This is a genomic window from Vibrio sp. 1CM23M (assembly GCF_023161755.1).
GTDB lineage: Bacteria > Pseudomonadota > Gammaproteobacteria > Enterobacterales > Vibrionaceae > Vibrio > Vibrio coralliirubri.
In genome coordinates this window covers 1,211,102-1,262,159 of sequence record NZ_JALNTR010000001.1, presented here as the reverse complement: position 1 = coordinate 1,262,159, position 51,058 = coordinate 1,211,102, and the positions used below count along the sequence as shown (strand labels likewise).

At 44.1% G+C, this 51,058-nt stretch carries 53 protein-coding genes, 1 rRNA gene and 1 riboswitch (1 of these 55 only partly in view); of the genes, 20 read left to right on the top strand and 34 right to left on the bottom strand.

Annotated features, from left to right (window positions below; translation table 11 throughout):
* Both MSG35_RS05405 and MSG35_RS05400 read right to left on the bottom strand, forming a co-directional pair.
* Positions 1–470: ribosomal RNA gene (locus MSG35_RS05405) — 16S ribosomal RNA — on the bottom strand; the annotation flags it as partial.
* Between the two features lie 541 nt (positions 471–1,011).
* Positions 1,012–1,536 (bottom strand): DUF3087 family protein, encoded by a 525-nt coding sequence (locus MSG35_RS05400; RefSeq protein ID WP_248383214.1) that lies wholly within the window; start codon positions 1,534–1,536, stop codon positions 1,012–1,014.
* 256 nt (positions 1,537–1,792) lie between these two features.
* On the opposite strand from MSG35_RS05400, the gene trmY reads away from it, so the two are divergent.
* Positions 1,793–2,392, top strand: coding sequence for a tRNA (pseudouridine(54)-N(1))-methyltransferase TrmY (trmY, locus tag MSG35_RS05395; RefSeq protein ID WP_017061702.1), 600 nt, complete (start codon positions 1,793–1,795; stop codon positions 2,390–2,392).
* Positions 2,393–2,497: 105 nt separating this feature from the next.
* Here trmY and MSG35_RS05390 read toward each other — a convergent pair whose 3' ends face one another.
* Entirely contained in the window at positions 2,498–2,800 is a 303-nt protein-coding gene (locus tag MSG35_RS05390; protein ID WP_076656387.1) for a hypothetical protein, read from the bottom strand.
* Positions 2,801–3,182: 382 nt separating this feature from the next.
* Between MSG35_RS05390 and MSG35_RS05385 the strand changes: the two genes are divergently transcribed.
* On the top strand, positions 3,183–4,385 hold the full coding sequence (locus MSG35_RS05385; RefSeq protein ID WP_248383213.1) for a hypothetical protein: 1,203 nt from the start codon (positions 3,183–3,185) through the stop codon (positions 4,383–4,385).
* Between the two features lie 125 nt (positions 4,386–4,510).
* Here MSG35_RS05385 and MSG35_RS05380 read toward each other — a convergent pair whose 3' ends face one another.
* Positions 4,511–5,611: a permease gene (locus MSG35_RS05380; protein ID WP_048613118.1), complete on the bottom strand. Its 1,101-nt coding sequence runs from the start codon at positions 5,609–5,611 to the stop codon at positions 4,511–4,513.
* 233 nt (positions 5,612–5,844) lie between these two features.
* On the opposite strand from MSG35_RS05380, the gene MSG35_RS05375 reads away from it, so the two are divergent.
* Together MSG35_RS05375 and sigZ are read left to right on the top strand one after the other, a co-directional pair.
* Positions 5,845–6,141, top strand: a complete 297-nt coding sequence (locus MSG35_RS05375; RefSeq protein WP_004733042.1) for a metalloregulator ArsR/SmtB family transcription factor — start codon at positions 5,845–5,847, stop codon at positions 6,139–6,141.
* Positions 6,125–6,784, top strand: a complete 660-nt coding sequence (sigZ, locus tag MSG35_RS05370; RefSeq protein WP_248383211.1) for an RNA polymerase sigma factor SigZ — start codon at positions 6,125–6,127, stop codon at positions 6,782–6,784. The genes MSG35_RS05375 and sigZ overlap by 17 nt, the downstream gene beginning before the upstream one ends.
* 100 nt (positions 6,785–6,884) lie before the next feature.
* On the opposite strand, the gene MSG35_RS05365 is transcribed toward sigZ, so the two are convergent.
* A complete protein-coding gene (locus tag MSG35_RS05365) occupies positions 6,885–7,499 on the bottom strand; it encodes a YitT family protein (protein ID WP_017065874.1) in 615 nt (204 codons plus the stop codon).
* A gap of 459 nt (positions 7,500–7,958) precedes the next feature.
* Positions 7,959–8,108, bottom strand: coding sequence for a hypothetical protein (locus MSG35_RS24085; protein ID WP_348983474.1), 150 nt, complete (start codon positions 8,106–8,108; stop codon positions 7,959–7,961).
* Positions 8,109–8,137: 29 nt separating this feature from the next.
* Between MSG35_RS24085 and MSG35_RS05355 the strand changes: the two genes are divergently transcribed.
* From MSG35_RS05355 to MSG35_RS05345, 3 genes are all read left to right on the top strand, one after another.
* The gene (locus MSG35_RS05355; protein WP_248383209.1) at positions 8,138–9,349 is read left to right on the top strand and encodes an MFS transporter; all 1,212 of its coding nucleotides are present in this window, start codon (positions 8,138–8,140) and stop codon (positions 9,347–9,349) included.
* Between the two features lie 224 nt (positions 9,350–9,573).
* A complete protein-coding gene (locus MSG35_RS05350) occupies positions 9,574–10,299 on the top strand; it encodes a sulfite exporter TauE/SafE family protein (protein WP_248383207.1) in 726 nt (241 codons plus the stop codon).
* 78 nt (positions 10,300–10,377) lie between these two features.
* The gene (locus MSG35_RS05345; RefSeq protein ID WP_050632426.1) at positions 10,378–10,740 is read left to right on the top strand and encodes an MmcQ/YjbR family DNA-binding protein; all 363 of its coding nucleotides are present in this window, start codon (positions 10,378–10,380) and stop codon (positions 10,738–10,740) included.
* An 85-nt stretch (positions 10,741–10,825) separates the two neighbouring features.
* Here the strand turns inward: MSG35_RS05345 and MSG35_RS05340 are convergent, their stop codons facing one another.
* Positions 10,826–11,569 (bottom strand): phosphatase PAP2 family protein, encoded by a 744-nt coding sequence (locus MSG35_RS05340; RefSeq protein ID WP_248383205.1) that lies wholly within the window; start codon positions 11,567–11,569, stop codon positions 10,826–10,828.
* A gap of 373 nt (positions 11,570–11,942) precedes the next feature.
* Positions 11,943–12,093: riboswitch (FMN riboswitch) on the top strand.
* A gap of 186 nt (positions 12,094–12,279) precedes the next feature.
* Here MSG35_RS05340 and ribB point away from each other — a divergent pair.
* Both ribB and MSG35_RS05330 read left to right on the top strand, forming a co-directional pair.
* Positions 12,280–12,936 (top strand): 3,4-dihydroxy-2-butanone-4-phosphate synthase, encoded by a 657-nt coding sequence (gene ribB, locus MSG35_RS05335; RefSeq protein WP_004733029.1) that lies wholly within the window; start codon positions 12,280–12,282, stop codon positions 12,934–12,936.
* A 371-nt stretch (positions 12,937–13,307) separates the two neighbouring features.
* Positions 13,308–14,156, top strand: coding sequence for a hypothetical protein (locus MSG35_RS05330; protein ID WP_248383204.1), 849 nt, complete (start codon positions 13,308–13,310; stop codon positions 14,154–14,156).
* 131 nt (positions 14,157–14,287) lie between these two features.
* Here the strand turns inward: MSG35_RS05330 and MSG35_RS05325 are convergent, their stop codons facing one another.
* Entirely contained in the window at positions 14,288–15,184 is an 897-nt protein-coding gene (locus MSG35_RS05325) for a LysR family transcriptional regulator (protein ID WP_248383203.1), read from the bottom strand.
* Positions 15,185–15,338: 154 nt separating this feature from the next.
* Here MSG35_RS05325 and MSG35_RS05320 point away from each other — a divergent pair, with 154 nt between their 5' ends.
* A complete protein-coding gene (locus MSG35_RS05320; protein ID WP_248383202.1) occupies positions 15,339–15,977 on the top strand; it encodes an NAD(P)-dependent oxidoreductase in 639 nt (212 codons plus the stop codon).
* 75 nt (positions 15,978–16,052) lie between these two features.
* Here MSG35_RS05320 and MSG35_RS05315 read toward each other — a convergent pair whose 3' ends face one another.
* On the bottom strand, positions 16,053–16,706 hold the full coding sequence (locus tag MSG35_RS05315) for a cupin domain-containing protein (RefSeq protein WP_248383200.1): 654 nt from the start codon (positions 16,704–16,706) through the stop codon (positions 16,053–16,055).
* 134 nt (positions 16,707–16,840) lie between these two features.
* The gene (locus MSG35_RS05310) at positions 16,841–17,608 is read right to left on the bottom strand and encodes an SDR family oxidoreductase (protein WP_248383199.1); all 768 of its coding nucleotides are present in this window, start codon (positions 17,606–17,608) and stop codon (positions 16,841–16,843) included.
* Between the two features lie 105 nt (positions 17,609–17,713).
* On the opposite strand from MSG35_RS05310, the gene MSG35_RS05305 reads away from it, so the two are divergent.
* Positions 17,714–18,052 carry a helix-turn-helix domain-containing protein gene (locus tag MSG35_RS05305; RefSeq protein ID WP_004733017.1) on the top strand — a complete coding sequence of 113 codons (339 nt, stop codon included), beginning with the start codon at positions 17,714–17,716 and terminating at the stop codon, positions 18,050–18,052.
* 53 nt (positions 18,053–18,105) lie between these two features.
* Here the strand turns inward: MSG35_RS05305 and MSG35_RS05300 are convergent, their stop codons facing one another.
* Positions 18,106–19,011 (bottom strand): LysR family transcriptional regulator, encoded by a 906-nt coding sequence (locus MSG35_RS05300; RefSeq protein WP_017061687.1) that lies wholly within the window; start codon positions 19,009–19,011, stop codon positions 18,106–18,108.
* Between the two features lie 210 nt (positions 19,012–19,221).
* On the opposite strand from MSG35_RS05300, the gene MSG35_RS05295 reads away from it, so the two are divergent.
* Positions 19,222–19,941, top strand: a complete 720-nt coding sequence (locus MSG35_RS05295; RefSeq protein WP_004733012.1) for an SDR family oxidoreductase — start codon at positions 19,222–19,224, stop codon at positions 19,939–19,941.
* Between the two features lie 107 nt (positions 19,942–20,048).
* Here MSG35_RS05295 and MSG35_RS05290 read toward each other — a convergent pair whose 3' ends face one another.
* Entirely contained in the window at positions 20,049–21,881 is a 1,833-nt protein-coding gene (locus MSG35_RS05290; RefSeq protein WP_248383197.1) for a choice-of-anchor I family protein, read from the bottom strand.
* Positions 21,882–22,083: 202 nt separating this feature from the next.
* Positions 22,084–22,725, bottom strand: a complete 642-nt coding sequence (gene ompW, locus MSG35_RS05285; RefSeq protein ID WP_050643748.1) for an outer membrane protein OmpW — start codon at positions 22,723–22,725, stop codon at positions 22,084–22,086.
* Positions 22,726–23,124: 399 nt separating this feature from the next.
* Here ompW and glgC point away from each other — a divergent pair, with 399 nt between their 5' ends.
* A complete protein-coding gene (glgC, locus tag MSG35_RS05280; RefSeq protein WP_248383195.1) occupies positions 23,125–24,345 on the top strand; it encodes a glucose-1-phosphate adenylyltransferase in 1,221 nt (406 codons plus the stop codon).
* Positions 24,346–24,464: 119 nt separating this feature from the next.
* Here glgC and MSG35_RS05275 read toward each other — a convergent pair whose 3' ends face one another.
* Together MSG35_RS05275 and MSG35_RS05270 are read right to left on the bottom strand one after the other, a co-directional pair.
* Entirely contained in the window at positions 24,465–25,895 is a 1,431-nt protein-coding gene (locus tag MSG35_RS05275) for a Na+/H+ antiporter NhaC family protein (protein WP_102441990.1), read from the bottom strand.
* A gap of 411 nt (positions 25,896–26,306) precedes the next feature.
* On the bottom strand, positions 26,307–26,891 hold the full coding sequence (locus tag MSG35_RS05270; protein WP_248383194.1) for a hypothetical protein: 585 nt from the start codon (positions 26,889–26,891) through the stop codon (positions 26,307–26,309).
* Positions 26,892–27,183: 292 nt separating this feature from the next.
* Between MSG35_RS05270 and MSG35_RS05265 the strand changes: the two genes are divergently transcribed.
* The 7 genes from MSG35_RS05265 (at position 27,184) to MSG35_RS05235 (ending at position 30,548) form a co-directional block, all read left to right on the top strand.
* Positions 27,184–27,531, top strand: a complete 348-nt coding sequence (locus MSG35_RS05265) for a hypothetical protein (RefSeq protein ID WP_048611632.1) — start codon at positions 27,184–27,186, stop codon at positions 27,529–27,531.
* Positions 27,532–27,553: 22 nt separating this feature from the next.
* A complete protein-coding gene (locus MSG35_RS05260) occupies positions 27,554–28,024 on the top strand; it encodes a hypothetical protein (protein ID WP_050643743.1) in 471 nt (156 codons plus the stop codon).
* A gap of 2 nt (positions 28,025–28,026) precedes the next feature.
* Positions 28,027–28,521, top strand: a complete 495-nt coding sequence (locus tag MSG35_RS05255; protein ID WP_048613835.1) for a hypothetical protein — start codon at positions 28,027–28,029, stop codon at positions 28,519–28,521.
* Positions 28,522–28,580: 59 nt separating this feature from the next.
* Positions 28,581–28,988: a hypothetical protein gene (locus MSG35_RS05250; RefSeq protein WP_248383192.1), complete on the top strand. Its 408-nt coding sequence runs from the start codon at positions 28,581–28,583 to the stop codon at positions 28,986–28,988.
* Position 28,989: 1 nt separating this feature from the next.
* The gene (locus MSG35_RS05245; protein WP_248383191.1) at positions 28,990–29,457 is read left to right on the top strand and encodes a hypothetical protein; all 468 of its coding nucleotides are present in this window, start codon (positions 28,990–28,992) and stop codon (positions 29,455–29,457) included.
* A 338-nt stretch (positions 29,458–29,795) separates the two neighbouring features.
* On the top strand, positions 29,796–30,152 hold the full coding sequence (raiA, locus tag MSG35_RS05240; RefSeq protein ID WP_048611638.1) for a ribosome-associated translation inhibitor RaiA: 357 nt from the start codon (positions 29,796–29,798) through the stop codon (positions 30,150–30,152).
* A gap of 240 nt (positions 30,153–30,392) precedes the next feature.
* On the top strand, positions 30,393–30,548 hold the full coding sequence (locus MSG35_RS05235) for a DUF3012 domain-containing protein (RefSeq protein ID WP_017631564.1): 156 nt from the start codon (positions 30,393–30,395) through the stop codon (positions 30,546–30,548).
* Positions 30,549–30,675: 127 nt separating this feature from the next.
* Here MSG35_RS05235 and phnE (MSG35_RS05230) read toward each other — a convergent pair whose 3' ends face one another.
* The 19 genes from phnE (MSG35_RS05230) to MSG35_RS05140 all read right to left on the bottom strand — a co-directional run.
* A complete protein-coding gene (phnE, locus tag MSG35_RS05230; RefSeq protein ID WP_248383189.1) occupies positions 30,676–31,479 on the bottom strand; it encodes a phosphonate ABC transporter, permease protein PhnE in 804 nt (267 codons plus the stop codon).
* Entirely contained in the window at positions 31,479–32,303 is an 825-nt protein-coding gene (gene phnE / locus MSG35_RS05225; RefSeq protein ID WP_248383187.1) for a phosphonate ABC transporter, permease protein PhnE, read from the bottom strand. The genes phnE (MSG35_RS05230) and phnE (MSG35_RS05225) overlap by 1 nt, the downstream gene beginning before the upstream one ends.
* Positions 32,291–33,061, bottom strand: a complete 771-nt coding sequence (gene phnC, locus MSG35_RS05220) for a phosphonate ABC transporter ATP-binding protein (protein WP_004732991.1) — start codon at positions 33,059–33,061, stop codon at positions 32,291–32,293. The genes phnE (MSG35_RS05225) and phnC overlap by 13 nt, the downstream gene beginning before the upstream one ends.
* A gap of 127 nt (positions 33,062–33,188) precedes the next feature.
* On the bottom strand, positions 33,189–34,229 hold the full coding sequence (gene phnD / locus MSG35_RS05215; protein WP_017054845.1) for a phosphate/phosphite/phosphonate ABC transporter substrate-binding protein: 1,041 nt from the start codon (positions 34,227–34,229) through the stop codon (positions 33,189–33,191).
* Positions 34,230–34,529: 300 nt separating this feature from the next.
* Positions 34,530–35,750 carry a glycerophosphodiester phosphodiesterase family protein gene (locus tag MSG35_RS05210; protein ID WP_172378326.1) on the bottom strand — a complete coding sequence of 407 codons (1,221 nt, stop codon included), beginning with the start codon at positions 35,748–35,750 and terminating at the stop codon, positions 34,530–34,532.
* A gap of 256 nt (positions 35,751–36,006) precedes the next feature.
* The gene (locus MSG35_RS05205; RefSeq protein ID WP_248383185.1) at positions 36,007–37,359 is read right to left on the bottom strand and encodes a sigma-54 dependent transcriptional regulator; all 1,353 of its coding nucleotides are present in this window, start codon (positions 37,357–37,359) and stop codon (positions 36,007–36,009) included.
* Positions 37,356–39,329, bottom strand: a complete 1,974-nt coding sequence (locus tag MSG35_RS05200) for an ATP-binding protein (RefSeq protein ID WP_248383183.1) — start codon at positions 39,327–39,329, stop codon at positions 37,356–37,358. The genes MSG35_RS05205 and MSG35_RS05200 overlap by 4 nt, the downstream gene beginning before the upstream one ends.
* Positions 39,330–39,728: 399 nt before the next feature.
* A complete protein-coding gene (gene dgcA, locus MSG35_RS05195; RefSeq protein WP_248383182.1) occupies positions 39,729–40,715 on the bottom strand; it encodes an N-acetyl-D-Glu racemase DgcA in 987 nt (328 codons plus the stop codon).
* Positions 40,716–40,772: 57 nt separating this feature from the next.
* Positions 40,773–41,780: an N-acetyltransferase DgcN gene (dgcN, locus tag MSG35_RS05190; RefSeq protein ID WP_248383181.1), complete on the bottom strand. Its 1,008-nt coding sequence runs from the start codon at positions 41,778–41,780 to the stop codon at positions 40,773–40,775.
* Between the two features lie 91 nt (positions 41,781–41,871).
* Positions 41,872–42,762: a LysR family transcriptional regulator gene (locus MSG35_RS05185; RefSeq protein WP_248383179.1), complete on the bottom strand. Its 891-nt coding sequence runs from the start codon at positions 42,760–42,762 to the stop codon at positions 41,872–41,874.
* A gap of 154 nt (positions 42,763–42,916) precedes the next feature.
* On the bottom strand, positions 42,917–43,891 hold the full coding sequence (locus MSG35_RS05180; RefSeq protein WP_248383178.1) for a TauD/TfdA family dioxygenase: 975 nt from the start codon (positions 43,889–43,891) through the stop codon (positions 42,917–42,919).
* 10 nt (positions 43,892–43,901) lie between these two features.
* Positions 43,902–44,864, bottom strand: coding sequence for an aldo/keto reductase (locus MSG35_RS05175; protein ID WP_172378332.1), 963 nt, complete (start codon positions 44,862–44,864; stop codon positions 43,902–43,904).
* Positions 44,865–44,994: 130 nt separating this feature from the next.
* Complete coding sequence (locus MSG35_RS05170; RefSeq protein ID WP_248383176.1) at positions 44,995–45,261, bottom strand: PTS transporter subunit EIIB; 267 nt, start codon at positions 45,259–45,261, stop codon at positions 44,995–44,997.
* Positions 45,262–45,356: 95 nt separating this feature from the next.
* Positions 45,357–46,406, bottom strand: a complete 1,050-nt coding sequence (gene dctP / locus MSG35_RS05165) for a TRAP transporter substrate-binding protein DctP (RefSeq protein ID WP_248383174.1) — start codon at positions 46,404–46,406, stop codon at positions 45,357–45,359.
* A 103-nt stretch (positions 46,407–46,509) separates the two neighbouring features.
* The gene (locus MSG35_RS05160; protein WP_060981080.1) at positions 46,510–47,799 is read right to left on the bottom strand and encodes a TRAP transporter large permease; all 1,290 of its coding nucleotides are present in this window, start codon (positions 47,797–47,799) and stop codon (positions 46,510–46,512) included.
* A 10-nt stretch (positions 47,800–47,809) separates the two neighbouring features.
* Positions 47,810–48,421: a TRAP transporter small permease gene (locus MSG35_RS05155; protein WP_060981079.1), complete on the bottom strand. Its 612-nt coding sequence runs from the start codon at positions 48,419–48,421 to the stop codon at positions 47,810–47,812.
* Positions 48,422–48,579: 158 nt separating this feature from the next.
* Complete coding sequence (locus MSG35_RS05150) at positions 48,580–49,440, bottom strand: class II fructose-bisphosphate aldolase (protein WP_248383172.1); 861 nt, start codon at positions 49,438–49,440, stop codon at positions 48,580–48,582.
* A gap of 254 nt (positions 49,441–49,694) precedes the next feature.
* Positions 49,695–50,945: an AGE family epimerase/isomerase gene (locus MSG35_RS05145; RefSeq protein WP_248383170.1), complete on the bottom strand. Its 1,251-nt coding sequence runs from the start codon at positions 50,943–50,945 to the stop codon at positions 49,695–49,697.
* Positions 50,946–51,040: 95 nt separating this feature from the next.
* A protein-coding gene (locus MSG35_RS05140) for a sulfite exporter TauE/SafE family protein (RefSeq protein WP_172378336.1) crosses the window boundary here: on the bottom strand, positions 51,041–51,058 show its end. The gene runs 723 nt beyond the window's last position; 18 of the gene's 741 nt are visible here — the last part of the coding sequence; its start codon lies beyond the right edge, outside the window; the stop codon is at positions 51,041–51,043.

Here is a 51,058-nt window from a genome sequence, read left to right as displayed (position 1 = left end):
CTACCCCCTTCCTCACAACTGAAAGTACTTTACAACCCGAAGGCCTTCTTCATACACGCGGCATGGCTGCATCAGGCTTTCGCCCATTGTGCAATATTCCCCACTGCTGCCTCCCGTAGGAGTCTGGACCGTGTCTCAGTTCCAGTGTGGCTGATCATCCTCTCAGACCAGCTAGGGATCGTCGCCTTGGTGAGCCATTACCTCACCAACTAGCTAATCCCACCTAGGCATATCTTGACGCGAGAGGCCCGAAGGTCCCCCTCTTTGGCCCGTAGGCATTATGCGGTATTAGCCATCGTTTCCAATGGTTATCCCCCACATCAAGGCAATTTCCTAGGCATTACTCACCCGTCCGCCGCTCGACGCCCATTAACGCACCCGAAGGATTGTTAGTGTCGTTTCCGCTCGACTTGCATGTGTTAGGCCTGCCGCCAGCGTTCAATCTGAGCCATGATCAAACTCTTCAATTTAAGATTTTGTGACTCAACGAATACTGACTTCAAAACTACTATGTAATTTTAAAGCTATTACCATTCCAACAGAATGGTAATGAATTGACTGTGCCGAATAACTACAAGTAGTTAAACGTATTGGTCACTCAGTTCATTGAAATCAATTTTGATTCCGAAGAATCTGTTTTATCTAACGATAAAACGTTTTGATATTCATCAACGAGTGCCCACACAGATTGATAGGTTTAAATTGTTAAAGAGCTTTGCTTATCAAAACTTTCTTTTTACAAAGAAACCCTTGAAAGCGGACGTGAATTCTAGCGATTTAATCTTAAGTGTCAAACACTTTTTTAAATTAATTTGTTTCGAACTTTCCGTCTTACTGATTACCGCTGAAGCCTTGTGGCGTCTGCCGTGTCAGTGAGGCGGCATTATAGAGATCATCGAAAACATGGCAACCCCTTTTTTGATAAAAATTCAAAAAAGTTGCTTAAGTGTCTACTTTTACGTCAAAAGCCTCTTTCACAGGTCAAAGCTCATACAATTACAGGCATATCACTTAAAATTTCGCGATTAAATCTTTCGAAAATGCCTCTATATCTAGTTCAATACTCCATTTATCACTCAGCTCTACGATGTTATCTAGCGACTGCTGAACCGTTTTTATCGTCAAAGTATTGTTGTCTAGGTCGTATACCTGTTTTTGCGTAGTGTAATAGAAGTAAAGAATGGTCAGCGCATCTCGGTCGCCTTGTTCCGCTTTTGGCTGAATGCGCTTGAGTTTACGATAGATTTGATTGTGGATTTGTTTGAGGTTCCAAACATAAAGCGCTTCTTTGAAATACTCATGCCCTTTCACTCGGCTTGCGATAAACGCATTCAAAGCGACAGATAAAATCACCCCAAGTACGTTCAAATGAAAGTTCCCTGCCGATTCACCAGTAATTGAAGTCGCCGAGCCAAACAATTCGATCAGAATGCTGCCAAATACAATGGCAAACAATGCAAGTGACCCAACTAACGAGACCAACAACAGGTTCATCTTCTTTCTATATTCTTCTTTATTAATCTTCTGTAACTTCACCGACAGCTTCCTTATGTAAGTCACTTTATAACTTTGCGCATACTATCTATGTAAACATTGGGTCGCTTCAACCCTTACCGTCTTGTAATGTGGTCACTCTCTATTTAATACTCAAAGTTCGCGGGTTGGTGCTAAGTGCAACTCCATTTGACTTCATTAATAGAAAAGAGTTACATACCGCCACAATTTTGGTTATTCATCAATTCATGTTGATAAAGTCCGTTTCGCTTTATCACATACTGACAAGGTACATTCCATGCGTTCATTTGTATTACGCGCTCGCGCAGCCCCTACAGAGAGCAAACTTATCTTAGAAGGTGTTGGGCAAGACGCTCATACTGAGATTCTGGCTCATACTCTTATGAACACGATCTTCGTTGCTCAATCTCATCGTGAGAATGTCACCGTGCACCTTGTATTAGAAAGTACTAAAGACTTCTCACGTACGATCACTTTCGATTCAAATGAGATCACCAACATTGGCGGCTTTCATGAATCGGCATTGTTATCAGCGGTAGTGAGAGCGGTTGATGCTTCTCAAGGTATGACCAAAGAGCAGACTCGTCAGGTTGAACCGGGGATCGTCGTTCGCACTATGAGCTTTGAAAAATTAGTGAAAGAACTGGCTGAAGACCACCAGCTATACATGATGGATAAGAAAGGTGACTTTATCCGTGATGCGGAGATTGCTGAAAACCCATGTTTCCTTCTGACTGACCACATCCCTATGCCGAAGAAAAGCTACAACAGCTTAAAGCGCTTAGGGACAGAAAAGATCAGCTTAGGCCCGAACATGCTGTTTGCTTCTCAGTGTGTTGTGTTGATCAATAATGAGCTAGACATTCGCGGTTTCTAGCCCGATGAGACACAGCCATAATTAGCAAAGCCCGGTTATTAGCCGGGCTTTTGATTTTTGGGTTACCGATATTTGCTTTGCTCAACTTATTGCAAACTTGCCTCGTCACATCAGGTCTCGCATTAACGTCTCATACTGCTCAGACACCAAAACCACCAGATGATTAAGCTCTTTTGCATCTTCCTCTGCCAATAAAAGTTGCCAATCTGTCTGTTGACCACTTTCATCTCGTCCAAGCACTTTAGTCTTCCCTTTTTCGGCTTCAAAAGACAAGTGATTAAAGTCGGTATCATGATGTTCATGAGACTCTAAAATCTCAAACTCTAAATTTCCGGTTGGCTTTACTTGAATGTGGGCATGAAAATGTTGCTGATTCTGTAACTCATATTCCCTATGTATTGCGAACATACTCCCTCCTATAAACTTCAATCTAAGCTCGTAAGCGATCTGTTATAAATTACCCGCAATTCAAACGTTGCCCCTGAACAGCAAGTATCTATACAAAGTGTAGGCTTCAGATTTCGGTACTAGAGCAAAATCAGCCTGCTGTTTGATACTAGACAAAATAGCGTTGAGTATTGTGACACTTCGATTGATCTTTCTTGACGGGTATAACCGAGCTCAAGAGTCCAATAGATACGACCAAACAACTAATTTATAAAACTTGCGCTTCGTTCCATTTCTACTGCCTGTTGGTCTGACCTTTGCGAATAAATAGACATTTCTCTCCAACCTTTTGATTCGACAGTTATACTTCCGATAAATCCGGTGAATTAATTTAAGGGAATGTATGTCAATTTTTACCGTATTCTTCTGCGGAACAGGATCCAACTCAGAAGACAACAATCACAAAAACTATGTGTCTGGCGAATTGATTTCGACGTTAGCAAAGAATGCAACGGGCAGAGACATGATTGACTACATTCAAGTGGATGGGGTTGGTAGCGGCAATCAGAACGAATGGTTGAAACAAGGCAAAGATGACACCTACTCAGCAGTGAGAGGAACACTGCAGGGCAAAGGCATTGATAGCAATATGCGCCATGTTGTGAATATCTTGCGTGGAAACCAACAAGATAAGAATGACTATATGAAGCGAGCGAAAGGACTGCTCAGTGAATCTCGCCCTGACAAATCGGCTTGGCCTTTTGCAACCAACCAGAAATATCAAGATTGGTTGAAAGATTCGCAAGAATTAGCCGCAGATCTAAAACACGGTATTGCCGCTCGTCAACAAAACATAGCGATCGAGCGCCAAAGCAAACCGATCAGCCAAGTGAACATTGTTGGCTGGAGCCGCGGTGGTGTCAGTTGCTTTGAATTGGCGAACCGTATGCTCAAAGATCCAGAACTTAGCCACATCCCAGTAAACATCTTTGCGTGTGATCCCGTACCCGGAGGGATGAACGCATTCAAGGATTACAAATCACTAGGTAAAAACGTTAAACAGATTGTGTGCGTTTTCGCAGAAGACGAACGCTCACTCGCTTTTAAAGCAAGAATGCCCCGCTTGTCCCCTTCAACTAAATACTACACAACCTACATGCCTGGTCGACACGGCACTTTGGTCGGTAATGCCAATACGTCTGGCGGAAGCAAAGGTGCAGGATTACTTACAGGCCCCGGCCTTGTCACACGAGATTTCATGGAAAAGGTATTAACTGGTTGGGGAACGCAACTCAAAGCGAGTACGACATTAAACTTCTCCCGACAACGCATCATCGAGTTATACGAGCAGATGCGCAGTCACGAAGAATACTTCAATAAAATGCACGGCATGACTTATACCGCGAAAAACAGACTACTTTGGACAAGCAAAGACCGAATCGGTCAGCAGAGAGAACGCCGCTATGGTATTCCAATGTATCGCTTTCAGTTCCCCGGAATCACTAACAATTATGGCGATGCAATTAATCGTCACCACTGCGATGTGTTGGCGACTAATGCTTTCGCAGCACACGGTACTTCCGCGGCAATACCAAACCCAGTCTGATACGTATGGTTTGTTAAACTCATTTCAGGACGGGACAACCCAAACAAAAAAAGAGCTCAACTAAGTGAGCTCTTTTTATTATCTATCTCTTGGTATCGATGGTGTTATCTCAGAATCAAGCCTGATTAACCAAAGATGAAGCTGTATAGGAAGCCGGCACCCATCGCCATGCTTAGGATAACGAATAGGAATGCCGCAATCATTTGGTTCTTGAAGATTGATTTAAGCAGGATAACTTCCGTCAAACTTGCACCTGCACTACCAATAATCAATGCCATTACTGAACCCAACGCCATGCCTTTCTGTACTAGAGCTGCACTTAGTGGGATTACCGCTTCAGCACGAATGTACAGTGGAATACCAATCACGGCTGCTACTGGAATTGCATACCACATACCTTCACCAGCGTACTGTGCAATTAGGTCTGTAGGAATGAAGCCGTAGATGAATGAACCAATCGCGATACCCATCATTAGGTAAGGGAAAACTTGTTTAAAGTCTTTCCAAGTTGAGAACCAAATTCTCATCCAACGGCTAGGTTCTTTCTTCTCTACGATTTCAGCTGTTGCGCTTCCATCCGCTGAACAGCATGAAACCGTTACTTGTGGCTCTTCTTTTTTAGAATCGCAGCAAGATGTCTCTTTCGCCATTACGGGTGCAGGTTCGCCACATGCACTTGTACCACATGAAGATTCTGCTTTAGCCGGTGCTGCTTTCTTAGGAGCAGAGTCACCACAGCTAGTGCCACAGCTTGAAGCTGAACCTGTTGATTCATACGCTTCAGGTTTTACGTAACGCTCAAAGCCAAGCTTCTCAAGTGCGTAACCAGCTACTACAGACACCGTCATTGCTACAAGGAAGTAGAACACCGCGACTTGCCAACCGAATGTAATCACAAACAAACCAATGATCACCGGGTTCAATAGTGGGCTACCGAATAGGAACACCATCATTGGACCGAAACCCGCTCTTGCACGCAGCAATCCTTTTAGGAAAGGAATGGTCGAACATGAACAGAAAGGTGTAATTGCGCCCAATAGTGCTGCAACCACATAGCCCTTACCATTACGTGAGCTCAGGATAGATTGAATCTTTTCTGGTGTAAGGAACTCTTGAAGAATCCCAACAATGTAGCTGATCGCTAAGAAAAGGATAATTAGCTCTACTGCTAAGAAAGCGAACATATCAAGTGCGTCTTTTAGCATTGTTAACATTTCATTGCTCATAATTAACTCCAAACTGGATTGAAGGTCGGGCTCTATGAGAAAAGTAACCAACCCTTAATTTCGAATATTCTCGAATTATAGAAATAAACAGCTCCAGATCAAGCTTTATTTCGATAAAAATCGAAATGATTTTCGAAAACACAGTTTTTCAATGACTTATACAGACACCGTTTTTAAATTTGAATTCGACATACATTTCGAATAACATCGAAATTAAATCTTGAGGAGTTAATATGAACTTAGAAGTCGTTGCGAAAGCACTTAAAGAGTTGGGGCACCCTATTCGCCTAACCATTTATAAGAGTGTCGTTAAAGCTGGCTACCAAGGCATTGCAGTTGGCGGCCTACAAGAAGAGCTAGGCATTCCCGGTTCTACCTTGTCTCACCACATATCCAGCTTGGCGTCTGCGGGCCTAATCAGCCAAAGACGAGAAGGAAGAACTCTATTCTGCGTGGCGGAGTATGAATGCCTAGAAGGTGTGATTGATTTCTTACAAGACGAGTGTTGCGTAAATGAACAGTGCAACTAATGCACCTTTGAACGGGGCACCTTTGAACGGGGCACCTTTGAACGGGGCACCTTTGAATAAGGCACCTTTGAATAAGGCACCTTTGAAGCTCGAACAAGTCTGGGCCGAGTATCAGCAAGCATTAAAGTCATTCCTGCATTCAAAGGTCAACAATTCTGCGGATGTAGACGACTTGCTCCAAGATATCTTGATTAAGACCTATCAGAACTTAGATAAGGTACAAGATGCGAGCAGTGTTAAGGCTTGGCTGTTCCAGTTAGCCAACAACACCATTATCGACTTCTACCGTAAGCATGCACGCCAACAACGAGATAGCCAAATTGATGCTGAAGATCTGTGGTTTACCGATTTAGACCACGACTCTGAATTTAAGCAGAAGCTCTCATTGTGTATTGAACCTTTTATTCAAGCACTGCCAGAACAAAGTTCATCGCTACTGCTTGCGGTGGACATCAAAGGTCAAAGCCAGAAAGAGATCGCAGAAGCGCAGAATGTCAGTTACTCAACGGCAAAATCTCGCGTGCAAAAAAGCCGTGCTGATCTTAAGAACCTGTTTGAAGAGTGTTGTAACTTGTCCCTTGATCAACAAGGCAATGTGATTGATTGCGAGCTTAAGCCGAACGCCAGCTGCGGCAAGTGTTAATCGTTACATCGAATCCGTTATTTCAATAGAACAAAGCCAGCAGTTGATGCTGGCTTTGTTGTTTTCATAATCTGCGAATCGAGTGCTTGATCGAACCGAACTATGCTGCTTCCGCTTTTACCACAGGTTGATAGCGCCCCGGTTTATGGTTCATTGCTAGAATCAAGTTGGTGACTATCGCACCAAGCACAGACAGAAGAACCAATGACACATCAACAATGAACAGAGAAAGCACAACAATCGTGCAATCTAATGCCATCTGAACCTTACCTGCTCGAATTCCAAAACGTTCTTGTAAGAACAACGCCAGAATGTTGAAGCCACCTAAGCTCATCTTGTGACGGAAAATCACCAACATGCCGGTACCAATCAAGCCACCACCAAGTAAAGCTGCATACAATGCATGAATTTCGGCAATTTGAATCACGTGATACAAGTGATCCACAGCGAACGAAACAATTGAAACAGCGATAAACGTATTGATGGTGAAGCGCCAGCCCATACGAGCAACCGACAAAATATAGAAAGGTAAGTTAAGTGCGAAGAATACTTGGCCAAAGCTCAAATCTGTTACTTTGGTAATGAAGATCGCTAGACCAGCCGTGCCTCCGGTGAGCAAACCGACTTGGTTGAAAAAGATAACGCCGAGTGAAACCAGTGCGCTACCTAAGATCAGTGCCAGTAAGTTTTCGCGAAGGTTATGATCTTTATCCATGTGAATGACTCTCCCTGAATCTTTTAACATCGCGTTTCAGTAGTTTTGAAACGATTTATGCCCAAATTACGATGTTTGACAGATAAGTCGAGTGAACGAGCAATGTTGCTTAGTGATTAGTTTGTATATTAGTTTTTACAGCTTTGTGAAACCTTAAATTAAACAGCTAGTTATAAGCCTGAATTTAGACTTTCATTCTTAATTAGATACTTATCTCTATTAACTAACGAGCTTCAAGTTTTCTTATTTATTGAGCGCGTTTTGTCCCAATTCCAATCAAGCGATAATCTATGCACAAAACGCATAGACTACATCACAAATGGTCATTTGATACATAACCTACTCATCACTATGATGCGCGACTTCTTACAACATTGAGCGCATGTCAACACCGTATGTTTTCACAATCTCTTTTTGCCCAACTGGCCAGAATGACGCTATTTCTCGTCATTAGTTTGGTTATTGTGCATCACAGTCAGCCATTGATTGATCTCTTGGCTCAGCATGCCGTGAGTAGTGGCTGCCACCAGCAGTCAGCGCATGAGCATTCTGGGCACGAACATCACCATGAGATGACTGACCAACACATGTCAGCGCAAGACCACTCACATCATCACCATTAATTTAAGAGTATTAGAATGAGCATTTTCCGTTTTCCTTTACTGGTATGGCTAGGGATAGGCACACTTATTATCAGTCTAGGGATCAGACAATCATTCGGCATTTTCATGATGCCAATTTCAGAACATTTCGGTACAGGTCGCGAGTTTTTCAGCTTTGCGATTGCGCTACAAAACCTATTGTTCGGCGTGTTCCAACCTTTTGTTGGTATGGCAGCTGACAAATGGGGAGCAAGACGCATCATTATCGCGGGTGCATGTGCTTACGGTTTGGGTTTACTTCTTACCTCAATTTCTACCGAATCGAGCATGCTTTACGTTTCATTGGGTGCACTCGTTGGCCTTGGCTTAAGTGCGACAAGTTATGTGATCGTGCTTGGCGCAGTGGCGAAAGTTGTGCCAGCAGAACACGCGGCTAAAGCGTTTGGATTAACCACGGCTGCAGGTTCATTTGGTATGTTCGCTGTGATTCCGGGCGCACAATACATGCTAAACGAGTTTGATTGGCAAAGTGCGATGCAAGTGTTTGGCGTACTGTGTTGTTTGATGATCTCTTTTGCGCTGTTCATGCGAGCGCCTAAAGCAGCCTCAAACAAACAAGCGCAAGCTGAAGAGAACCAAACACTCAAAGAAGCACTGTCTGAAGCGTTTGCTCACAAAGGTTACTGGTTGATTCACGTGGGCTTCTTCGTGTGCGGTTTCCACGTAATGTTTATCGCAACACACTTACCGAGCTATTTAGCAGACAAAGACCTACCCGCTAGCAGCGCGGCGATGGCACTGGCTTACGTTGGCATCTTCAACATCTTCGGGTCTTACTTCTGGGGTGTAATGGGCGACAAGTTCAGCAAGCGCCACGTTATGTCTGCACTGTACTTAGTGCGTACTGTGGTTATCGGTGCGTTTGTTACTCTACCTGTGACTGAATCAACCGCGGCTATCTTCGGTGCGGCCATTGGATTCTGTTGGTTGGGTACGGTTCCGCTAACGTCTGGCTTAGTTCGTCAGATCTTCGGTGCCCGTTACCTATCAACGTTGTACGGCTTGGTGTTCTTTACTCACCAAGTAGGTAGCTTTTTAGGCGCTTGGGTAGGTGGTCGTATTTACGATTACTACGGTTCTTACGAGCCAATCTGGTGGTCAACGGTAGTACTGGCGTTTGCAGCAGCACTTATCCATTTACCAATCAATGACAAACCCATTGAGCGACTGAAATTGGCAATGGCTTAACGTTTTATGCTGACTCCCCCACTAGCGTAAACAACAAGTCGTTCCAATAAAGCGAGTGAGTATTGAAAGGAAGCATCCTGAGATACTCACTCGCTTTTTTGTTGGTCGTTATAATAGAAATTATAACTAGCGAAACTGGCATAAAGCTCACTGAATAATAAGACTATTCTTTTGGTTTTCATTTATAGTATCCACCCGCTCCTTTAAAACTAATCCGCAGGCTTATGGAATACCTAGATCAGACCGCTCTTATCGCGATGGCACTCATTTTTGTCGGCTCGTTTGTACAAACCGCAATCGGCTTTGGCTTGGCTATTGTGGCTGCCCCGTTGTTGTTCTTGGTCTCACCTGACTATGTACCCGCGCCTATCTGTCTCGTTGGTTTGTTCATTTCTGTATTCAACGCGTTTAAACATCGAGCAAACATCTCTATCGGAGGATTAAAAATCGCACTGTTAGGCCGTATTCCGGGCTCACTGGCTGGCGGGGCTTTACTTGTGATGGTTTCTACGAGCGTATTATCACTGTGGTTAGGCTTATTGGTGGTATTTGCCGTGATTGTTAGCCTGCTACCCTTTAGACTCGAACCAACCCCAACTAAGATGGGTATTGCGGGGTTCTTTTCTGGGTTCTTTGGCACCAGTTCGGGTATTGGTGGGCCGCCGATGGCACTGCTACTCCAACACCAAGATGCCAATCAGCTTCGTGGTAACCTTTCTGCGTTTTTCGTGTTTAGTTCGATCATCTCGTTACTGGTACAGATCCCGATTGGCTTCTTCACCATGCACCATTTGATCATCACCATCCCTTTGCTGCCTGCAGCTTGGTTGGGTTACAAAGTGGCATTGATGACGACACAAAGCATCCCTAAAGAGAAGATACGCATTGGTTCATTACTGCTATGTTCTATCAGTGGCTTTACGGCAATCTGGCAGGGTTTAGCTGGCTAGTTATTAGCGATAAAACGAGAAGAAGAAAGGCATCTTAAAAACCACAGATGAAACACCCAATAGATAAAAGGACGTTCTATGACTTACGACGAATTCAATGCATTCTGCGAGTCACTGCCTGCAACCAGTTATGTAATGCAGTGGAATAACTCTCACGTTTGGAAAGTGGGTGGCAAGGTGTTTGCGATTGGTGGTTGGGGACCGAAAGATGAGCCTGCTTTTATCTTCAAGGCGTCTGATCAGAATTTCGACTTTCTCAAAGAAGAGCCGGGCTATAAACCCGCCCCCTACTTTGCTTCGCGTGGCATGAAATGGATTCAGCTTTTTGAGAGCACATCAGAAAGGGATGAGGAGCTGAAATACTACCTCACGGAGTCACACCGAATTGTGTCCTTAGGTTTAACCAAAAAGAAACAAGCAGAACTCGGGCTCAATCAGTAACCAGAATCTCTGCTTGTTAAATATAGAATTATGCTCGTCTTAAGAGCTTAGGCCGCTCTTAAAACCTTAAGCCTCTCTTAAAAGCTTAGGTGACTCTTAAAAATTTAGGCAATAAAGGTTCTATCTTTTGCGTTGGAATCAGTGGCACCAATAAATAAATTAAACCCGCAAAGGCGATAGACGCCGCCAAGTCTTCAGGTCGATGCATGCCAAGCCAAACACGGCTATAGGCGACACCACCAGCCCAAACCAACAAACCGCCGACTAGATAAAAGCGTTTCGCCTCTAGGAACAATCCACCAAAGAATGCCAAACACACACCGACAAAGATCATGTGTCCAGATGGGAAAGAGTAGTCCGTTTCGCCAAGCCAATGACGCGTTCGCCACTCGCTGACCTTATCTTGCACAGATTCAATCGCGGCATTTTTTTCTACCAAAGGCAGCTCATAAAATAGCTCTGGCATTTCAATCACTTCCTGCGTTACCAAATACTCAGAATAAGGACGCGGGCTCTCTGTTGAATGCTTTAAGAAGGTCTTCGCTGCAAAGCTGAGCACCAACAGCAGGCCGAGTTGCAAACAAAGGCTGACTAACTTAGCTTTAGAAAACTTCATTGTGAGCAAGACTAAAGACAAAACAGCGAGCGTGACCAAAAACCCTTGATTACCCGCCGAGTAAGTCACGAACGTCATAAAAGCACCGTAGAAAGGCAGAACCGCGCTTCCAAGGTCGAAGTCAGATCCAAAGATCAAAAAAGGCACTAGAGAATACAAGCTTAAAACGAGCAGTAATAAGCCTTTGGATTTGTTAGAGAACAGAGAAGTCATGGCTAAGATCTTTGAGATAAAGTGGTCGGATGCTATCGCAGCTTAGCATCGCCAATATCAATTTTATGTCAAAACGGTCAGTAAGCCGTCATGGTGTAACAATAATCAATTAAAGGGCCTCTTAAGTATTGAGCTGATGAACTGTCACGCCATCACCAATAATCCAGACCATCCACTTGTGTACATATAGACATCAAAACCCACTAAACATAGCCTGCGCCCGACTAAACACCACACGTTAAGGTCTGCCGATAAAGTGAACACTTACCGGATTATAAGGCCAGAATCTGAAAAACTTTGCTGTCAGTCCTTTAAATCCACTATCGAAAGGATTACCATCTGGTCTGCTTTCAAAGCAAAACAAATTATTAATTTTTATTCTCAGGGCGGGGCGAAATTCCCCACCGGCGGTATGTCCTTAGCAAAATCTAAAGATAAGCCCGCGAGCGCTCGATTCGTCGAGGTCAGCAGATCTGGTGAGATGCCAGAGCCGACGGTTATAGTCCGGATGAGAGAGAATGGAAACACACTCGTTTAAGTTGGAAAGGCGCACCTATCTATTGGGTTGATGCCTCCAACTCAGACGGGTGCATTTCGTTTTGGATAAAACCATAATGAGCTAAAGTCGACTTGTAATGAGTAGGCTTTGTTGTGCTCGGTTGAGATCCCTCATACAGCCCTGATTCTGGTGATATTTTAGGAGTTTAACCATGAATCAGTCTTCACTACTTGCCGAATTTGGCGAACCAATCACTCGCGTTGAAAACGCACTGCAAGCTCTGCGCGAAGGTCGTGGCGTACTTCTACTTGACGATGAAGATCGTGAGAACGAAGGCGACATCATCTACTCAGTAGAACACCTAACCAATGCTCAAATGGCGCTTATGATCCGCGAATGCAGTGGCATTGTGTGCCTATGTCTAACCGACGAGCAAGCAAACCAACTTGAACTTCCACCTATGGTTGTTGATAACAACAGCGCAAACCAAACTGCGTTTACCGTCACTATCGAAGCAAAAGTTGGCGTAACAACAGGTGTTTCTGCCGCTGACCGTGTAACAACGATCAAGACAGCTGCAAATCCAACAGCTAAGCCTACTGACCTTGCTCGCCCTGGCCACGTATTCCCATTGCGTGCTCGTAAAGGTGGTGTACTTGCTCGTCGCGGCCACACAGAAGGTACAGTGGATCTTATGCAAATGGCTGGTCTTCAATCTGCCGGTGTACTGTGTGAAGTAACCAACCCAGATGGCACGATGGCAAAAGCGCCAGAGATCGTTGCTTTCGGTAAAATGCACAACATGCCAGTACTGACCATTGAAGATATGGTGATGTACCGCACTGAGTTCGACCTTAAGCTTGCGTAACGTTTAGTTTAGTCCGCAATGCTAAACACTTAGCACTTAGCACTTAGCACTTAGCACTTAAGCTAACGAAGCTCAGAAATGAATATTGAAAGGCCTCACTCTTACTGCTTTTTCTAGTTAAAAGTATATAAAGGGTGAGGCCTTCTTCATTTCCTACACTGAAATCTAAGATCCATCTCCCCACCGACGACTAACCTCTCAAAAAATCCTGCAAAACATGAGAAGCATTCACTCGAATGGTGAAGTCATGCACCATCATTGATCATTCATAATTACAGAGAAACCATAAGCAACTGAAATATAACACTTATTCATTTTGGCACGGTGTCTGCACTACCACTAAGTAGGTATACAAATATTAGGAGTTGAATATGTTTGTAGTTATTTCAGTGGGTTTATCCCTATTAGTACTTGCGGCCCTGTTTCATTTCTCAAGGAAGAGACAAACAGCGCTATCACACAGGTTTGAAACCTTAGTTCTGCTTAGAGAATTATTGTTGTTATCACGCAAACATCGCGCGGCAACGCATTACGCTCTGGCTTATCGATTATCTAGTGAGTCGATTCGTAAAGTGAACGAGATTTACGACAACATACTTGAGGTATCTGAGCTGCTTCAATCTCATGTCTCGTTCGATAGTCGCCCTATGTATCGCATCTATCACCTTAAGCTCATTGCCATGCACAGTGACTGGCAAAACCGCAGCTTGGTGCGTAACCAATCGATTCATGGCAAAACAATTCGCCATAGCATGTTCTTGATGGATGAAGTGATGATCATCTGGCTGATTCAGTCTGAGCGAGAAGACATGAGCCGTGAGTATCACATGAATTGGCAACAGATCTTAGACTGCATGGAAATCCTGACCAAGTTACGCATGTGCATACCTGATATGGAGAAGCCTGAGGAGTATGCGAGATTCAAATTCTACGCATCTCAGACACACCGTAAACTTAACCAATTATCGATTATCTGCCCGATCAGCAGTGGGTCACCCATTTGCACACGTGCGATGCATGCACTCACCGAAATCGCATCAAGCACTGAAGCGACCCAACCAGCAGATAGCATGTACGAATTAACCAGTGATATATCTACTGTGGTATCGCAAGTTTACGACCAAGTATTATCCGACATTACTAGAAACTTGTATCAGCCTTTACCAGACGTAAACGAAAAGGTGATAAATACCCGATTATCCGTACATCATTACATGTAAAGACTTCGTGAGAGGAGAGCGTGCTGGAACTCTGAATTATTGAGTTCAAATCCGATATCACCATTGATATCGGATTTTTGTATTTATGAGCTTTTAAAATTCTATCGCTATGTATCATTGCCTATGAAGTTTCAAACATCGCCGGACTTGATATCGCTAGACCAAACCTCCGCAGCAAAATCTATGAACTGACGAACTACAGGCAGCTGATAACTACGAGACAAATACACCGCCCAAAGCACACTACTCGGTGAAACAAAATCATCCAAAATTCGTTTCAATTTGCCATCTGTAATCAAAGGATTGGCTAAATCACAAGGCAATCGAACAACCCCTTTACCATGCTGTGCAGCGCGGGTTAATACTCCAACATCATTGGCTTTGATAGTGCCAGACACCTCAACAGAATAATGCTGATTATCCTTCACGAAATCCCACTTAGAGACACTCAAATGGCGAAAGCAATTGTGTTGTCGAAGCTCTTCGACTGTTTTAGGTTCACCATGTTTATCCAAATAAGCTTGCGATGCACACACCACCGAATCAATTTCCATTAGCTTACGAGCAATCAAGCTATCGTCAGGTTGATCGGTATAACGCAGCGCAATATCGATTCTGTCATCCACCAGCTGAGCAAAACGGTCAGAAGCAAAAAGTTCTACCGTGATATTGGGGTGAAGCTCTGTGAACTGCTCAACCACACTCAACAGCATATGTTGAGTCAAGCCAATTGGGGCTGCTATTCGAATGGTTCCGGAAAGAGCATCGGTTTGATTAAGTGCAGTGACTTCTAGCTCCGCCGTTTCATGGAGTATTTTTTCGCAACGTTGTAGCGCAATCTCCCCTGCTGTCGTCAAACTTACCTTACGAGTCGTTCTGTGCAGAAGCCTTTGTTTTAACCACCCTTCGATCTCTTGAACATGCCGTGAAACCTGCAACCGACTCATGTCCAAATGCTCAGCAGCTTGAGTGAAGCTGGCACAATTTGCGACTTCAACAAAGCTACGCATCGCCGTCAATCTATCCATTACACTTTTCCTTATCCACTGAACCAAGCCTATTAGATAGCTATATAGATACAATCTACATCATTTTACGATATTTATCACAATATAGTGAGCTATTAGACTGCAATGGCTGTCGAGAAACAGACTCAATAAATTAGATAATTGGAGAGACATTATGAAAATTGCAGTATTAGGTGCATCAGGTTGGATTGGTAGTCACATCGCTCAAGAAGCTAAAGCTCGCGGACACGAAGTTGTTGCTGTTGTAAGAAATGCAAGCCGTGTAGAGATCAGCGATGTTGAGGTTCGTTCATTTGATTTACAAGATGAAGCAGTCAGTCTAACGACTGCTTTCTCAGGCGTTGATGCGGTTATTGCTTCGATTGGCGGACGTGCTCTAGGCAATCACGACATCGTAAAAAGTACAGCAACTAAACTGCTTGATACACTGCCAAGCATTGGTATCGAACGTCTACTTTGGGTAGGTGGTGCGGGTTCATTGGAAGTAGCGCCAAACGTACCGTTGGTTACCGTTCCGGCCTTTCCAGCAGAGCATAAAAACGAAGCGCTAGCACAAGGTGAAGCGCTTGAAGTGTTCAAACAGTCTAACAGCAAGGTTAACTGGACGTTCATTAGCCCAGCAGCAGAAATCTTCCCGGGCGAGAAACTATCAACCTACCGTACCGGTGGCGACCAATTGCTCACCGACCAAGACGGCAACAGCAAAATATCCGTTAACGATTACGCTATTGCGATGATTGATGAACTCGAAGCTGGCAAATTCCCACGCCAACGTATTGGTGTCGCTTACTAGTCAGCTCATATAAAAAACTAAAAAAGCCGCTTGTTCAAAACAATGCGGCTTTCTCATCTTTTACTGAGCATTCATTTAATCAAATGGCAGATGCCCTGTTTTCACCAGGATGACGGTTTCTTCTTCCACATAAGGGAAATGCTCACTCATGTGAGGGCTGCGCATCCATGTGTGTTTTGGATACTCACCATGTTCGTCTTTAAAGGTGCCAGAAAGTACAAATATCTCTTCACCGCCAAAGTGACGATGTGGCTGAAAACGTTCGCCAACCGGCCACTTCACTAACGCAACATGCTCGTGTTCGAACTCATGCAGTGGCATCACTTGCAAACCGCCAATCCCCGGTAGCCATTCCGTTTCTAGCGTATTAATGCGAACTTGCGTTAAGTCTCTCGCATCAAACTGGTTGAGCTTCACCAAGATCGTGCAGCCATTTTTGCTTGATGGAGAATGCGCACTGCCCGGGGGATTACGGATATAAGTGCCGGCAGGGAAATCTCCCGTTTCATCAGAGAACACACCGTCTAACACGAAGATTTCTTCGCCTTGTGGGTGTGGGTGCTCAGAAAACGAAGATTCAGGATCGTACTTCACCACGCTAGTCGTGTGACCCGATTCTTTCTCTTCTCTTTCAAGCGGCTTACGCCAAACCCCTTTGGCAGGGCTCGCGATCCAATCTAATGTCTCGGTTTCTATAACCAGTCTCTTTGAAAAGTCCATGTTGAACATAATGGCGACCTTACTCTTGTTATCGTTTTAATTATTATTGTTGTCTTTCTCGTTTCTATTCTACGCGAATACTCATCAAGGAGGCCATCTCGCTGCTATTTGCCTACGCGACAGCCTCCTGAAAAGAAGCCTAATTAATTGCGGCCAGCAATCACACCGCCATCAACATCCCAGATTGCACCCGTGACCCAATCAGCACTGTCTGACAGTAAGAAAGAGATGCTATTGGCAATGTCTTTCGGCAAACCTACTCGACCAATCGGATGGAACGCGTTGAAGCCTTCTAGCGCTTGATCCACATCTTCTGGTTTAATGAAAGATTCGTAAATCGGTGTTTTAACCACCGCCGGGGAAACCGCATTCACGCGAATGTTATGCTCAGCCAGTTCCATTGCCATGTGTTGTGTTAATGCGTGCAGGCCTGCTTTAGCCATTGAATAGGCAGAAGATGGCGTCGCTTTGATTGCCTGCTTACCCCACATAGAGCCAACGTTAACCACACTGCCACCGCCGTTCTTGAGCATCAATTTACTTATCGCTTGAGTGATGAAGAAGGTTGCTTTATTAAGCTGCATGTATTGCTCGTAATCAGATTCTTGGTGCTCAATAAACGCTTTAGGGTTGAAGTAACCTGCAGCATTAACAAGGTAACCAATACCTTCTTCGAGCGACTCTAAATGCGCAATAAGGCGAGACACACTCGCATCATCATAAAGGTTAGCTTGCCAACCAGAAGCGTGGCCTAGTGATTGAAGTTCTGACACCGCTTTATCTAACTTAGTTGGGTTATTGCCGACAACCAACACATGGATGTTTTGAGCGACTAACTGCTTCGCTGTTTCAAAGCCCATACCGCTCGTGCCACCGATTACTACTGCAATACCATTTTTAGTGAAGTTCATTTTGTTATCTCCTAAGTCATGTGAACGTGGTAATCTTAGGCCTTGAACTAACACTATGAATAGTAAGTACAAATCGGTTAGGTAGGTACTTATTGGTACATCTTTATGAAAAATCAGGAAAACTTTTTTTCAAGAAAATCAGCGCCAGAGCGCTCAGCTCGCATGGTAGAAACCATCTACGGCTGTAAATGGTCGCTAACGGTTTACCAATTACTGGCAAATGGCATTAATCGCCCTGGTGAAATGGTGCGCTCGGTCGAAGGGTTATCGACCAAGGTATTGAATGAATGCTTGAAGCGAAATGTGGAGTTTGGGATTTTAGATAAGCAGATGTTCAACGAACTGCCACCAAGAGTTGAATACCAAGTGACGCCGTTCGGCGAGAAGTTCTTGTTGATTCTAGACCAGCTGGAAAACCTACAAAACGAAATCGACGAGATGTAAGCCCAAGCCTGTCCAACTATTGCTAAAAGAAAGAGGAAGGTAGGCCGCGCCATTTAACTGACTGGCATTTGCTCAAAACGGCCTTTCACAAAATCAATGAAGGTTCGAATTCGGCTTGGTTGATAGCGGTCTCGATGGTAGATCGCTGAAAAGTCGACCTTAGGCACCACCCACTCATCAAACACTTGCAGCAGTTGCCCGTCGTTCAGTTCTTGTAAGCAATAGATGGTTGGAACACGAATAATCCCATTGCCCGACTTAGCGCCCTGCACCAACACTCGGCCATTCTTACATTGCAGTCTGCCCGTCACATGAACATCGACCGTTTTCTTGGTGTCGTCTAGTGCTTGAAAGCTCCACTTACGCACAGATCCCGTTAAGCAGTCATGGTGAATCAGATCTTTGGGGTGATTAGGCTTTCCTTTACGAGCAAAATACTCAGGGCTCGCGAGTGTTCCCATCTCAATGTCTAAAAGCTTTCTTGCGATAAAGCCCGCGTCTTCTAAGCTTCCCATTCGAAAGGCAATATCAAACGCGTCTTCAATCAAGTCGACTCGGTTACTACTGAAATCAAGGCTAATACTGATGTCTGGGTAGAGCTGCATGAACTCATTGACCAAATCCGCGATGATCACCTCGCCCAGATAACCGCCAACACAGTTTACTTTTATGTCGCCACGTACTTCTTCGACATCGTCCACCGCAGCAATCAAAGCTTGGTCTATATTATCTAAGGCTTGTTCACATCTCGCGTACAGATCTTGCCCCGCGTGCGTCAGCCTTAAAGTTCGAGTGGTGCGGATAAACAGGGTCACTCCCATCTGTTTTTCTAGGCTACTCACTTGGCGTGATACGTGGGAACGAGACACATCCAACTCCTCAGCCGCTTTGGTGAAATTACCTAAGCGAGCGATAAGCACGAAAGAGCGAATATCAGACAGGTTAATTTGATTGAGCATAGTCGCCAGCTTACTAATGAAGTTATGAGATAGACGCTTTTATTGTTGCACCACAGCAACAGTGTTTCAAGTAAAGAGCTATATATCAACAATGCTATTTTCCTTAATATACCTCCATCGCAACGAAGCAAGGCAACAAGCACTTGATTCGAATGCACTTAAACAACACGTCGTAGCCAACCGACGCAATAAAAGTACAGAGGAAATAAAATGAAAAAACTAATCGTAATTACAGGTGCAAGCTCTGGTATTGGTGAAGCAATCGCTCGTCGTCTAAGCGATGAAGGTCACCCTCTTCTACTTTTAGCTCGTCGTGTTGACCGCCTTGAAGCGTTGAACCTACCAAACTCACTATCAGTGAAAGTAGACGTAACAGACAAAGCGTCTTTTGATGCAGCAATCGCACAAGGTGAAGAGAAATTTGGCCCTGTGGACGCGCTTATCAACAACGCTGGTGCAATGCTTCTTGGTCAAATCGATACTCAAGACGCTCAAGAGTGGAAGACAATGTTCGATGTGAACGTGATTGGTCTTCTAAACGGCATGCAGTCTGTACTTGCTCCGATGATGGAACGTAACACAGGTACTATCATCAACATCAGCTCTATCGCGGGTAAGAAAACATTCCCAAGCCACGCTGCTTACTGTGGTACTAAGTTCGCGGTTCACGCTATCTCTGAAAACGTACGTGAAGAAGTGGCGGCTTCAAACGTTCGTGTTACCACTATCGCACCGGGTGCTGTAGAAACTGAGCTTCTGTCTCACACAACATCTCAAGAGATCAAAGACGGTTACGATTCTTGGAAAGAAGACATGGGCGGCGTATTGGCAGCTGACGATATTGCTCGCGCGGTATCATTCGCTTACCAACAACCACAGAACGTATGTATCCGTGAAATCGCTCTAGCACCAACTAAGCAACAGCCATAGGCCTTTGCTATCGCTACTAAATAAGCGATGAACTGAAAAAGCGCCACTACTGAATAAGTAGTGGCGCTTTTGTTTTGATTCGAGCTAATTGCTAATAATAAGCTTGATTAAAACTCAACGCGGTAAACTGATGTGCTGCCGCTCACTTCATTGCCGACCGCGATAAAGTGGTTACCAGAGCGAGTGAAATACTTGATTGATTCTGGACCTAAGTCACCTGCTTTCGAGTTGTAAATATCGTTGTCGCAATCACCATCTTCATCAACCTTAGTGCACACTGGCTGAGCAAAGTCGCGGTTGTTTAGATAGCTGATAAAACTTGCATTTTTAGGCTGTGTTACGTCGTAAACCATGATGCCACCTTGGCGCTCCAGCCCAATAAATGCATAGTGCTTGCCGTTGATCTCAGCCACTTCGATAGCTTCAGGTTCTACGCCTTTATCATCACTGCGATCGTCACCGCTTTGGTTGTTATCATTGGTGCTGTTGAAGTTTGCAGGATCTTGCTCAAGTACGATTCGAGCAAAATCATCGCCACTATCAAACACTAACTCACCCGACTCATCCCAGATAGAGAAAGAGCGGCTACCGAATGCTTGAACCTTTTGGTCGGCGGCAAGTGTCCCTTGTGGCTTAATCACCTTAAGGCGAGCCAATTGATTATTGTCTTTCAATGCACCAGCCAATGGGTGGTTAGCATCAACGTCTAACTTCTTGCCACGCACTTCATCGACATAAGCGATACAAAAGTCTTTTTCTGTTGTGTAGTTTTCGGTGCCTTTATAGTCATCACCATCCCACTCAAAACCTTTCTCGTCACACATTTCTTGCGTGGTTTTGATGCCATACTCACGACCATCACCTTCATTCGCAGTCACAATGTAGGTATTACCATCAACGCTGTAGCTGGTGATGCTGTCTGGCATGTAAAGGCCTTCTAACATTGCGTAGCTTTGGAGATTACCGATGTTTTTGTCTTTGTTTGACGCATCTAGCTTAGCTTTATCCCAAGGCTTACCGCCTAATCCCAGAATTGCATCGACTTGTGCACTCGTCACATCAATCGCTGCCAAAGCGTTGTTCTCTTGAAGGGCTACGTAGAGTTTTCCGTTATCAGCAAACGTTAGGTATTCCGGTTCAAGATCTTGAGCAACGGTTGCATTCGGCGCAGAGATTCGAACCTTGTCAGTCAGTTCTGCATGGCGAGGCTGACCTTGATTAAATGCGTTGAAATCAATTTGAGTGACTGTCGCTTGCAAAGGGCCATAAGTTAAATCCACCAGTGTCACTGAACCTTCAGGGTCAATGCTGTAATCCGCATTCGGCTCACCTTCATTTGCAGAGGCAATATAGCGACCATCTTTCGAGAAGCTCACCATGTCCGGTAATGCACCAGCCGTATAAGTAGTGATCAGCTCTAACGTGTCTGAACGATAAAGTGCAATGATGCCGTTTTGTTGCTTGTCAGCATTTTCAATCGCGACAGCAACTAATCCTTGATGAGTCGACACACTGTTCGCGGCACCAATATCAATACCAGAAGCTGCAGCCGCTGATTGAAGATCGATAGAGCCCTCAGATGCTGGTGCGCTGTCAGAGTTCATCGATAACACATCGACTTTTTGTGCTTGAGCATTGACGACATAAAGCTTGTCGGTACATGAATCGTAGCTGACGATTTCGGCTGCTGAAGTATCAAACGGGGCATCGGCAATTGAACGACCAACTAGGCTGATTCCGGTTACTTCAGCATTGGAAGCGCTTGGCTGCTCGATGGATTGGCATTGAAGGCTAAAAGCATCAAGTGATGTTTGAGATGGCGTAGCAGTCGTTGGTGGTGTTGTCGACGTTGAAGTTGAAGTTGACTGCGAACATCCTACTAGAGCAGAGCTTACCGCGATAGGCAGTAATAATGTCAGCTTATTAAATTTACGATTCATATATCCTCCATAATTTGAATCGCGATCATAGAGGGCTGTTATGACACTTATCTTTCCCTTTTATTAACAATAAATGACGACAATAAGTTTCTCTTACCCATAACAACAGGAATCTAAGGCGAGCAATCCATTAACAAGCAAGCAAAAAAAAGCGCCCAAGCTGGCTGATGCTTGAGCGCCTTTAGTAAACTGAATAGGGAGATTAGAAGTTGTAACCACCACCGATCATGAATACCCATGGGTCGATATCAACGTCTGTTGAGTACTGAACGCCACCAGCTTTGTATTTCGCTGTTGTGCTGATGTCTGCATACCAAACTGAAGCGTTTAAGAACCAATCTTCATTGATCATGTAGTCCATACCGATGTTTGCAGCAAGACCCCAAGAATCATCAAGAGACAAGTCGCTCAAGCCAGCATCTTTGCCCGTACCATTAAGTTCTTCATCGAAAAATACGGTGTAGTTAATACCAGCGCCTACGTAAGGACGGAAGTCGCTGTTCGCTTGACCGAAGTAGTACTGAACCATAAACGTTGGTGGAAGGTGCTTGGTGTCAGCAACTTTACCTAGGCCATTAACAGAAATACTGTGAGAGAAAGGGCTCGCCGCTAGTACTTCAAAACTGATGTTGTCAGTGAACATGTAGCCGAAAGTAAGGCCAAGTTGAGTATCTGAATCTACTGAAAACTCTAGATCTGGGTTGTTAAGTACAGCGCCGCTGCTGTCGTTTGGAGATACCGTTGCTGCACCTGCACGGATGATGAAATCACCTTCTTTATGAGCAAGAACATTGGTAGACATAAGAGCCGCAATAACCGCAATACCACATACTGTTTTTTTCATTATAATTTCCTTTTGAGGGCTTAATTTTTATTGGTGAATGAGTAATCATTTCTTATTTTGCGTGCAAGGTAGCATATAATAACCCTACTTTATTGATGGAAATCAATTTGTGAAAAGTTGTGATTATTTATGTAAATTTATATCGACCCGATCACTTTATTCCTTCATTTTATTGACAGTTTTGTAATGCAACTTTCCCGTGCGTCATCTTGTTAATTCACCCCCTCACTTTGCCCAGATCTCTTCGGATCAAAATAGAGCAAGCCAATATCTCGTACGCATCATTTTGGTGCATAACAACAAGAATCAATCTCGCCTCGTATAATATTCAATGAGTTACATTTGGCTTAGTGCTTGCAAGTCTATGTTCATAATCATAAATACATTGAGGTTCTGACCATGCAAGACACTCTAACAATCGTTCTGGCCGGCGGTGTTGGCTCTCGGCTTTCTCCCCTCACCGATAACCGTGCAAAACCTGCGGTGCCCTTTGGTGGCAAATATCGAATCATCGATTTCACGCTCGCGAACTGCTTACATTCAGGGTTACGCCAAATTTTGGTGCTGACTCAGTACAAGTCTCACTCTTTGCAAAAACATTTAAGGGATGGTTGGTCGGTGCTTAACCCCGAGCTCGGCGAATACATCACCAATGTTCCTCCACAAATGCGAACCGGTGATAGCTGGTATAGCGGTACAGCCGATGCGATTTATCAAAACTTGTATCTGCTTTCTCGTAGTGAAGCTAAGCATGTGGTGGTGTTATCAGGCGACCATATCTATCGCATGGATTACGCGCCAATGCTCAAGCAGCACAAAAAGAACGAGGCCGATTTAACCGTAGCGTGCATGGAGGTTTCGATTGACGAAGCCAAAGAGTTTGGTGTGATGGAGATAGACGAATCTCTCGAGATCAATAACTTTACCGAAAAGCCACGTTACCCAGCATGTGTACCCGGTAGGCCGACTCGAAGCATGGCTTCAATGGGTATTTACGTTTTTGATAAAGAGGTGTTAACACAAGCGCTACTGGCGGATGCCGAAGACCCGAACTCAAGCCACGATTTTGGTAAAGACATCATTCCTAAATTGGTCGGCAACAACAGTGTTTACGCATACAAGTTTGGTGACGAAGAAGGGCGCGTAACACAAGATGCGTACTGGAGAGATGTTGGTACTATCGACTCTTATTACCAATCCAACATGGATCTGTTGAAGCCAGCCTCACCTATCGATTTATACCAACCAGATTGGGCGATTCGCACCTATGAGCCGCAACTGCCACCCGCACGAACCATTGCATCGGTAGAAGGTAACCAAGGAATATTCATCAACTCGATGATAGCGAATGGAGTGGTGATTGAAGGGGGTTCGGCACAAAACTCTATCTTCTTCCCTAAGGTAAAAGTCAGCAATGCCGCGATTGTGATTGATAGTATTCTGTTTGAAGATGTTGATATTGGAAAAAATTGCCACATTCAGAACTGCATCATCGATAAAAACGTTAAGGTGCCAGACGGAACTCAAATCGGCATTGATAGCCTTGCCGATTCCAAACGCTTCCACATATCGAAACAGGGCGTCATCGTGGTGCCCTCTTCTTATCAGTTTGAAGAGTGATGCTTCACTTGAAATAGCTTCTTTCTAAACTAAAAAGGCAGCGAATTCGCTGTCTTTTTAGTTATGTAGACGGTCTCAAAAATCTAAACTATCTATGCGTTAGGTAAAACATCCGAGCCTTAGAAAGGCCCTAACTCAATCATTTGAGCAATCACAACGGAAATCAGTGCACCTGCCGACCAGAACAAAAATAACGGCAAGAAGAAACGAACCCACTTAGTGTAAGGCACTTTTGCAATAGCCAATACCGCTAACAAGCCACCATTAGTTGGGTAAATATAGTTAGAAATACCATCACCCAGTTGAGAAGCAAGTGCTGCTACTTGACGAGTCACTTGACCAATATCTGCCAATGGAATGATGATTGGCATAGTGATCACAGCTTGGCCACTGCCAGACGGAATGAATAAGTTGATCGCAGCCTGCGAAAAGTAGATCCCTGCTGCTGCCACAAGTTTAGAGCTACCAGAAATGATCTGTGCAAGATAGAAGATAATAGAATCAACAATCTTCGCGTCTTCCATAATGGTCAACACTGAGCGAGCGAAGAAGATGATCAGTACTGCCACCAATACATCGCTAACACCTTTGGTCCAATACTCACAAATCTTGTTCGGAGATAAACCCGCAACCAAACCCGGAATGATCGCCATTGCCACAAATGCACCCGCAATCTCGGTAAAGCCGAACCCCATCGTCAACGTGCCGAAGATCATGTATGCGAATACGCCCAAGAACGCGATGCCCGCAAGCTTTTCACGAGTAGTCAGTGTTTTCGCTTCAACGCTAGATTCGTAGTGGTAACCCGTACCATGCAACAAACCTTTGGTTGGATCTTGCTTAACTTTGCGCGCGTAGTTAAGTACATACCAAGCACCCGTTAGCAACATGAACATGCCAACAATAAAGCGGTACCACATGCCTGAATACATAGGCAGTTCAGCAATAGTGTGTGCGATACCTGTGAAGAATGGGTTAGCTAGCGCAGCTGCAAAACCAGCACAACTTGCCAGTAAAACAACACCAAGTGCCGTTATCGCGTCATAGCCAAGTTTGATACAGATAGGGATCATCAAAGAGATAAAAATGACATCAAGTTCACGCATACCGGTGAAGGTGACGTTGAAGAAGATCGCAGTCATGATCACAGGTGCAATCACGTACAAGCCTTGCTTCTTTAGCTTAGTCGTTAACGCAACGACGGATGCGTCTAACAAACCCATGTGTTTGATAATGCCGAAGGCACCACCAACGAATACCACCACACCCATCACACCAGAAGCGGATTTGAAGCCTTTAAAAAATGATTCGAAAAAAGAGGCTAATGTTGTTGGGTTACTGGCTAATAGTGTGTAACTGTCTGGGTCGATAACCGTGCGGCCATTCATGACCACTCGTTCAAACTCACCAGCAGGGATGAAGTAAGTTGCGATTGCAGCAACAATCACCATGATAACCAAAGAGAGAAACGGGTGGTTTACTTCTTTCTCTATCGGAGCTGTGTTACCAGCTTGAGATGTAGGTACGGACGTAGATACCGTAGTCGTCATATAGACTCCTTACTTGTCAGCAACTAAGGAGTACTTAGCCGCCGAGAGGGATTTTTGGAAAAACGAAACCCTTCACGCAGAACTAAGTTCGCGCTAATTTAGGCTGTTTCAAAAAGGCCTTTGATAGATGGTGCTCTCAAATGTACATAGTGAAGTAGTGAGTACTACTCTCTTTGCGTCCGAGCAAAATGCAGATGTTCAGCCAAGTCAGGCCAAACTGAATGAGGTCATTACGGGCAGATAAACAAAGAAATCCGCTGAGTAATATGTTTTTTATCAATTACAAAGACAAGCGGCGCATGCTAACACAACGAGCGGTAAATTGTCAGAAAAGTGTGAGTTTCGTCATGTTTTGGTGGGTTTTAAAAAAGCGCCTAGCAAAAACTAGGCGATTTCTTACATTGAACTGAATTACTTAGGCGCTAGCTCATAGTTTTCTTGCATCTCATGAGGGGCAATCCCGTACTCATAATCCGCTAAGTAACCATCCTTATAGACCTTCATTCCCTTCTCATCCCAGCTCACTTTGATCATCGCCGTGTTGCCATCTTCACTGCCTAACAGCTCCAGCATTTCTGCATCAATCTTAATCGCTTTGATGGTTTTAATACGCTTAAACGGCTTAAATTCAGTGGTCGAGGTTGGCAAAGAACCGTAGCTGCTGATCCACGTATCTTTAGGTACTAGCCATTGGTTGAAAACATCATCAACAATCGCTTTCGGCATGCTTGCGATAACAACAGAATCTGTCATTACGTTGTTTGTCTCTAGGCTGTAACCGCCCTTTCCATCCGAAACATAAGTAGGAAAATCAATGCCAATTTCAGACTCGGCTGGTAAACGACCTAGAGTAACCGACTTCTTAACGTAAAGTTCTGCCGTTTCAAATTGCTGCATGATCTCAGGGATCTTCTGAAATTCAACTGGTGCAGCAAAGGCATTGAAAGCGAAAAAAAGGGAAGCTGCAATTGCAGCGAATTTAACAGGCATTTTCATGATAACGGATCCAAATAGAAGATGACTGTTATAATATCCCGTACTAACAAATACCTCAATAAACTGCAGCCGCTTATATTGGTAATTGTGATATTGAGTGACGAAATCATAAATAGTTACTTTGCCCTTTTCTCCTCAGCTCTACCCTCCTAGTTTCGCTGTTCGGCAGTTCCAACCTAAAAAAACTTAGTCATTTTACCGTACTGTCAGCCTTATGTCAGTGGCGCAAAATGGTAAGTCCTATCTTTGAACAAACCTAAAATGAGACCTCGATCATCATTTTGAGGTTCTCATGAAGGCTATTTACATCATTGCTGCCGCGTTGTTGCTGAGCAGTTCCTTAGCAAACGCAAATGTGCACAAGTGGAAAAATACCGAATTTCAGACCTACTCCGACAAAACACAGGTCAGGTTTTTATTGGTAAACCGTTACACCAAACAAGCGGATTACTACCTGCGAATTGATGACAAAGAGTTTCCAAACAAGATCCAATTGGATGCAAACCAAGAGATAGAGCTGGATATCAATGTTAAGACGCCAGCCGCTCAAACAACCAAGAAGAAGATTTGTACGCGCATGGTGACGGATTCCCCGAACAGCTACGAAGTATGCACAAACCTTAAATTCAAACGATATTAACGACATTCAAGCGGTATCAATTATGCGGAGAACAATCAAAGCGTTACTTAGCGCTTTATTTACTGTCGCTTCATTGGCCATTGCTTCACTGACAAGTCCGGCATTGGCAAACCCAATACCGAGTGTGTCGAACCCTTCAGGTACCGACCGAGTTCGAACCTCTGAAGGGGCTTCATGTGAGCAAGCGATTTCCACAGGTAAAACCGTTCAGTTCGGAACCTACGGATCAACCGGCAATGAAGATAGCGACAGCTATTACAACAATTATTACTACCAAAATCAGGATGAGGCAGGCGTATACGCGGCTGTGACATTCCAATTTGGTGGTGAGGATCGAGTTGACTGTCGTCGACTCTACGAGTTCGAGCTCCGTGAGCGAGAACGTTTAGAAGAGCTAGCTCAAGCGGAACATGAGCTAAAGCTATTACAAATCGAAGCAGAGAAATATCGTCTGCTGAAGATGAAACAAAGCAATACCACTTTTTCGGAGTAAAAATGCTTAATAGAAAACCACTACTTGGCCTAGCTGCCATGTCTGTATTTTCCACTGGTTCGGCGTTTGCCATACCACCTGACCATCAAGATGACAAAACAGGTGATGTTGTATTCTCAGCATCTGTCGAGTCTCAATGTGGGATAGAAGCAACAGAAGACCAAGCCGATTTGGCTTTTGGCGAAAGTTACAATGAATCTCACGCGACTGTAAAGTTAGTCAGCAACAGAAACGGAATCAAAGTTCGAGCAGAAGAGATCAAAATCGAATCGTTTAACGGCCAAATTCAAAAAGGCGATGTGTTTTTCCAGTCAACGGGGACAACAGAGCTAGACCAATCTGCAGTTAGTTGGGAATCGGGTGTAGACATCACTCGGGATCAAATTCGTGAAGATAACAATATGAATCTTTTCGCTCGTGTTGCGGTTGATGAAAGCAATCTCGATGCTAGTGATGATTACGAAGTAAAAACAAAATGGAAGATTGAGTGTAACTAACCATCATCTCTCCCACGGTAAGCCCTTTAATCATGAGGGCTTGCTGACCCAGAGGCACTATGAAAACTCTAGTTTTATTCTTGGCGATATTGTTTATCGCGCCCTATGCCGTGAGCACCGGGTTTGATAGGAAAGAAGTCGAACATTTCAATCAAATGTGCGTCGATGGCTCAGACAACCACCAGCGCCGAATCTTTGATGCGTTGTCGAATTCTGAATACATCGATTGGTCGAGCATCGAGTTAATCGACACCGAAAGTCGCGTTAACTACACCGAGACTAACGTCGAAATTAAGCAAACTGACCGTGTCACGTGCGATCTTATTGTCGAATACAAATATCATCATGCCGATATTGTACTGAGTTCAAGCTATCAGGTATCTCTCAAAGATAAGCAAACCATCAGTAATGTGGCTGTTACTGAACAAGCGGTCACGGACTTTATTGTCCGCGTTATGGTGAACTAACATGCTACGATTTATCATCGCATTCACTTTAATCAGCTTATCCAGCTGTACATTGGCATCCAATAATCACTCTACATTAAGCTTTAAAAAGCATGTGAGAGAACGCTGCGGTTTAGAAGTGATCAATAACCAAGGAGAGATGAGTTTTGGTCGAGAATACGATGGCAGAGCCATCACGCTCAAGTTGGAGTCCAATCGCAAAGATTCTCGATTATTGCTCAAACTGCAACATATTGACCTAGGCTCAATTGACGAGTCTCGTATTTCAGAACTTGTGCGATTCAAAGTCGAAACGCCGGTTCGCTATGAAGGTGACATTAATTATTGGCGTCAGGGCGTCGAATTTCCTGTAGAACAACTGGCATCCAATAAAGAAGTCGACATTCAAGCGCGTATTACCATACCCGAGTCTCAACTCACGGCTGGAGAGTTTCACTTCAATATGGAGTGGGCAGTTGAGTGCCTATAAATTAGCAACTTAAGCTGAGTTTTTAATAAAAGAAGAAACAAGTGAGTGAGCTGACAAGAAAATCAATGGAGTGACAAGTTCGGAATTATAAAACCAATAAAGAGAGATTCACTGGGAATTCGCTGTAGGTTAGCGCAAATTATCAGGGATGGAGTTTTTTTGAACATGTCTTTAAAACACGAAACATAATATGCGATCAGTTCATCGGACTTTCAAGGGAGTAACAAGAGAATATTTGATAACACTGAAGTCAATCACACATGTGCTAATTCTCAGTTGGTTAATCTATCCGATGTTTGCTACGTTTAAATGACACAGTCATTGGAAAGGTATGATTTATGAAAATAAATGTTCAAACACATCATGTATCAATTAACGACGAGTCACGCAAAGACATCGAAGGTAAATTCGAGAAGATATCTAACCATTTCCCATCACTGATCAGTTGCGACATCATCATTACTAAAGAACACGGTCAACATCAGGTTGAAGTATTCACCAACTACGAAGGTGTACGAGTAACAGCAAAATCTACAGACGATGTTATGTACCCAGCTATCGCTTCAGCACTCAAGAAACTAGAAGCAGGCCTAAGTAACCGTAAGGGACAATTGAAAGCCGACCTACACGAGAAACCAACAAGCACGAAGCCAGAGATTGCTTCGGACATCATCCAAGAGATGAAATTGGTATAAATCGATAAGTAGTTAAAGCGAAATAACGAATAGACACTTATTAAGAATTTCAAAGCCAGCACATGTTGCTGGCTTTTTCGATCTTACAGTCAATCCCCCCTCCCCTTCTTTACCGCCTCTTGAATTCAGCTCAACCCCACATCATTTTTAACGCCCTTAAGTTCTTAGCAGCTATAACAATCACTTGTGGTATTTGATACAGTTATAAACAGAAATTTAGACCACAACGGAATGTTTATTATGAAGAAAGTCGCGTTGATCCTTTTCCTAGCCACTCAGTTAATGGCTTGTACCGAAGTTGGCAGTGAAGCTTGGTGTGCCGATATGAAAGAAAAGCCTAAAGGCGACTGGACGGCTAATGAAGCGGGCGATTTTGCTAAACACTGTATTTTCTAGGCGCTCGTTGTCCGTTTGATGCGAAAGACACCGCATAAAAAAACGACCGCTAGGTAGACCGAAGTACCTAGGGTCGTTTGAGCTTCAAAATGCTAGATAAGCTCTCAACTTTCACACAACACGCTGTCTATATGAGTTTGTTACGGATATGGATAACCACCGCTTCAGCAACGATAACCACCGCAAAAATACTCACTAATACCATCGAAACTTTTTGCCATTCAAAAAGGTTTTGCGCATCGTTAAGTACCACACCAATACCGCCAGCGCCCACCAAACCCAATACCGCAGATTCACGCACGTTGATGTCCCAACGGAACAATACGATTGAGTAGAACGCAGGCATCACTTGTGGCCAATACCCTTTCAGCAAAATACTCATCCACGAAGCACCCGTTGCGCGTAAAGCTTCAATAGGCCCCATGTTCACTTCGGCAATGGCTTCCGCTAACAGCTTCCCTACAAAGCCGATACTGCGAATTGCAATTGACATGATGCCTGCGAGAACACCGGGGCCAAACAGTGCGATAAACAGTAATGCCCAAACCAGCGAGTTCACTGAACGTGAAGACACTAGAAAGAATTGAGCGATCCAGTTCAGCGCTTTATTAGGTGTAATGTTTGGTGCGTTCAACAACGCCAAAGGAATCGCAAACACCAAAGTAAACAGTGTGCCCAGTGTCGCGATGTGTAAGGTTTCAATCATCGCAGCGTGAATCGACTCAGGGTAGAAACCATAGTCCATTGGCACCATTCGCTCGAACATATCAGCAAACTGAGCGGGCGCGTCATAAAAGAACTCAGGAATCACTTCTACTGTCTGCCAAGACCAAACAATGGCACACACTAGGCTGAGGTAAACAGCGAATCGAGCCACACGTTCGTTGGGTGTAAAGCGCTGCCACTCTCTATCGATAGATGCAGTTGTCATTAGAAGATTCTCCTAACAATGTTGGAAAGAAATTCACCGACAAGAATCAGTGCGATAATGGTGATCAAAATAGCGGCGACGAAGTCGTAATCAAAACGTTGGAAGGCAGAGAAAAGCGTCCCACCAAGACCACCTGCACCTACGATGCCCACCATGGTTGAGTTGCGAAGATTGGAATCCAGCTGGTAGCTTGCGAACCCAATAAAACGCGTGAAAACCTGTGGCATCACCGCATACAAAATCACACTAGTAAAACTAGCGCCTGTCGCTTTAATTGCTTCAACCGGTTTAAAGGAGATTTCTTCAATCGCTTCAGCGAACAGCTTGGCGATGAAGCCAATGGATGCAAATACTAAGGTCAAGATCCCAGCCAGAGCACCAAAGCCCACCGCTTTCACAAACAAGATTGCGATAATCACTGGATGAAAAGAACGGCACAAGGCAATAAAACCTCGAATAGGCGTCGATACGATTGAAGGCATCATATTTCTCGCGGCCAGTAATCCTAGAAACAGTGAAATAACGATGCCAAAGAAACTTGAGATAATCGCAATCTGTAAGCTTTCCGCTAACCCACTCAGTAGTAAACTGGTTCGCGAGAAATCAGGCGGAAACATTCGTGATAGTAACCGCTCACTTTCACCAAAACCGATGATCAAACGATCAAAGGTAAGCCCTAGCGTCGAGAAGCTGTAAAACAGATAAGCCACTATACCAGCGATAATCGCACGGTTTGTCCATGACACCTTGAAAGGGTTTTCGTGCTTCGCTGGCGACGGGTTTGACGGTACGCTTGGCGATGAGCTTGGGGTTAGTCCAGCCATGATTCACCCCCATAGATAATTTTTAGATCTTCTTCAGAAATACCTTCAGGGCTGCCGTCGTAATGCACCTTGCCGTTACACATCCCGATGATACGTTTGGCGTAACGCTTGGCTAGGTTCACATCGTGGATGTTCACCAAAACCGGGATGTTTTTCTGTTCTGCAAATGTCTCCATTAACTCCATGATCTCAACTGCGGTTTTCGGGTCGAGAGATGAAGTCGGTTCGTCTGCCAATAAGATATATGGGTCTTGCATTACTGCGCGAGCGATACCAACACGCTGCCTTTGTCCACCCGACAAGCTGTCGGCACGTTGGTTAGCAAAGTCTTGTAAACCAACAAACTCAAGTAGCTCAAACGCTTTGGCGAGGTCTTGCGCAGAGTAGTTACGACGCCATGCATTCCAAGCAGTCATGTAACCCAAACGGCCACTCAACACGTTCTCGATAACCGTTAAACGTTCGACAAGGTTATATTCTTGGAACACCATGCCGATATGTCGACGCTGTTTGCGTAGCGCTTGACCTTTAAGTTGAGTCAGGTCTGCGCCATCAAAAATGATTTCACCTTGGCTTGGATCGTTAAGGCGGTTGATACAGCGTAGAAGTGTGCTTTTACCTGTACCGGATGGGCCGATAATCGCGATGATGCCAGGCTCATCGATATCTATATTAATGCCTTTAAGGATTGGCTTGCCTGCCACGTATTCGTGGAAAAGGTTGTTTATCTTTATTCCTTCATAGCTTGCTACGGCCATACTGCATTTCCTTGTGCGAATTTTAGAATGAACTATGCCCTACCCGCGAGGGCATAGATTTTTAGTTAAGGTAAGTATTTAAAGAACTAAGTCTTTCTAAAACTTAGCCTTCCAACTGAGTCAAGAACTAGCCGTTGTTTGCTTGTTTTGCTAGCTCAGCTGCTTTTTTCTTTGCGCGTTTAGCCGCATCTTTTTCAGCGAGCTTCTTAAGACCAGCTTTGGTGTAAGCCGTACCTGTCGCGTGTGCGATATCACGAATCACGTCCCACTCTTCTTTGTAGCTGATTGGTGAGAAGCGGTCTGCACCTTTAAATGATGCACTCATCTCTGGAGTAAAGCGGTAGCTAAAGAAAGCTTCGTTGATCTTCTCAACAAGCTCTGGTTTTAGGTTGTACGCGTAACCAAAAGCAGACGTTGGGAAGCGTGGGCTACGGTAGATGATCTTCAGTTCAGAATCGTCGACACGACCTGCAGCGACCATACGATCGTAAACATCTGATGCCACCGGTGCTGCATCATAGTCTCCATTGAAAACACCAAGAATAGACTGGTCATGCTTACCTGAGTAAAGCACTTTATAATCCTCATCTGGCACTAGGCCTTTCGCTGGGAATAACGCACGTGGAGCTAGGTTGCCAGAGTTGGAAGATGCAGAAGTGTGTGCAACCTTTTTGCCTTTCAGATCAGTCATTGTATTAATACCGCTGTCTTTACGCACAATGGTGATCAGGTTGTAGCCTTGGAAACCAGACTCATCGCCTTTCACTGCAATTGGAACGTAGCCAGCTAGGTTAACCGCGTAGCCTGTTGGACCGGTAGAGAAACCTGCAACGTGCAGTCGACCAGAACGCATCGCTTCTACTTGCGCAGAGTTCGAGTGAACTGTGTAGTAAATCACTCGCTTACCCGTAATTTTACTTAGGTGAGCTTGGAAATCCGCAAACGCATCTTTATATAGCGCTGGGTCTTCTACTGGCGTGTAGGTAAACACAAGCGTGCTTGGGTCGTTCCACTCATCTGGATTCTTTGGTGAATCGGCGACCAAATCTTGGTTTTCATCACAGTATCGATCGTCTAACACACCACGACTAGAGCAGTCGCTTGCCATAGCCATTGAAGGAAGTAGTAATGAGCTAGCGATTAACAGTCCTTTAACACTGATTTTCATATTCAAACCTTACTTTTACTTATTGTTGAAAGTCACCTTCGCTATTGCAGCCTTTGTGCCATGTTTTTATTTATTTAATTTCAACAACTTACAACAAACCCCAAACTAACTAATATCTTTTGAGTCATTCGTGTCCAACTCAAAACCAATCATTTGGGTCATTTCTGTCCCGTCGATTTCAGTGGTAAAAAAAGAGCCCGAAGGCTCTTTGGTTCACTGCTTTTTCTTTTGTTATTCTTTAGTAAGCGCTCTCTATACAAACGCTATAATTAGCAGGTGTAACACTGCACTCAGAAGAACCTAAGCGTCGCTGTCCATGCAGTTTGCGTAATAAGTTACCGTTGCAGGCCAATCGCTGAATACGCCCATCACACCAACATCTTGTGCCAGCACATCAAGCATTTTCATCATATCGCCATCATTGTTGATACCATCTTTCACACTCTTGTAATACCAACCACCGCCTTGCGCTAGCGGGCCAGAACGTTCCAGTGTCCAAGCGATAATGTCGAGGTCTGCATCCTTAGCAAGCATGGCGTAGTTAGACGCAACCAGTTCGTTGTTTTCGTCTAAATCAACCAGAGCAAACAGAGGTGGTGCGATGATATTCACACCCGCATCGTGCAGTTCTTTCATGTTCTCAACAGACGCGACAAAGTCCGCTTGTTCGTAAACACGGTCATCAAGATAAACCGCTTGTTTGCCGAACTTCGGCGTTTCATTGATCCAGTACTTCACATCATCCAAGTTGAATGACTGCAGGTAAGCCTCAGAAGGCTTGAAACCCGCTTCTTTCAGTTCATCCACCAACTTCTGCGCATACATCTCTTGGCTAAATCCATTGAAAGGCATGTCGACTGCTGCCGATTTCAATTCAGGAGTGACCTTCACGCCGTGCTCTTTAAACAGTGCTGCACTTTCTGCGTGTGTCATCAGTGTGCCACTTTGGCTGTAAAGATCGGTTCTCCAACCTGGAGTCCCGTTCATGTACTCTTCAACCGTGGTGGCTTTTGGGTTCGCCCCATCCATTTTACCTTTGAGCGTCTTAAACTCAGCCAGCGTGAAATCAGAAGTACGGCACTCAACCTTAGCATCTTCGCCTGTCGCTGGATTAGCTGGTATAAACGGGGTTGAGCACTTCTTAGCAAGATCTGGATGCGCTAATACATCGGTCGTGGTGTGCAGATCACTTTGCGAGTGACGACATACCAACGCCTTATCTTTGGTGAAGGTCACATCACATTCGACGACACCAGCGCCCATTTGAATCGCCGCCAAATAGGATTCCTTAGTGTGCTCAGGAAACTGCATAGCAGCTCCGCGATGCCCAATAGAAAAATCGCTACGATGAAAAGGTCCTTCGCTACAACTGAGCAGCTTTGTTTTCAAAGGGCTCTCATCCATATTGTTAACTAAAAAGAGGGGACGAGGTCCTAAGTTTGCTGGTTCTGCAGCGGCCCATGCCGTTATTGAACTCATACCGAGTATCAGAGCAATCGAACCTTTCAGTATTTGCTTCATGTTTGTATCTCCTTGCAACAAGCAATTATTTTTCTAATGTCCTTTGTTCGATCATTCAGTGTTGATAGCTGTCATATGTTTTTGACTCAATACCGAATAACCTCATGTGGACTGACGCCACAATGTAGGGATTGCACGCTTTGTGCCAGATGTTAAAGCTCTTTTATTACAATCACTTGAAACAGTTAATCATTCGACTAAATGATAAATGGGTCATTGTTGTCTTGTGTTTTTACTATGCGAATTAATGAACCAGCTAGACCTTGAAACTCTCTTTATCCAACTGGTGTTTCTTCATTTTTCGATAAAGAGTTTTACGCGGTAAATTCAGCTTACTTGATACCTCATTAATATTACCCGCGCTTTCTATTAGCGCTTCAGTCAGAACATTTCGTTCGTACTGCTCCATCTGCTTTTCAAAAGCGAAATCTTCTCCGGATGCTTCACAAATTGGCGATTGAAGATCAAAGCCATCACCGACGATACCCAACACAAATCGATCAGCGACATTACGCAGTTCACGCACATTGCCCGGCCATTCATGTCGGCATAGCTGCTGAATTTGTTCCGGGTAAATCGTCGAAGGACGTGTCTTGTATTTATGACTCGCTTGAATCACAAAATGGCGAAACAGCACCTGAATGTCTTCTTTTCTTTGACGCAATGCAGGAAGGTTTAAGCTCGCAATGTTAAGGCGATAGAAGAGATCGGCTCTGAATTCTCCAGACTCACTCAAGCTCGCGAGATCAGCTTTACTAGCGGCTACCACGACGATGTCGACAGGTATCAACTCGTTACCACCAACACGCTCAATCATTCGCTCTTGAATCACGCGCAACAATTTGATTTGTACCGCAATCGGCATGCTCTCAATTTCATCGAGAAACAGAGTCCCGCCATTGGCTTGTTCTATTTTTCCAATACGCTTCTTGTTCGCGCTAGTAAACGAACCCGCTTCATGGCCAAACAACTCACTCTCAATAATGCTTTCTGTCATGCCGCCACAGTTAATTGCGACAAATGGTTTAGTCTTACGACGACTAAATTGATGCAGAGCGCGAGCTATCACCTCTTTACCCGTTCCCGTTTCTCCATTGATAATGGTATCGACGCCAGTATGTGCTAAAGCGAGTACTTGCTTACGTATCGTATCCATCGCTTTTGATTGGCCAATAACCACAGACTCTATCGGTAGCTCCTCTTGCTCATCGCCATCCGAGGTTGAAGGGCAATTGTGCTGACATTGGGTAATCGCCAAATCAAGCTTCTCCACCAGCTCACTCGAATTAAGCGGTTTTTCCAGAAAGTCGAAAGCACCAAGCTTCATCGCTTCGATCGCCATTGGGATATCGCCATGGCCACTCATCAATAAAACGGGTACATTCGGGGCACGGTGTTGGATTGAGCTCAACAACGTCAAACCGTCCACTTTCGGCATACGAACATCACACAACACCACAGTCTGACTGTTGGCTTTAAGCGACTTTAGGCCAAGGTTGGGATCAGTGAAGGTGGTGACACTAAAACCTTCTAGCTCTAACATTTCGCTCACGGCTTCGACGACATCTATTTCATCGTCGATAAGAACTATGTGTTTGTCTGAAATCATGAGCCTGTGCCTTTTGGTAGAGTGACGATAAAGGTGGTGCCTTGGTGTTCAACCGATTCCACGTGAATCGAGCCGCCAAAGTCTTTTATTATGTTGTATGCGATAGACAGGCCGAGCCCTAGTCCTTTGCCTATTGTTTTGCGGGTATAAAATGGGTCAAACAAATACGGGATATCTTCTTCGGGTATACCTAGTCCGTTGTCCTTGACCGAAATCTGAATGGTGTTCAGGTGCTCTTGCGCTGAAATGCAGAGCTGAGGCTGCTCTCTATGTTCAACGGCATCCAGAGCATTACTGATCAAATTCACCAGCACTTGTTCCAATCGTATGCTGTTGGCTCGAACCATTTGATCACTTTGTGGCGAATAATGAATCAACACCCGACTCTGCCTGGTTTCAAACAGGTCAATTGCATCACCAATCACCTTCTCCAGTTCTACGTTATCAATCTTGCCATCGCTCTTACGTGAAAAGGCTTTCAAGTGACGGGTGATTGCCGCCACCTTACCTAGTAGGACTTCGATCTTTTTAAGATTATCTTCGGCTCTATCTGGTCTATTTTTACCTAGCCAAAGCTGAGCGCTTCGAACGTGACTATTCACAGCCGTCAGAGGTTGATTGATCTCGTGCGTGATCCCGACACTTAGTTGTCCCAACGCAGCCAGTTTTCCGGCTTGGATTAGCTCATCTTGAGTCACTCGCAATTTAGCTTCGGCTAAGGTGCGCTCTTCAACCTCAGCCTCCAGTTTGCGATTGGTTTGCTTAACGATTTTGGCCGTGGTTTGGAACACCTTCAGGTACTTAGCCATTTGCGTCACTTCGTCTTTGCCACGAATGGATACTTCGGTATCTAAATGGCCGGTAGAAATCGCGAACATATTGTCTTTAAGCTGTAAAAGCCTTTCCAAAATACTCTTACGCACGTAGAACCATGAAATAGCAGCGGCAGCTAATACACTAAATAAAGAGAGAAAAAGAGAGAGGCGCTGGTTAGATTGCAAAGATTGCTGCGCCTGCTGAATCGATAGGTCAATATTACTGTTCACTTGGTTGGTGTTGCGTTCGATCTGTACGGTTAACTGATTGAGATGCTCACGGCTGTTTTCTAGGAAGTATTGCTCTTGATAAAGATGATCGAGCGCTTTGTTTTTCATCCCATACAAGCTGCTATCGCTTGAGGCGAGGTTATAAATCACCGTGAGTTGATGATCTAATTGAGGAAAGTCACTTCTTAAATCACCACTGACCCAGAGCTTCCACCACTCTTCTCCTACCTGCTCGAGTCGGTAACTGGTGTAATCCAGTTCATTAAAACTGGAATCGTTATACAGCTTTTCGACCAAGCCTAATTGGTAATAAAGCAGAGACTTGAGCTGTGTGTACTGGATTTGATCTTTGGCAGACTCAGGTAGGCTATCAAGTGAGTCACTGGCTTGCTGCAATAGAGGATAAAAGCCTTCAAGCAAATTACGAAGTTCTTGATTGAGTTGTTCTGACTCAATCTCACTTTGATACAACAGGCTCAGACTATTATTAACTTGGGCGATAAGATCTTTAAAGTAGGCGTGATAATCAGGAAATTGAACCATAACGCTATTCATTACTGATATAGCCTCTTCAATTTTGAGCATCGCCTGTTTGCGCTCTAAATTGGATTCAGCGTCACCGAGCTGAGAAGATGTTGTGATAATCACTCGCACCATATCATTAAGGCGAGCGGCATTATCTAAGGCCGGGATTTCACTCTCCTTTAGCTCAACAAGACGTTGGTTTAAATCATCGAAGGTAAAGCTGGAGATAACTGAGAGGAAGATAGTGGTCATCGATAGCATGGCTAACGCAAGTACCAAGCGCAGCTCAATACCTTTCCAACCAAACCACTTACGACGTGGAATTTTGATCGAGAACGGGCGCTCGAAACTATCCTTATTTTCTACAACCTCGGAGACATAACTACTCACTCGCCCCACCTTCTTTTCATCAAATAATCAACAGTAACTGTCAATGATTCAATCAGTTAGGGCGTGAGCCTTACTTGGGCTTGCATCGAATAGCTTTAGTGAAACTATTAAATGAAGAGTAATCATTAACATTTCACATAAGATATCATAACAATTATTTTATAAAGCTTGAGCTGTCTGTTTTGCGATAATAGAAAGTGACCGCACCGACAGAAACGTGATTACTTTATCAATACGCACGTAAATTATATGAATAGCACTCTCCATCAAGCAGTCAAAACCTACGATGATTTAATAAGTTAAGGTCTAGAGATCGAAAAAATCGCACAAGTTTTCACTCATACGATTTCATTCATGTCATGTCCATCGACTAACCGAGACTCAACGAACTTAAAGAACTTAAAGAACTTAAAGAACAATCATCCCATCTCGATAAGTCAGTGCTGGTGTTACATCTTGACCAAGTAATACTGGGCCATCGAGGTCGACGACTTCAGATTGAACCGCAATAGGCAGAGCTGCACGCATCGCCAGCGATGTACCAAGCATACAACCCGACATCAGAGTAAATCCGAGCCTTTTGGCTTCTTCTGAAAGTACCAATGCTTCAGTCAGGCCGCCCGTTTTATCGAGTTTGATGTTGACCATTTCATACTTGCCCAACAGCGATGAGAGCTGTGAGGTAGTATGACAGCTTTCATCGGCACACAAAGGTATTGGGTGCTTGATGTGCGCCAATGAGGCATCGTGCTGTTGGGGTAACGGCTGCTCGATCATCGCAATATCAAATTCTGCCAGTTGATTGAATAACTCTTCGAGATTCAATCCTGTCCACGCTTCATTTGCATCCAAAACAATTTGAACATCTACCGCAGCTTCTCGTACCGCACGAACACGCTCTACCACTTGCTCTCCATCAAGCTTCACTTTCAGAAGTTTTGCCCCATTCGCGACATAATCTCTAGCCTGAGTCGCCATCGCTTCTGGCGCGCCAATCGAGACTGTCATTGCTGTCACGATTTGAGCAGGCAACTCGAACAAGCTATTTGGGAAAATCTGGTCATTCTGCTGCGCTTCAAAATCCCAAAGCGCACAATCGACTGCATTTCGCGCTGCCCCTCCGGTCAATAAAGACTGAAGATGATCTCTTAGCTCTGCCGGATCGGTAACGCCTCGTTCAAACATAGCTTCAAGTGCGCTAGACGCTTGTTGGATTTGCGCTAACACAGACTCCGATGACTCGCCGTATCGTGGGTAAGGCGTGCATTCGCCCTGAGCTCGTTTGCCACCATGTTCAATGTAAACACGAACAACGTGACACTCAGTTCGACTGCCACGAGAGATGCGAAAAGGCGTTTGCATCGCGATAGTAATGGGTTCTGCTGTAATCTTCATAATTTCACTCGGTTGATGTTCGCTTTAACAAATGGAAACGTAGAAATGATGAAGTCGTTAAAGTGAATGTCGCAAATGATCAGTAATATGTTGTACACCAAAGCGCACAGGGTCCGTCACCGGCACTTGATAGAGTGTGGTCCATTCTTGACACAATGTCTCAGCATCTTCAATGCTAATCGCCGATGTGTTCAAGCAGATACCCACCAGCTTCGCGTCTGGATTGGTCAGTCGTGCCGCTTGCAAGTTGGCTTCAATCGTCTGTTCTATGCTTGGTAATTGAGCATGAGGAAGGTTACGAATATGTGGTCGCCCAACTTCATGACACAGCACTAAAGCATCAGCTTGTGCACCATGTAATAAACCCAAACTCACGCCAGCAAACGAAGGGTTGAACAAAGAGCCTTGCCCTTCAATGATGTCCCAATCGTGGTCGGTAAAATCCGGGGTAATCGCTTCAACTGCGCCAGAAATAAAATCCGCAACCACCGCATCAATCGAAATACCGCTGCCTTCAATCAAGATACCCGTCTGCCCTGTCGCTTTAAACTGAGCGGATTTACCTGACTCTTTAAACGACTTTTCGATAGCTAAAGCCGAAAACATTTTGCCTACCGAGCAATCTGTTCCGACAGTAAGCAGGCGCTTACCTTGACGAGGCTTACCGTTACCAACATTAAGAACACCGTCAAAATGGCGTACATCATGAAGCTTAGTCAATCCTTGTTGCTGCATGTCAGCAAGCGGTGAAAATTCACTCAACCTTTGGTGCATGCCAGATGCAATCTCATATCCCATTTCTGCAGCGGCCATAATGGTTGACTGCCAAGAATCAGGAATAACGCCACCCGGATTTGCGGTACCAACCACTAAGGTTTTAGCGCCCTGCGCTTGCGCCTCTTGCAAGGTCATGTCCGTTAAGCCCAGTGAAACGGTATCCCCCGTTAAACGCAGTTGACCTAGGCAGATTTCTGGTCGCCATTGATGAATACCGCGAGCTGTTTTTGCGGCGAGTGGGTCAGTAACATCCCCAAGAAAAAGAAGGTAAGGTTGAGCGATAGACATGAGCATTCCTAATTAATAAGTCCTTGTATGGATTTACTTTAATTAAGAACTTCGAAGGTGCCGAATGCCTATTTATGGCGAGCCTATAACCTTAAGTTATAGGGTAAGTATGGCTCTTCAATGAAGCGATAAATTGCTTAACGGAAATCGACTGAGGGGTGTGCTCTGCGCAAAGCATCGATACCGAAAATTGGATATCTGGCTGCAAATAAAATACACAAACCGAGTCGTCATTTTGATATTGCTCTGCCGTCCACGGATCAACAATCGCAAAGCCCGCTTGGTGTTTCACCAGTTCCGCAGCCGCGCTGTATCCACGTACAGATATCGGATGGTGGTAATGCTCATCGCGCGCAATAAGGCTTTGATGTAATAGGAGGCCTAATGGATCGCGGCTATCAAGCCCGATGATTGGCAGCGGATAACTGATCAAATCATCTAGAGTTAATTCTGTAGGTAAATTATCAACTGTATTGGAAGGAACCAAAACCTTAAGTGATTCAGTTAATAGCGTTTCACTTAATATCGCAGGCGGCGTTTCATCGCCAAACGCGATAGCAATATCAAGCTCATGCTTGAGTAAACCTTCACACAACTCATCTCGGTTTGCGGTCAGCAACTCAAAAGAGAGTTCTTGCTCGCGAGACATTTGGGCGATCACCGAAGTCAGCAATTTAGTCGCCAGAATCGGTGGCGCACCAATACGTAAATGCTGATGTCCTTGTTTTACTTTATTGGTCAAAGAGCGAAATTGACCCAGTTGCTGATAGACCTTTTCCGCTTCTGGCAGCAAGGTTTTCGCTTCAACCGTTGGTACTAGGCGCCCTTTAACTCGTTCGAATAAACCAAACCCAAGTTGTTGCTCCGTGTGCGCCAAAATACGGGTCACGTTTGGTTGCGACACATGCAAGCTGCGCGCGGCTCCAGATACAGTTCCGGTCTGCATAATGGCGTAAAAGACTTCCAACTGTCTTAGGTTCAAATTGACGTCCTTTGAATTTACAAGCTAGATTAAGCAGCTAGAGATACTAGCATATAGCAAGTATGCATCCAGATAGAATGACACCAAATACAAAAAATCGCATAGGCCCCCACCCATGCGATTTTTATTTAAAATCCTCTCAGTAAAGTAAGGGTTATTTCCCCAAAACAACCATCACTTTACGTTTTTTATCTCCAGAGAAAGGACGACGACCATGCATAGCAAGGTTATTGTCAACTAGCGCTACATCGCCAGCTTGCCAGTTAAGGTCGAATGACAACTCTTCGGAGATCTTAGAAATCGTCTCTAAAAATGACTTAGGAATTTCAGAATCATCTCCAAAGCACAGTGCTTTTACAGGGTTTTCTTTAACGCCTTCCCAACCCTCAAATGCGGCAATAATTTGGTTGAAGAACACTTTACGACCGTCAGCGACCGTTTTGATCCCAGCTAAAGCCCCCGTTTGAGCCAACAAATCACCATTGTCTTGCCATGTCCACGTGTAACCTAGCTCTTTCAATTTAGCTTCAGCTTGTTGCTCGTTGTCCACGCTTAGGGTACTTAGCCAACTACGACCTTGTGCTGACTCAGCACTGTCACCACCCGGCATAGTCGTTGTGTACTTAATTCCAACTTCTTCTAGCTTATTTGTTAGTTCAGGCTCAACTTTGATTAGCTCGTTGTAGATCATATCTGAACGACATAATACGGTTGCTCCGCCCTGCTCTGCCGGACTCTCACAAAATAATGAAATACGGTTTGGATAAATAGGTGTTTGTGCCATTTCGTTGTGCAAGTTAATCGCAACTTCTTTAGGTCCTTCATTGGCTGTGAAGACTAGTTCGGTAAAGTTGATACGCACTGCATTCGACAATGACTCTTTATACGTAAAGTTCTCATAACCGAACGATGCAAAAAATGCATCATAGCTTTCAGCATCAACAACAGGGAAACTACGAAACAGAATAGCCCCTGTGCACAGTAGCTCTGCTTCCAAGTGCTCACGATGCTCTTCAATCCATGCTTTCGCTTCTGCTAGTGTTGTCACTGAGCCATCGTTTTCAATGATCGTTGGAAAATTGCTTACTTCGAACTCTAGTGTTTCTGTGATTTTATTTAATACACCCATGATTAGTCCCTTAATCGTAAATTGGTGAAAAGTGGTTGAACGCAGCTTCGCAGAAATCGCCAGGATCATTGAATCGGCGGTTAATGTTCAAAGCTGAAATTGACTCCATTTCGCGCTCTGTTAGCTCGAAATCGAAAATAGAAAGATTCTCTTTCAAACGCTCCACTTTTGAGCTTTTAGGTATGATGGTGCAACCACGCTGCACTCCCCAACGCAACGCAACCTGAGCGGGTGTTTTTCCATGCTCTTTCGCCGCATTTACTACAACTTCTTGCTCCAAAACAGATTCCAGTTTGTCTGCCATATTGAGCTCTAGGTACGATAAAGCGCCAAGTGGAGAGAAGGTTGTTACCGAGATACCATAGCCTTTCGCAAGCTTAATCAAACGCTCTTGCGTTAAGTATGGGTGAGACTCAATTTGTAATTCACTAGGCTTAATCTTTGCGTAAGCCATTAAGTCATTCAGCAAACCTGAATTGTAGTTACATACGCCAATGTTCTTTACTAGCCCGGCTTCAGCCAGTTCTTCCATTGCTTGCCAAGTTTCGAACAAAGGCACTGGCTCAATCATCATCTTCGGCTCATCCGCTTGAGGATCAAAGATCCACTCTGGCGGGTAACGAGTTTCAAATGGAACATAGGGCTGTGCGATTGGAAAATGCACAAGATAAGAATCTAAGTAATCCACTCCAAGGTCTTGAAGTGTGCGCTCTAAAGCTGGACGCACGTGTTCTTTCTTATGGTAGGTATTCCAAAGCTTTGACGTTATCCAAAGATCCTCACGCTTCACTATGCCATCTTCAATCGCGCGCTTAATACCCAGGCCCACTTCTTTCTCGTTACCATAGTCACATGCGCTATCAAGTAATCGATAACCAATTTTAATCGCGTTATAAACCGTTTCGGCACATTGATCTTTTTCAATCTTCCACAACCCTAAACCTACTTTAGGGATTCCGTAGTTGTCGCTCATTGTTCTTCCTTTTTACTTATGGCGCTCTATTTTTATTTTTGAGCTTATTTTAGATATGACTTTACTGCCAGGCTTAAGCATTAAACTACCGCCTGTCTATTTATTTTATTTTTATTAACTAATTAATGTGTTACTGCACTGATATTTTTCTTATTTCATCGGCAATAACATGAACATTCAAAAATACAACTTGAATATGATTATCTGGTAGTCGGATAAAACCGAGAGCACCTTGTCGTCGCAATAAGCTTTCATTAACTGTTTCAATATCTTTCACTTGTATACGTAATCGAGTAGCACAATTATCAATATGCCCTTCGACGATATTATCGACACCACCAAGACCTGAAATTATCTTATTTGCTTTGGCTGTCAGGTTACCTTTATCTCTGATCATATTAATCTCACAGTTAAAACGACATGATTTAAGAGCAATACTTCACATAGAAGCCAAGTATCGCTCTATAAGATATTTATTAAATTAAACTGGGGTTACTTCATCGAAACTTCATAAGAAGCATTGATCTGAGCTTCACAGGTCTGGATTTCAGATTGGAAACGTTCTAGCCACTGTTTGCCTTCAGCATCTGCATTGTTTGCCCAGTTATCAACAACCGGTTGAGTCGCATCTTTGAACGCCTGTTTTTCCGCAGCGGTTGGGTTGTAGATCTCGCCGTCCGCTTTCTTGAACTCTTCGTAAGACGTGTATTCATTATGTTTAGGGTAAGACATCAGATATTGCTGCTGTGCTTGGATACCATCAAGTACAACTTTCTTTAATTCAGGAGAAAGTGATTTAAACTTCATATCTGACATTAGCCATGCACCGCCCATGTAAGCGTGGCCGTCTAATGTTAAGTAATCTAGGCTTTCATGGAATCGACTTTGAATAATATCAACAATACCGTTCTTAGTACCTTCTACAACACCCGTAGATAGTGCTGTGTATACCTCTGGCCATGCGATTGGTGTTGGTGAGCCGTCAAGCTGCTTAACCAAATCTTGCTGTACTTTTGCAGGAACCGTACGAATCTTCATGCCTTTTACATCTTCAGGGGTTTTGATTGGCTTCTTCGTTGTCGCAAAGTTACGCCAGCCACCAGAGTTCGCAACCATCATTAGGCGTACGTTTGGAGCCTTTTTAAGAACGTTACCGCGAACGTCAGAGATGAACTTATCATTACCGTAAACACACTCAGCCACGCGGTCATTCGGTAGTAGGTATGGAAGGTCAAATGATTCAGCCGGTTTCCAGTAATAAGCAATCTCAGAAACTGTCGTTGGGAAGTAGTCAAACATGCCAGCTTGGACGCCCGCAATACACTCTTTACCTGAACCACATAATTGACCTGACCCGTAAATTTTCACTTTAATTTCACCATTTGAACGTGTCTCTAGGTGATTTTTAAGTACCAATAATGATTGGTGGTTATAGCTTTCAGGTGAAGTTAGATGAACCACATTAAATTCAGTTGCTGAATATGTTGCACCTGATGTTAATAATGCAGCGGCAGTTGCTAAGTTGATTATTGTTTTTTTCATAATATTTACCAGTGTAGGGTTTATTTACAGCATAAGTAAGTGCTGCATTTCTATCGTTATTGGTTAGTAATGTTATTAAAAATATTTAATCTATTATCGGTTATCACATAATCCCAAATAATTGAGGGAGACCTATTACTAATTGAGGGAAGCATGAGATAACAAAAATAAGAGCCATCTCTACAACTAGGAATGGAATTATCTTCTTTGAGATTTCAGAAACAGATACTTTTGAAACGCCAGATGCGACAAACAGAACCAAGCCCATTGGTGGTGTCGCTAAACCGATTGATAGGTTTGCACACATCACAACACCAAAGTGAACTGGATCGATACCTGCACTGATCATGATTGGTGCAAATATCGGAGCGAAAATTAGAATTGCAGGGCCCGCATCTAAGAACATACCGATAGCGAACAATAGAACGTTAATAATTGCGAAGAGTAAGTACGGATTGTCCGTAATACCGTTCATAAAATCTGCAACCATGTTCGATACACCAGACAAGCTGATGAGTGAAGCAAAGCCACTCGCGGCCGCAACAATAATTAAGATAGACGCTGCGTTTACCGCGACTTTGGCAAACAGTGCATATGTTGCTTTTACATTGGTTACTCGAATGATAAACAAAGACACACAGATAGCATAAGCCACTGCAACTGCTGCCGCTTCTGTTGGGGTGAATATGCCTCCATAAATACCGCCTAAAATAATAACCGGTGTCATCAATGGAAGAATCGCGAGTTTGAACGCTTGGTGACGCTCCATTGCCGGTGCACGCTCCATTGGCTGTACCGCCGGGTACTTGCGAATCTGGTAACGATTCATCAGCATCAAACCAATACAGAAAATGATGCCTGGAGTCACACCCGCTAGGAACATCGCAGCAACCGATGTGTTCATCACAAACGCGTAGATAAGCATGATGCCAGAAGGCGGAATGATATTGCCTAACACAGTTGCTGCCGCAGTCAGTGCTGCTGAATAGCCGGTGTCGTAGTTATATTTTTTCATTTCTGGAATTAACATTCCGCCAATCGCAGAAGTTGCCGCTACCGCAGAACCAGTTAGCGCCCCGAAAATAGTTGCAGCAAGAATCACCACGTGCCCTAAGCCGCCACGAAGGTGCTGAACCATGGTTTGAGCAAAAGCAATGATACGTGGTGTGATGCCACCGGCCGTCATGCATTCGCCAGCTAACATAAAAAACGGCAGAGCTAAAAGTAAAAAGCTGTCTAGCCCCGAATACAAACGCTGATAGAGCATGTTAGCAAACAGCATTTGATCATTTTGAAACAGTGTGATGATTGGTGACAGTCCCAGAGTGAACAGAACAGGGACACCTACAATCAATAACGCAAGAAAATATACTAAGAAAATTGGGGAAACCATGTCCTACTCCTTATGACGCAGATTTCAATTCAAACTGTTCTTCTTGATCAGCTGAATCATCTTCTGTTTGACAAGATTCCAGCATCTCTGCGGTTTTACTTGTCTGAGATACATCTTCAAAGTCACCCAGGATGGCGCGCACGCAAGCAACACTTTTTTGTAGCGCGTACAACATAGTCACAACCATCATGACCGGTGGTGCGATGTACACGAAGTACATTTGGATAGGCAAACTGTCTGCCATCACCGAACCTGTATTGAAGAACGTCCAACCGAATTTAATCCAAACGGAGAACACAAGAATCGCTGCGATATGACCTAAAAGAGATAACAGAGCGAAGAAACGAGGGGACTTCTTCTCGACAATTTCAGTCACAAAAGTCATCGCAATATTTTTATCGGTTAGGTACACGAATGGCAGGCACAGATAAGTCATATAGATCATCAGGAATCGAGAAGATTCATCCGTCCAACTTAATGGAACATTGAATACATAACGGAACAGCACTTGCGCTACTACGATCACAGTCATCAAAAGCAGTAAGATACCGGCCGTATGACGGAGCAACTTAGCGAGAGGAGTTGTTATCGTATTCAATGCTTTTTCAATGGCTCTTAACATAGAATCACCATAATAATTATTATTGGTCTATTTATAAAACGACACACGGTTTATTGGGTGTGTATTGATAACTCAGTTAATAATTTAGAACCGTGATATTTTTCACACAGATAAATAATGTGTCGTTTTTGTAGGGTTTATGTCACATAAGTGACAATCTATGCCTTACCGTTTGAACCAAACAGACGAATTTTGTGTTGTACAACTTCTTTCATCGAAGAGATACCCGTGTTCATAACGTCAGCAAGAATGTAGTCTTTTTCATTGTCTTTCCAATGTGCTTGAACACCGTGGATAAAGCCTTGGCGTAATTCAGTATCGACATTTATTTTTGCTACGCCACGCTTAACCGCTTCCATTACTTGGTCATCAGGTACGCCTGAACCACCGTGCAATACGATCGGCTTTTTCACAGCTTCTTTAATTTCTGACAAACGATCAAACTTAAGCTCTGGTGTTGTTTTATATACACCGTGAGCAGTACCAATAGAGACAGCTAAGTAGTCAACACCTGTACGCTCAGAGAAATCTAATGCTTCTTCGACCGTAGTGATCATCGCGTCTTTCTCATCAACGGTGATGTCATCTTCTGTTCCACCAATCTTACCGATCTCACCTTCAGCCCCAAGGCCCAAGGCATTAGCAACATCAACAACCGCTTTAGTGATACGGATATTCTCTTCTAAAGGAAGCGCTGAACCGTCAAACATTAGCGATTGGAAGTCACGTGTCGCTGCTTCCATACATTGTTCGAATTTACGGCTGTGATCTAAGTGGATACAGATTGGAACAGAAATTTGATGATGTTGAATCAGTGAATCTACTGCATCACGCAATGGTTTCATGCCCATTTCATTAATTGCTTTTTGACCAATCTGAATCATGATTGGCGACTGTTCTTCTTGAGCTGCCAACAATACTGCTTTAATCGTTTCTAAGTTGTGAGCCGTGAATGCACCGATAGCGTAGCCATTGTTCCACGCTTCTTTGATCATTGTTTTTCCAGACACGTAAGGCATTAGGTTGTTCCTTTTTTATTCATTTGTTTGTTCGTTGTTGTAGTTAAATTATCAGCCACCAGGTTTCATTTCTGTTAGTTATGTATCACTTTTCAACACAAATGGACAAAAATAAACAAAATGAGTCCTGAGCCACATATTAAATGATCAAGTAAAATGAAAACGAGTGAAAAGTCTTTGGGCAAAAAAAAGGTGACAGCCAAAAGCCATCACCTTCTAAAAGTTTCTAGTTAGCCTAAACGCTAAACCTTTCTCTAGTTAATACCATGGTCAAGTAAGCCAGCAGCGAGAGCCGGTGCTAAGCCAGGTGTTAATGGAAGCCTAGGGATCACTAAGCAGTGCATTAAATGATAAATATCTTGCTTACCATCCCACACCTTGCTGGTCCCAGCTTGATTGTTTGTGTCCAGTTCTTGCCACCATGAGCATCCCTCGTAATCAATCAGGTATGTACGGCAGTAATCCCACCAAGTTTGGTAAAACTCTTCGTATTTTTTGTCACCCGTCACTGTATACAGCGCATAAGCTGTACCGATTGCTTCTACTGGTGCCCATCGAATGCGCTCACGAACCACTGGCTTTCCGTCCCAGTCAACGGAATAAACAAAACCTGGTGCACCATCGACAGACCATGCATCACGGACGGTTGCATCGAATAAGCCAATCGCATCCTCAAGTAGCCAGTCCGGCGTGTTAGCACCAATCTCTAATAAAGTCGCACGAAGGTGGCAGATTAAACGTCCCCACTCGATCCAGTGGCCCGGCGTGCCACCGTAAGCTCGGAAATGGCTCGCAGGGGTTTCTTTATTGTAATCTGGCAGTGGGTTCCACTCTGAATCGAAGTGTTCATTTACGCGGTAATGAAGACCTTTTGCCGTTTTATTGATCATGAATTCAGTAATATTAAGCGCACGGTCTAACCACTTTTTGTCTTTCGTTACATCGTAAACAATCAGGAATGCTTCAACCGAGTGCATTGCAGCATTACCCCCGCGGTAGTCTTCAGTATCTGAGAACGTTTCATCCCAAGACTCAAAACACATCTGCTTTTCTTCGCTCCAAAAGTGATTTTCGTACACATTAATCGCTTCATCTAGTAACGCTTGTGCACGAGGGTGACCTGTTGTCGCAGCACTCGCAGCAGCTAACAGTACGAATGCGTGTTGATACCCTTGCTTAGACGCATCAACTATCCCTTCCCCTTCATTATCTATGGTCGCGTACCAGCCGCCGTGCTTGTTATCTTTTAAAGGGCCTTCTAAGGCAGCAATACCATGCTCAACAAGGTCATAGGCACCAGGTCTCCCCATCAAAGCAGCTAACGAATAACAGTGCAGCATTCGCGCGGTAATCCAAAGGCGGGTTCCCATATCATCGCGAATATTACCGTTATTGCCTACCCAACCAAATCCGTTAGGTACGACAGATTTTCTTCCAAATTCAAAAATACGATCTGTTTCAGTTTCCAACCAAGAGTTATGAGATTTGGTATTGATCCATTTCATACTATCTTTCCTCGTTATTATTTTTTATTGCTGCTGAAACTATCAGGCAGCGGATTTGAATTCTGTTAGCTAAGTTCTACTTATTACAAAACCAATCAAAATTGGACATTCTT

Bases quoted from the DNA above. Each gene is read 5' to 3' on its own strand.
- MSG35_RS05260 (WP_050643743.1), top strand. From the start codon at position 27,554: ATGCGGAGAACAATCAAAGCGTTACTTAGCGCTTTATTTACTGTCGCT.
- MSG35_RS05275 (WP_102441990.1), bottom strand. From the start codon at position 25,895: ATGACGACTACGGTATCTACGTCCGTACCTACATCTCAAGCTGGTAAC.
- MSG35_RS05325 (WP_248383203.1), bottom strand. From the start codon at position 15,184: ATGGATAGATTGACGGCGATGCGTAGCTTTGTTGAAGTCGCAAATTGT.
- MSG35_RS05265 (WP_048611632.1), top strand. From the start codon at position 27,184: ATGAAGGCTATTTACATCATTGCTGCCGCGTTGTTGCTGAGCAGTTCC.
- phnC (WP_004732991.1), bottom strand. From the start codon at position 33,061: ATGGCCGTAGCAAGCTATGAAGGAATAAAGATAAACAACCTTTTCCAC.
- sigZ (WP_248383211.1), top strand. From the start codon at position 6,125: ATGAACAGTGCAACTAATGCACCTTTGAACGGGGCACCTTTGAACGGG.
- trmY (WP_017061702.1), top strand. From the start codon at position 1,793: ATGCGTTCATTTGTATTACGCGCTCGCGCAGCCCCTACAGAGAGCAAA.
- MSG35_RS05170 (WP_248383176.1), bottom strand. From the start codon at position 45,261: ATGATCAGAGATAAAGGTAACCTGACAGCCAAAGCAAATAAGATAATT.
- MSG35_RS05270 (WP_248383194.1), bottom strand. From the start codon at position 26,891: ATGAAAATGCCTGTTAAATTCGCTGCAATTGCAGCTTCCCTTTTTTTC.
- MSG35_RS05155 (WP_060981079.1), bottom strand. From the start codon at position 48,421: ATGTTAAGAGCCATTGAAAAAGCATTGAATACGATAACAACTCCTCTC.
- MSG35_RS05310 (WP_248383199.1), bottom strand. From the start codon at position 17,608: ATGAACTTCACTAAAAATGGTATTGCAGTAGTAATCGGTGGCACGAGC.
- MSG35_RS05350 (WP_248383207.1), top strand. From the start codon at position 9,574: ATGGAATACCTAGATCAGACCGCTCTTATCGCGATGGCACTCATTTTT.
- MSG35_RS05380 (WP_048613118.1), bottom strand. From the start codon at position 5,611: ATGAGCAATGAAATGTTAACAATGCTAAAAGACGCACTTGATATGTTC.
- MSG35_RS05305 (WP_004733017.1), top strand. From the start codon at position 17,714: ATGAAAAATCAGGAAAACTTTTTTTCAAGAAAATCAGCGCCAGAGCGC.
- dctP (WP_248383174.1), bottom strand. From the start codon at position 46,406: ATGAAAAAAACAATAATCAACTTAGCAACTGCCGCTGCATTATTAACA.
- MSG35_RS05320 (WP_248383202.1), top strand. From the start codon at position 15,339: ATGAAAATTGCAGTATTAGGTGCATCAGGTTGGATTGGTAGTCACATC.
- MSG35_RS05245 (WP_248383191.1), top strand. From the start codon at position 28,990: ATGCTACGATTTATCATCGCATTCACTTTAATCAGCTTATCCAGCTGT.
- MSG35_RS05150 (WP_248383172.1), bottom strand. From the start codon at position 49,440: ATGCCTTACGTGTCTGGAAAAACAATGATCAAAGAAGCGTGGAACAAT.
- MSG35_RS05250 (WP_248383192.1), top strand. From the start codon at position 28,581: ATGAAAACTCTAGTTTTATTCTTGGCGATATTGTTTATCGCGCCCTAT.
- raiA (WP_048611638.1), top strand. From the start codon at position 29,796: ATGAAAATAAATGTTCAAACACATCATGTATCAATTAACGACGAGTCA.
- MSG35_RS05210 (WP_172378326.1), bottom strand. From the start codon at position 35,750: ATGAAGCAAATACTGAAAGGTTCGATTGCTCTGATACTCGGTATGAGT.
- MSG35_RS05295 (WP_004733012.1), top strand. From the start codon at position 19,222: ATGAAAAAACTAATCGTAATTACAGGTGCAAGCTCTGGTATTGGTGAA.
- dgcA (WP_248383182.1), bottom strand. From the start codon at position 40,715: ATGAAGATTACAGCAGAACCCATTACTATCGCGATGCAAACGCCTTTT.
- phnD (WP_017054845.1), bottom strand. From the start codon at position 34,229: ATGAAAATCAGTGTTAAAGGACTGTTAATCGCTAGCTCATTACTACTT.
- MSG35_RS05340 (WP_248383205.1), bottom strand. From the start codon at position 11,569: ATGACTTCTCTGTTCTCTAACAAATCCAAAGGCTTATTACTGCTCGTT.
- glgC (WP_248383195.1), top strand. From the start codon at position 23,125: ATGCAAGACACTCTAACAATCGTTCTGGCCGGCGGTGTTGGCTCTCGG.
- MSG35_RS05175 (WP_172378332.1), bottom strand. From the start codon at position 44,864: ATGAGCGACAACTACGGAATCCCTAAAGTAGGTTTAGGGTTGTGGAAG.
- MSG35_RS05365 (WP_017065874.1), bottom strand. From the start codon at position 7,499: ATGGATAAAGATCATAACCTTCGCGAAAACTTACTGGCACTGATCTTA.
- MSG35_RS05205 (WP_248383185.1), bottom strand. From the start codon at position 37,359: ATGATTTCAGACAAACACATAGTTCTTATCGACGATGAAATAGATGTC.
- MSG35_RS05375 (WP_004733042.1), top strand. From the start codon at position 5,845: ATGAACTTAGAAGTCGTTGCGAAAGCACTTAAAGAGTTGGGGCACCCT.
- MSG35_RS05330 (WP_248383204.1), top strand. From the start codon at position 13,308: ATGTTTGTAGTTATTTCAGTGGGTTTATCCCTATTAGTACTTGCGGCC.
- MSG35_RS05255 (WP_048613835.1), top strand. From the start codon at position 28,027: ATGCTTAATAGAAAACCACTACTTGGCCTAGCTGCCATGTCTGTATTT.
- MSG35_RS05300 (WP_017061687.1), bottom strand. From the start codon at position 19,011: ATGCTCAATCAAATTAACCTGTCTGATATTCGCTCTTTCGTGCTTATC.
- MSG35_RS05180 (WP_248383178.1), bottom strand. From the start codon at position 43,891: ATGGGTGTATTAAATAAAATCACAGAAACACTAGAGTTCGAAGTAAGC.
- MSG35_RS05290 (WP_248383197.1), bottom strand. From the start codon at position 21,881: ATGAATCGTAAATTTAATAAGCTGACATTATTACTGCCTATCGCGGTA.
- MSG35_RS05390 (WP_076656387.1), bottom strand. From the start codon at position 2,800: ATGTTCGCAATACATAGGGAATATGAGTTACAGAATCAGCAACATTTT.
- MSG35_RS05355 (WP_248383209.1), top strand. From the start codon at position 8,138: ATGAGCATTTTCCGTTTTCCTTTACTGGTATGGCTAGGGATAGGCACA.
- phnE (WP_248383189.1), bottom strand. From the start codon at position 31,479: ATGACAACTGCATCTATCGATAGAGAGTGGCAGCGCTTTACACCCAAC.
- MSG35_RS05160 (WP_060981080.1), bottom strand. From the start codon at position 47,799: ATGGTTTCCCCAATTTTCTTAGTATATTTTCTTGCGTTATTGATTGTA.
- dgcN (WP_248383181.1), bottom strand. From the start codon at position 41,780: ATGTCTATCGCTCAACCTTACCTTCTTTTTCTTGGGGATGTTACTGAC.
- MSG35_RS05145 (WP_248383170.1), bottom strand. From the start codon at position 50,945: ATGAAATGGATCAATACCAAATCTCATAACTCTTGGTTGGAAACTGAA.
- ribB (WP_004733029.1), top strand. From the start codon at position 12,280: ATGAATCAGTCTTCACTACTTGCCGAATTTGGCGAACCAATCACTCGC.
- MSG35_RS05235 (WP_017631564.1), top strand. From the start codon at position 30,393: ATGAAGAAAGTCGCGTTGATCCTTTTCCTAGCCACTCAGTTAATGGCT.
- MSG35_RS05345 (WP_050632426.1), top strand. From the start codon at position 10,378: ATGACTTACGACGAATTCAATGCATTCTGCGAGTCACTGCCTGCAACC.
- phnE (WP_248383187.1), bottom strand. From the start codon at position 32,303: ATGGCTGGACTAACCCCAAGCTCATCGCCAAGCGTACCGTCAAACCCG.
- ompW (WP_050643748.1), bottom strand. From the start codon at position 22,725: ATGAAAAAAACAGTATGTGGTATTGCGGTTATTGCGGCTCTTATGTCT.
- MSG35_RS05385 (WP_248383213.1), top strand. From the start codon at position 3,183: ATGTCAATTTTTACCGTATTCTTCTGCGGAACAGGATCCAACTCAGAA.
- MSG35_RS05315 (WP_248383200.1), bottom strand. From the start codon at position 16,706: ATGTTCAACATGGACTTTTCAAAGAGACTGGTTATAGAAACCGAGACA.